The organism is Nocardioides sp. Z50_6, assembly GCF_058215755.1.
The window spans coordinates 392,817-446,500 of the sequence record NZ_JBZAJB010000002.1 but is presented as its reverse complement, the minus strand read 5'-3'; the positions used below and the strand labels follow the sequence as shown (position 1 = coordinate 446,500).

Here is a 53,684-nt window from a genome sequence, read left to right as displayed (position 1 = left end):
GATCGCGGCAGCCTGAGCCGCTAGGCCAGCCCGGCCTTCAGCTCGGTCAGCGCCGCCTCCAGGTCGACCCGCGGCTCCCAGCCCCAACGCCGGGCCCGGTCGGCGAGGATCTGCCCGGTCCATGCCGGACCCTCCTCCCAGACCGGCTCCACGCCCAGCGCCTCGGTCACCGCGCCCAGGTAGTCGCCGAAGGTCGCCGCCCCGGCGGCCACGTTGACCGGGGTGCAGGCGCCGGCCAGCGGCCCGGCCTCCGGGTCGTCGGCGTCGGCGACCAGGCCGGTCGCCACGTCGGCGGCCAGCGCCGCCAGGTCGTCGACGTGCACCCAGGCCAACGAGCGCTCCGCGACGGCGTGCCGCTCCGCCTCGTCGGCCGCGATGGCGCCCGGACGCAAGGTGTTCCAGACCGAGGAGTCGCCCGGCCCGAGGATCGCCGGCGGGCGGAGCAGGATCCGGGTGGGCCCGTCCAGCCCGGCGATCGCCAGGTCGAGGTCGCGCTTGATCACCGGGTAGTCACCGGCATCGTCGTGCGCCAGCGGCGAGTGCTCGTCGACGTCGCCCACCCCGGGGCGGCGGTCGTAGACCGCCGCGGTGGACAGGTGCACCAGCCGGCCCACTCCGGCGTCGGCCGCGGCGTTCGCCATCACCAGCGTGCCGTCGTACCCGACGGTGCGCTGCGCGTCGGCGTCCCCGTCGAGCGGGTGCACGGTGGTGACCACGGAGTCCGCGCCCGCCACCACCCCGGCGGCGAAGGGCGGGTCGGTGAAGTCGCCGACCCGCTCCTCGACCCCGGGCAGTCGCGGCGCCGTGCCCGCGCGGCGTACGACGGCACGCACGGTCGCGCCGCGCTCGCTGAGCGCGGCACAGACGTGGCTCCCCACCAGGCCGTTGGCCCCGGTGACGACGACGACAGGCGGGGGCGGGCTCTGAGCAGTCATGGAACCACCCTGGCAGGTGGGGCAAGGCTCGCGCGCCCACCTGCCGGGGCGGGAGTCAGCTGGAGTGGCGCATCGACCGCACGCCCACCAGGAGACCCACCGCGGCGACCACCGCGGCGCCGGCGAAGCCGGCGGCGATGGTGTCGACCGGCCACTGACCGGCGAAGAGGACGCGCACCGCCTCCACGACGTAGGTCATCGGGTTGAGGTCCGAGGCGACCTGGAGCCAGCGGGGAGCGCCGTCGATCGGCAGCAGCACCCCGGCCAGCAGCAGCACCGGGAAGAGGATCGTCTGCTGCACGGTCCAGAACATCCAGTCCTGGCCCTTGGAGGCCAGCGCCAGCGCGAAGGAGAGGGCGCCGACCCCGACGCTGAACAGGGCGAGGACGACCACGCCCACGACCACCCCGGCCGGGTGCAGCTCGAAGCTGAACGGCGTCACCACCAGCAGGATGATGGCGGTCTGCATCAGCATCGGCACCACCTCCTTGAGCGCCCGGCCGACCAACAGCGCCGGCCGCCCGAGCGGGGAGACGAGCTGCCGCTCGTGGGAGCCGGTCTGCATCTCCTCCATCAGGTTGGCGCCGGTGAAGGAGCCGCCCATCAGGCAGGTCATGGTGATGATGCCCGGCACGAACCACTGCAGCGCCGACCCGCCGCCGGCCAGCTCGGGCAGCAGCGGGGCGAAGAGGCCGAGGAAGACCAGGGGCTGGATCATCGCGAAGACGACCGCCATCGGCTCGCGCCACACCGGCTTGAGCTCGCGGTTCATCACGTTGAGGGCGTCGGCCCAGAAGCCGGTGCTCCGGGTCATGCCGGTGCTCTGGAGGGTGCTCATGCTGCGACCTCGCTGTCCTGGCTGTCCTGGGCTGCGTCCGGTCCGGCGGAGTGGTGCGGCTCGCGCAGGCTGCGCCCGGTGAGGTCGAGGAAGACGTCGTCCAGCGTCGGACGCCGCACCTCGATGCGGACGGCGGGCGCCCCGGCGGCGGCCAGGTCGCCGATCAGCCCGGGCGCCAGGTCGGCGCCCGAGGCGACCCGCACGCTGACCTCGGCGCCGGCGTGCTCGACCCGTGCGCCCGCGATCCGGTCGGCCCGGGCGGCGGCCACCGCGGACTCCTCGGGGCCGGCGAAGCCGAGCCGGATCAGGTCGCCGAGGCCGGCCTTGAGCCGGCTGGCGGTGTCGTCGGCGATCAGCCGGCCGTGGTCGACCACCAGCACCCGCTCGGCGATGGCGTCGGCCTCCTCGAGGTAGTGGGTGGTCAGCACCAGGGTGCTGCCCGTCTCGGCGTGCAGGCGCTGCACCAGCCGTTGCAGGTTGGCCCGGTTCTGCGGGTCCAGGCCGGTGGACGGCTCGTCGAGGAAGAGCACCCGGGGCAGGTGCACCAGCCCCATCGCGATGTCGAGGCGGCGCCGCTGGCCGCCCGACAGGGTGGAGACCTTGCGGTCGGCCACCGCCTCGAGGTCGAGGTCAGCCACCAGCTCGTCGGCGCGGGCGCGGGCCTCGGAGCGGGTGAGCCCGTAGGCGCGTCCCTGGCTGACCAGCTCGTCGCGGCCGCGCTGCTGGTGGCCGGCGCCGTTGCCCTGGCCGACGAACCCGATGACCCGGCGTACCTCCCGCTGGCCGGTCACCACGTCGTGGCCGGCGACGCTGGCGGTGCCCGAGGTGGGCGGGACCAGGGTGGTGAGCATCCTCAGGGTGGTCGACTTCCCGGCGCCGTTGGGGCCCAGGAAGGCGACCAGCTCGCCCTGTCCGATCTCGAGGTCGAGGCCGCGGACCGCCTCGACCGTGTGCTTCTTGCGGGCGCCGGTCGTGAAGTGCCGGGTGAGCCCCCGGGTCACGATGACCGGTCCGGTCTGGGTGTGCCGCGCCGTGGGGTGCGGCGTCGTCGTCGTCTGGGGTGAGGTGGTCTGTGGAGTCATGCCTGCCACGCTAGGAACGATTGCGGCCAGTTAATGACCGGAAAGATGTCTAATCTGGAAGGCATGAGCACGAGCGAGCGGATGCTGAGGCTGCTGTCGCTGCTGCAGACCCACCGCTACTGGCCCGGCCGCGACCTGGCGACGCGCCTGGAGGTCAGCGAACGGACGCTGCGGCGCGACGTCGAGCGGCTGCGGGAGCTCGGCTACCAGGTCGACGCCGTCCGCGGCGTCTCCGGCGGCTACCAGCTCCGCGCCGGGGGCTCGCTGCCGCCGCTGCTGCTGGAGGACGAGGAGGCGGTCGCGATCGCCGTCGGCCTGCAGACCGCCGCCGCCGGCGCGGTGGGCGGCATGCAGGAGTGGTCGGTGCAGGCGCTGAGCAAGGTGATCGCGCTGATGCCGTCGCGGCTGCGCCGCCAGATCGACGCGGTCGCCTCGCAGACCGAGACGCCGAGCCCGTGGTCGGGCGGCCCGGTGGTCGACGCCGGGGTGCTCACCACCCTGGCCCAGGCCTGCCGGGACGGCGAGCCGCTGCGCTTCGACTACACGGCGAAGGAGGCCGAGACCACGCACCGCCTCGTGGAGCCGCACCGGCTGGTCACCCTGGGACGCCGCTGGTACCTCGTGGCCTACGACCGGGACCGGGCCGACTGGCGCAGCTTCCGGCTGGACCGGATCACCGCGCCGGTGCCCACCGGCCAGCGGTTCCGCGCCCGGGAGCTGCCCGCCGCCGACGCGCTCACCTTCGTCCGGGAGGGGATCACCCGGATGCCCCAGCGGTACGCCGTCCGGGTGCGGATCTGCGCGCCGGCCGGGACCGTCGCCAGGGCGGTCGGCCACTGGGGCGCGGTGGCCGCGGACGGGGCGGACGGGGAGGGGTGCGTCCTCACCATGAACGTCGACAGCCTGGGCTGGCCGGTGATGGTGCTGGCCGAGGTCGGTGCGGACTTCGTCGTCGAGTCGCCGCCGGAGCTGACGGCGCTGGTGGCCGCCACCGGCGCGCGGTTCACCGCCGCGGCGGCGCGCTCCTCGGACGGGTGACCCGCTGGGCTACCAGGGCGTGGTGCGGGCCATCGCCAGGGCCCGGTCAAGGACGAACGGGTCGTTCTGCATGTGCAGCCACGGGCGACCGAACCACAGGTAGGCGTCCACGTGCTCGGCGGCCGCGGCGCTCAGCTCGGGGCCCAGCCCCCAGCGCGGGTTCGCCACGTCGACCGTCGGCGGGATGCCGAGGGTCACGCAGACCCGCTCCTGCGGCGTCCGGCACACGTTGGCGTTGTCGGGGTGCGAGCCCCGCCCGAGGTTGAACTCGAAGCCGCGGCCGTTGGAGGAGGTGTTGACGACGAAGTGCCTGCCGGGAATGCCGCGCCGGGCGAGCTCGGCGACCACCCGGGTGCCGAAGGCGATGTCGTCGGGCAGGGCGACGTAGTGGGTGGAGTTGAGCGCGAACCCGCGGACCCGGTCGACCCCCGCGCGGACCAGGATCTCGGCGGCCTCCGCCGGGTCGTCCTTCGGCCAGTCGGCGGCGCCGGCGTCGATGTAGACGCTGGTGTTCGGCAGCGCGGCGAACCTGGTCGCGGCGTACTTGATCAGCTCCGAGGGCAGCCGGGAGCCGCCCGGGGCGCAGAGCGCGAACGGCCCGTCGGGCTGCAGCACGATCGCCGCGTGGGCCGACCCCACGCCCGCGGCGAACTCGTCGATCCAGAACTTGTAGCTGGCCTGCTCGGCCGGGGTGGGCAGCCGCCCGCACGCCGCGTGCTCCCAGGGGACCATCCGGAAGACGGCCATCTGCACCAGCACGTCCGGGTCGCCGCCGGTGCTGTTGGCGATGTAGGCCGCCACGTTGCCGCGGATCTCCCGGTCCGGGATCCAGGCGCCGAACCACTTGGCCTTGGGGCGCAGCGCGATCTTGGCGAGCAGCTCGCGGGTGACCCCGGTGGAGCGCTCGTACGGCGCCCACGCCTGGTCGCCCGGGCCCTGGTAGACACCCATCCGGTGACCGGCCAGCGGGTTGTCGGCCGCGGCCTTCGCCTGCTTCTCGGCCCGGCGCTCGGCCTGCTTGCGCGCCTTCTTCGCCGCCTGTCGCTCGGCCTTCCTCGCCGCGACCCGCTGGGCCTGCCGCGCGGCCTGCTTCTCGGCCCGGCGCTCCTGCCCCTCCGCCCGGCGTTCGGCCTTGCGCTGGGCCTCGTCGGTGGCGGCGCCGGCTCGATCCGGGTCGGTCGCGGCGGTCTCGGAGGTCGGGAGCCAGCCCGCCGGGAGGTTGGTCAGCGCGGCGACCAGGACGATCCCCACCAGCAGCGTCGCGACCAGGACGACGGCGCGACGGATCAGCGTCTCGCGGCGGTCGGTGGTGTGCGGCACGGGACTCCCAGCGGTGGTGGCGGGCGCTCAAGGGTGCGTGCCGGGCTGCTCCCGGCCCGGCGGCGCCCGCCTAGGTTCGCACGCCCCGGTGCTCCGCGCACCCCGTCGTCGGTCCGCACCCGGACTCGCACGCCGGCGGGTGCGTCCCGGCGCCTCGGGGGACGTGCGAGATCCGCGCGGGCGTGGTGACGCAGGCCCGGGGGCCCCTACTGTCGGAAGAACCGGGTCTTCACCGATCCCGCAGTCGGCGGAGGCGGTCCCGGTGAACGACGCAACCGCGGAGCGAGCCCGACTCGCCCCGAGACCTGGTGCCCGCATCCTGACAGCTTCTCCGTCGCCCTGCTCCTCGAGCCGGCGACCGTGTCCGACCCCGGCGTGCCGCCGAACGCCCCGCGGGCGGCCTAGCGCGACCGACGCCGGGCGCTGACCAGCACGCCGGCCACGAGCCCGTCGCCGATCAGCCCGGAGATCGTCTCCTGCTGCGCCTGGGCGCGCTGCCAGCGCTCGTCGTCGCGGTGGTCGCGGGCGACGACCTCCTCGACCCGGTCGGCCGCGGCCTCCCAGTCGTCGGGGGAGCCGGGCAGGTCGGCGAGCGGCGTCTCGTCGACCACCTCCAGCCCGGTGGCGTGCAGGTCGGCCAGCAGCTCCTCGCGGCTCGGGAAGGAGTTGCCCTCCGGCTGGTCGGGCAGCTCCTCGACGGTCCGGGTGTAGACCAGCAGTCCGACGGGCCCGCCGGGAGCCACCATCCGGTGCAGCTGCGCCAGGTAGCCGCGCTTGTCCTCGATCGTGCACAGCACGCCCAGCGACCAGACCGCGTCGAAGGCCTCGTCGGGGAAGGGCAGCGCCAGGCCGTCGCAGACCACGACCGGGCGCCCGAAGAGGCGGCGGGCCGCCCGGCAGGCCCCCTCCATCGGCTCCGCCAGGGTCGGGCGGACGCCGTGGGCGCGGGCGGCGTGCTCCGCCGGACCGCCGACCCCGGCGCCGGAGTCGAGCAGCCTGGTGCCCTCGGTCAGTCCCATCGAGGCGGCCAACCGGTCGAGCGCCGCCGGGCTGCCGCTGCCCCGGCACGCGGCCGGCAGCGCGTGGTCGTCGCCGAGCTCGGCCACCGCGGCCGCCGTCCACCAGGCGACGGTGTCGAACTCGTCGGCCATCGACTCCGGCGTCTCCTCGCTCATCGGCCCTCCCGGATCCGTCTGCCCACCTCGGCCTTGACCTGTGCGCCGGCGATCGCCCCCTCGCCGGAGCCGAGCCCGGAGAGGTTCACCCCCGCCACGCCCTCGACGGCCAGCATCGCCCGCGCTTCGCGGACGGCCTGCTCGATGCCTGCCGAGCGTACGTCGCCCGCCCCCAGCACCCCCGCCACCTCGTCGTCGTCCAGGTGGAGCCCGGGGAAGCGCTGGAGCACCCGGGCGGAGCGCTCGTCGGAGTAGACCGCGACCCCGGCGATCACCGGGATGCTCAGGCCGAGGGAGCGGGCCTGAGTCACGAACGCCGCCACCTCGGCCGCGCTGCCGACATGGTTGAGCACGGCCAGGTGCGCCCCGGCCCGCTCCTTCTCCAGCAGCCGAGCGGGCCGCAGGTGGCGTGGTGCCGCCGCCGGCGCCTCCGGCACCGCCACCGCGTGCCCGGTCGCGGAGGCCATCGCCGCCAGCCGGGTGCCGTCGAGGTCGAAGGCCTGGGTGACCCCGGGCCGCACCCCCTGGGCGCGGATGTCGCCGGTCACGCACAGCACCCCGTCGACGGGCGCGACGGCGAGCCCGGCCAGCTCCTGCTCGAGCACCACGCGGTTGCGGTCGCGGCAGGCCAGCGTGACCCAGGCGACGCCGCCGGCCTCGGTGACCAGCGCGGCCATCAGCGTGGGCGGGAAGTCGGGCCGGTTCTGGTGCTCCCCGACGAGCACGGCGTCACAGGAGCCGGCCAGCGTCCGGACGACCGAGGCCAGGCCGTCGGAGTCGTAGGCCGGGATGGTCAGGTCGGTGAGCACCACCGGGCCGCGCTCCGCCGCCGCCAGGAGGCGGCTGTCCGGGCTCGTCGCCGGCGCCCGCTCCGGCCACCGGACGACGGCGGCGTCCGGGCCGGCGAACGGGCAGGGACGGCCGTCCAGCTCGCAGCCCGCGTCGTCGCGCACCCCGCCGCACGGGCCGTAGGTCATCAGCTTGGGGCAGGGGGGCCCGCCGGGCGCCTGCGGCGGCGCGGTCATGCCGACTCTCCAGGACGGGCGGCGGTGCTCGGCATGTCAGGGGGTCCCGGTCGTGCTCAGCCGTCCAGCAGGGCGAAGGTCGCCAGGGCGTGCACCAGCGTCCTGCCGTCCTGCTCGATCTCCGCGTCGCAGACGGTCAGGTTCTCGCCGCGCTTGCCGACCTCGGCCGAGACCACGAGCCGGCCGGGCTTGGCCGGGCGCAGGTAGGTGACGGTGAGCTGGCTGGTCGCCGTCGACCCCTCGTCCAGGGTGCTCATGATCGCCGCGCCCATCGTGGTGTCGACGAGGGTGGCGAGCATCCCGCCGTGGACGGCCCCGGCGTGGTTGAGGTGCTCGTCGCCCACGTCGACCACGAGGGTCGCCCGCCCGTCGGCGGCGTCGGGCGCGTGGGCGCCGATGAGCGAGAGGAAGCCCTGGGAGATGTCCGTCATGGCAGTCAGGTACCCGAGGTGGGGCAGGCGAATCCTCAGCCGCAGCGCGTGGTGATCTCCGCGTCGCAGTGGTCCGGGGCGCGCGTGACCTCGTTGGCGCGGCCGTCCGCCCGGTCGCGGCCGGGTCCGCCGACGAGCCGGTCGCCCCGGCGGGACAGGGTGGTGCCGCGCAGGTCGTCGTCCCCCGGACCGCCCAGCGCGACGGGCCGGGACGCCGGGGTTCTCGGCTTGCTCCACGGCCACCGTCCCGAGGGTGCGTGGAGGCTGGCGACGTCGTCGCCCGCCCCGAGACGCACCAGCAGGTGGATCCCGTAGACGCGGACCCCGTCGTCCCCGCTGCCGCCGTCGACGCGCACCGTGCGGCCCGAGCCCATGATCGAGTCGTCCCCCGGACCGCCGCTGACCCGGACCTGGGCGCCCCACGCCCCCTCCACGAGGTCGTCACCACCGCGCGCGTGGAGCACCACCCGGTCGGCGCTGACCGAGAACCGCTCGTCGGCCTCGGTGCCGACGACCCGCACGCGGCCGCCCTTCGCGCGGCTCGCGACCTCGACCCGCTCGATCCCCAGGAGGGGGGAGCGGGCACCGTCGCAGCTCATCACCCCACCGAGGCGGACGGTCATGGCCCCACACCGGGTGACGGACTCGTGGCGGTCGACGCCCGGTCCGCCGTCCACCGAGCGGAACGGCAGACCTTCGCCGGGCCCGGGGCGGCCCGAGCCGCTGATGGTGTCGTCGCCCGCCCCGGACCGGACGTCGCCGTAGCGCCCGCCGTGGAACGTGAGCGTCTCGCCGGCGTCGGACCCCTCGAAGGAGACCCGGTGCGGCGCCTTGCGGCCCTCGGTGCCGAGCACGAAGCGCGCCACCCGCCCCTGCCAGGCGAGCACCTGCGTGCCGCGCACGGTGCCGCGCCGCGCCACGTTGTCGAGCAGGAGCTCCCCACCGGCCAGCGGCTCGGCGGCGCCGGGACGCGGCAGGTGGAGCGACGCCGCGGTCGCCGCCCCGAAGTCGATGCCGCCGTCGGGCGCCATCGCCCCGTCGTAGTGCAGCTGCGGCGTGCCGGACGCGAAGGTGATCAGGTCGGGGTTGGCCGCGCCGGCCGGAGCGGCCGACCACAGCTTCTCCCCGCCCTCGTTGCCGTACTGGTCGGTGCCGCGCCCGGCGCCCATGTCGACCACGTCCCGGTGGCCCTCGGCCGGGTCGACCGCCGGCGGCTCGTCCTCCTCCGGGACGTCGGTGTCGGCGTACACCGTCTCGTTCATCTCCGTGATGCTGCTGCCGGTGAAGACGTCGTCGCCGCTGCCCAGACCGACGACCATGAAGCCCGACGAGCCCGCCTGGTTGATCACCACGTCGTCGCCGGGCCCGGCGTCGACGACACCCGAGGAGGGGATGATGTCGCGGCCGGCCTCCACCCACCCCTGGTCGAGACAGATGGTGTCGTCGCCCCCCAGGGCGTCGAAGGTGTCCCAGTCGTACGGCTTCATCGCCACCACGTCGTCACCCTCGGTGCCCCGCCGGACCCGCTTGGTCGCCACGACGGTCACCGGCTTGCCGGCGCAGATGGTCGCGGCGGGGCCGGGCGCGGAGGCCGAGGCCGGCGCCAGGGCGATGCCCGGGACCGCCGGCCCCGCCAGGCAGGCGAGCGCGGCCAGGGAGGCCAGGGCGGACCGTGGCGCGCGGACAGGACGGACTCGGTTCACGAAAGACCCCCGTGGTCGTGCGAGTGCCCGAGCGGTGACGCGGACGACCCATCGCAGCACGCCGGGGGCCTGCGGCCAAGGGCCTGCCCGCGCCATGGACCTCGCGGCGCCGTCCGGACGAGCCGGTGGAGCAGGAGTCAGTGCACGACCTTGAGTCCCACGATGCAGCCGACCAGCCCGAGCAGCAGCAGCAGCTTGACGGCGCTCACCTGCTCGGCACCGGTCGCCATCGAGTGGGCGAAGGTCAACGCCGCACCGACGCCGACCCAGACGGCGTACGCCGTGCCGACGGGCAGGGTGCGCAGCGCATAGGCCAGGCCCGCCATGCTCAGCGTCATCGCGGCCGCGAAGACCACAGTCGGTCCCAGCCTGGTGAACCCCTCGGCCCTGCTGAGGGCCACCGCCCACACCGCCTCGAGCGCACCGGAGAGGACGAGCACCAACCAGGCCATGACGACTCCACCCGGCCGTCTTGTCGCGTTCCGGGTACGGCTCCCTCGTCCGGTGGAGCGGGGTGGCTCCGGGGTCGAGTCTAGACGGGCCGGGTAGGAAGCGCGGTCAGCCCTTGACCTGGGCGAGCTGGAGCAGGTTGCCGCAGGTGTCGTCGAGGACGGCGACCAGCACCGGCCCGACGTCGGTCGGCGGCTGGGTGAAGGTGACACCGAGACCGGTCAGCCGCTCGTGCTCGCCCTCGAGGTCGTCGACGGCGAGCGTGCACCACGGGATGCCGTCGGCGAGCAGCGCCTCGGTGAAGGGCGGCGTGGCCGGGTGGGCCTTCGGCTCCAGGGAGACCTCGGTCGCGGCGTCGCCGCCGAGCCGGACGGTGAGCCAGCGGTGCTCGCCGAGCGGCACGTCGGCGGTCACCTCGAAGCCCAGCGTGCCGGTGTAGAAGTCGAGGGCCCGCTGCTGGTCGTCGACGAAGATGCTGACGGTCTGGAGCTTCATGGTGTTCCCTTCCGTGGCGGCCACCGCGTCGAGATCTGCTCGAGCGGCGCGGTGTCGATCGTGTGGAGCTTGTAGCGCCCCCGGCGCTCGGTGCGCACCAGCGCGGCCTTCTCCAGCACCTCGAGGTGCTGGGAGACCGCCTGTCGGGTCGGGGTCAGGTCGTGCTTCATCGCCAACCGGGAGCAGAGCTCGAAGAGCGTCTGCTCGTCCCGGTCCATGAGCTCGTCCAGCAGGGCGCGGCGGGTGGGATCCGCGAGCGCCTTGTAGATGTCCCCCACCCGGAGGACGTTAGGCAAGCGTTCACTTGCCTGTCAAGGGATTCCCGGGGTTCGCGTCGGTGCGGGCGGCATGACAGCGTCCTCCCCGTCTTCCGCCCGACCCCAGGAGCCCGTGACATGCCGACCCCCCGCCACCAGCGGCGACTCCGCCTGCCCTCCTGCGCCGCGACGGCGGCGCTCGTCGTCGGGCTGGGCGGGTGCGGGTCCGGGGCGTCCCCGGCCGGGGAGGTGGCCCCGCCGCCCGCCGCGCCCTCGGCCACGACACCCGCCCCGGCGACGGCCGCCCCGGCCGACGTCGACCTCGCCGCCCTGGAGGAGCGCTTCGACGCCCGGCTCGGCGTCTTCGCGGTCGACACCGGGAGCGGTGCCACGCTCGCGCACCGGGCCGACGAGCGGTTCGCCTACGCGTCGACGTTCAAGGCGCTGGCAGCCGCCGCCCTGCTCGAGCGGCTGGAGCCGGCCCAGTGGGACGAGGTGGTGCGCTACGACGCGGGCGACCTGGTCACCCACTCGCCGGTGACCGAGCGGCACGTCGAGACCGGGCTGCCGTGGCGGCGGGTGGCGGAGGCGGCGGTGCGGGAGAGCGACAACACCGCCGCCAACCTGATGCTCGCCGAGCTGGGCGGTCCCGCGGGCCTCCAGCGGGCGCTGGCAGCGCTGGGCGACGCCGTCACCGTCGCGGCGCGCACCGAGCCGGCCCTCAACGAGGCCGCGCCGGGCGACGACCGGGACACCACGACACCGCGGGCGTTCGCCGAGGTGCTGCGGGCCTACGCCGTCGGCGACGCACTGGAGCCGGCGGCCCGCCGGACCCTGCTGGAGTGGATGAGCGGCAACGCCACCGGCGACAGCCTGGTCAGGGCCGGGGCCCCGGCCGGCTGGGAGGTGGCGGACAAGTCCGGCGCCGGCGGCTTCGGGACCCGCAACGACCTCGCGGTCGTGATGCCGCCGGGGCGGGAGCCGGTCGTGCTCGCCGTCTTCTCCGACCGGGGCGAGCGGGGCGCGGCGTACGACGACGCGCTGGTCGCCGAGGCTGCCCGGCTGGTGCTCGAGAGCCTCCGCTGAGCGGCCCGGGCTACCCGGCGACCGGGTGAATCCGGGGCCGGTGACCGGTGAGCGGAGTGCCGGGCACGCATGCCGGACCCCCCGGCCGGGCACGGCACTGGGATGAAGGTCCCCAGGAACGCGGCGGTCGCCGCGACCGGCTCGTGGGTCGACCCGGACGGCTACCGGACGCCCGCCGGAGAGGTGCACGCCTGGACTCCTGGCACCAACCAGACGCTCTGCGGCCTCTCCATCCACCGCTCGGGGCTGCGCCGGTTCTCCCACGTGGAGTGGGCTGACGTGCAGCCCGCCACCGGCGGCGAGGCCGACCGGGTCGACGATGTCTGCCGTCGCTGCGCCGCGGGCATGGGCCAGCGGCGCGACGAGCGCCCCTGGCAGCGGATCGACCCGCGCCCCTGAGTCGGAGCATCACTGAGTCCGAGCATCACTGAGTCCGAGCATCACTGAGTCGGAGCATCACTGAGTCCGAGCATCACTGAGGCGGAGCATCCCCGATGCGTCGTCGGCCCCGCGTGATCTCGCAGACCCCGCATGACCTCCCAGGTGGCGGGTACCGAACTCCGCATGAAGTCGACCCAGAACCCTGAGCGCGGAACCGGCCGCCTGGTGCGCGGCCTCGGTGTCGCCAGCCTCGGCCTCGGCGTCCCCATGGTGTGGCGCCCCGACGGAGTCGCCCGGCTGACGGGGGTCGACGACTCCGCCACCGCGCCCGCCGTGATCCGTGCGGTCGGCGTCCGCGAGCTCGGCCACGCCGCCCTGCTCCTCCTCGGCCCCCGTCGCTCGGTGTGGACCCGCGTCGCCGGGGACGCCCTGGACCTCGCCGTCCTCGGTCGCGCGATGGCGTCGCGCAAGGGTGAGCGGCTGACCCGCGTCAACCTCGCCACCGCCGGGGTCGCCGGGATCGCCGCGCTCGACCTCTACGCCGCGGTCCGGACCGCCCGCTCCCAGCACGGCAAGGGCCGGCCCGGCCCCCTCCAGCTGGAGGCCTCCACGACCGTCAACCGCCCGCCCGACGAGGTCTACGCGTTCTGGCGCGACCTGGGCAACCTGCCCTCCTTCATGCGCCACCTGGAGTCGGTGACCGTCCAGGCCGACGGCACCAGCCACTGGGTGGCCAAGGGGCCGGTCGGCAAGAAGGTCTCCTGGGACGCCGAGATCACCAGCGAGGAGACCGGCCGCCGGCTCGCCTGGCGCTCGCGCAAGGGCGCGACGGTCTCCAACTCCGGCACCGTGCACTTCACGCCCGCGCCCGGCGACCGCGGCACCGAGGTGCGGGTGGTGCTGCACTACGACGTGCCCGGGGGGCGGGTCGGCCGCGCGGTCGCCCGGCTCTTCGGCGAGGAGCCCGAGCAGCAGGTCCGCGACGACCTGCGCCGGTTCAAGCAGGTGATGGAGACCGGGTCGGTGGTGCGCACCGAGATCCTGCCGCACGGCACGGAGGCGAAGCGTCAGTTCCTCCAGGGATCGGCCCAGCCCGACGAGAAGCAGCCCAGTGGGAGCACCGGCACCGAGGGGAGCATCCGATGAAGGCGGTCGTCTGGCAGGGGCCCAGCAAGGTGAAGGTGAAGGAGGTCCCGGACCCGCAGCTGCTCAACCCCCGGGACGCGATCATCAAGGTCTCCTCGACCGCGATCTGCGGCTCCGACCTGCACCTGTACGACGGCTACATCCCGACGTTCATGCCCGGCGACATCTTCGGCCACGAGTTCATGGGCGAGGTCGTCGAGCTGGGCCCCGAGGCGCGTGAGCGCCGGCCCGACCTGAAGGTGGGGGACCGGGTCGTCGTCCCGTTCCCGATCGCCTGCGGCGCCTGCACGCCGTGCCAGCGCGGCCTGACCTCGCTGTGCGAGAACTCCAACCCCAACGCCGGCGAGGCGGAGAAGGTGATGGGCCACTCGCCGTCCGGCATCTTCGGCTACTCCCACATGCTCGGCGGCTACCCCGGCGGGCAGGCGGAGTACGCCCGGGTCCCCTTCGCCGACGTCGGCCCGTTCAAGGTCGACGACGACCTCACCGACGACCAGGTGCTCTTCCTCACCGACGTGCTGCCGACCGGGTGGATGGCCGCCGACATGTGCGACATCCAGCCCGGCGACGTGGTCGCCGTCTGGGGTGCCGGCCCGGTGGGCCAGTTCGCCTGCCTGGCCGCCGAGATCATGGGTGCGGCCAAGGTGATCGTGATCGACCGGGTGCCGGAGCGGCTCGCGATGGCCGCCGAGCACACCGGCGCGCACCCGCTCAACTACGAGGAGACCTCCGTCCTGAAGGAGCTGCGCGAGCTCACCGCCGGCCGCGGCCCCGACCGGGTGATCGACGCCGTCGGCATGGAGGCGCACACCGACGTCACCGCGATCCACGCCTACGACAAGGCCAAGCAGGTCGCCAAGCTCTCCACCGAGCGGCCGCACGCGCTGCGCGAGGCGATCCTCTCGGTCGCCAACGGCGGCACGGTCTCGATCGTCGGCGTCTACGGCGGGCTGGTCGACAAGTTCCCGCTCGGCTCGCTCATGAACCGGTCGGTGACGGTGCGGACCGGCCAGGCGCACGTGCACCGCTACCTGCCCGACCTCTACCGGCGGATCCGCGCCGAGGAGTTCGACCCGCGGTTCATCATCAGCCACCACCTGCCGCTCGAGGACGCCGCGCACGGCTTCGACATCTTCAAGCACAAGGAGCAGGAGTGCACCAAGGTGGTGCTCAAGCCCTGACCGGGGCCATGCTGACCCGGTGACTGAGGGTGTGACTGAGGGTGTGACTGAGGGTGTGACTGAGGGTGTGACGGGCGGCGGGGCGGGTGCGAAGGTCGACCTGAAGAAGACCCTGGACTCCTACCGCGCCCGGCGCGGGGAGTTCCGGCAGCTCGAGGTTCCGCCGCTGCGCTACCTGGCCGTCGACGGCCACGGCGACCCCAACACCTCGGCGGAGTACGCCGCCGCGCTGGCGGCGCTCTACCCGGTCGCCTACGCGGTGAAGTTCGCCAGCCGGCGCGAGCTCGGCCGCGACTACGTCGTCCCCCCGCTGGAGGGGCTCTGGTGGGCCGACGACATGACCGTCTTCACCGCCGCCCGGGACAAGGCGGAGTGGGACTGGACGATGCTGATGCTGGTCCCCGACTGGGTGCCGGACGACGTCGTCGGCGAGTGCGTCGAGCGGGTCCGGGCCAAGAGTGCGCCCGCCCGGCTCGACGACGTCCGGATCGAGAGGCTGACGGAGGGGCGCTGCGTGCAGACCCTCCACGTGGGCTCCTACGACGACGAGGCCGGCGTGCTCGCGGAGCTGCACGACCGGGTGATCCCCGAGGCGGGCCTGAGGATGACCGGCCGGCACCACGAGATCTACCTCAGCGACCCCCGGCGCACCGACCCCGCGCGGCTGCGGACGATCCTCCGGCAGCCCGTCGAGCCGGTCGCGGAGTGAGCGGCGCGGTCGGCGCTCACGGCTGGAGCAGGCGGCGTACGGCGTCGCGCAACGTCTCGGCCTCGCGACCGGCGTCGAAGCCCGGCTCGGAGACCACCACCCCGAGGTAGCCGTCGAGCAGCGCCTGGAGCCAGAGCACCAGCCGCTCGGGGGACAGATCGGCGCGCACGTCGCCGGCCTCCATGGCGGCGCGCACCCAGGGCAGCAGCCCGTCGCGGATCGCCGCGGTGTCGTGGTCCAGGGCGGCGGCGACCGCCGGCTCCGACATCACCGCCCCGACGGCGCGGACCAGCCCCGCGACCCGGACGTCGGCCATCTCCTCGGCGGTGTGGGCCACGTAGTCGTCGATCACGGCCCGGGCGTCGTCGCGCCCCTCCTGGGCGGCGAACCACGCCTGCTCCTCACCGGTACCGAGCTCGAGCATCGCCACCAGCACCGCGAGCTTGGTCGGGAAGTAGTGGAAGAAGGTGCCCGAGCCGATGCCCGCCTCCCGGCAGATCGCGGCGGTGGTCGCCCGGTCGTAGCCGTCCCGGGCGAAGCAGGTCAGCGCGGCGTCGATGATCTGCAGCCGTCGCGCCTCATGGCGAGCCGGGTCGACGGTGCGTGCCATCGCCGGACCTCCCTTCGTGTGGAGCCTGCTGGCCAATAATGGAGTGCAGACTCTAGTATTGTCGTCATGACCCAGGAAGTCGAGCGCTGGCTGCTGACCCACGACGGCACCAGCCACGTCGTGGAGCTCGCCGACGCCGGCATCTCCCGACGGATCACCTGGCGCGTGGACGGTGACGAGGTGGCGAGCGAGAAGACCTCTGACGACACGGTCACCCTCCTCGGCGGCGACCACGGGGTGGTCAAGGTCAAGCTGCCCACCTTCGTCGGCCCCGCCCGCCGGATCACCTGGTGGGGCGACGAGCCGGGGCTGCCCGCCGCCGGGGCCGCCCTGCTCAACCGCGGCGGGACCGACTTCGACCCCGAGCCCGGCTCCAAGGCCGCCGAGCGGGAGGCGTGGATCCGCGCCCACCCCCGCCAGTACGCCGTACGCCGCACCGCCGCGGCCGTCGCCGCGGTGGGCCTCCCGCTGCTGCTGATCTGGCTGCTCGGGCGGTTCGCGCTGCCCAACATCCCCTGGCCCAGCATCCCGTGGCCCGACATCCCCTGGCCGGACTGGTCGATCCCGTGGCCCAGCATCCCGTGGCCCGACTGGTCGATCCCGTGGCCGGACATCACCCTGCCGCGCCTCGACGTCTCCGTGCCCGGCTGGGTCCGGACCGTCCTCGACGCCGCGGGCTACGTCGTCCCGGTGCTGGTCGCCGCGGTCTTCGCGCAGCGCGAGGTCAAGCGCCGCCGCGACCAGGACGCCCGCAAGCGGGCGGCAGCGCAGGGCCCCGCACCGGCTGGCACGGCCGAGGACCGGCGGCACGCCTCGGCGGAGAGCGACGAAGACGACCCGCCGGACGCCGGCCGCGCCTAGGGTCCCCCTCATGACGCGATCGTGGTGGGGCTGGGGCAAAGTGGAGGACGCCGTGACCGGCGCGGAGGCCGACGAGCTGGTCGACCGGGTCGCCGCCCTCCTGCCCGAGCACGACTTCACCCCTCACGACCCGCCCGCGGTCGCGGACCTGGACCTGCCGGCACCGCGGGTCGAGGTGCCCGCCGCGCTGGCCGCGATCGCCTCGGCGGACCCGCTGGACCGCGCCGCGCACACCCACGGCAAGGCCTACCGCGACGTCGTCCGCAACCTCCAGGGCGACCTCGCCCACCCGCCCGACCTGGTGCTGCGCCCGCGCTCGGAGCAGGACGTGGTCGACGTCCTCGACTGGGCGACGTCGGCCTCGGTGGCCGTGGTGCCGTTCGGCGGCGGCACCTCGGTGGTCGGCGGGGTCGAGGCGAGGTTCGACGGCCCGGCGGTCAGCCTCGACCTGGGCGCGCTCGACCAGGTGCTGGAGATCGACCCGGTGAGCAGGGCCGCCCGGATCCAGGGCGGCGTCCTCGGCCCGGCGCTGGAGGCGCAGCTGCGTCCGCACGGGCTGACGCTGCGGCACTTCCCGCAGTCCTTCGAGTTCTCCACCCTCGGCGGCTGGCTCGCCACCCGGGCGGGCGGCCACTACGCCACCGTGCTCACCCACGTCGACGACCTCACCGAGAGCCTGCGGGTGGTCAGCCCGGCCGGGGTCGGGGAGTCGCGGCGGCTGCCGGGCTCGGGCGCCGGGCCGTCGCCGGACCGGCTGTTCCTCGGCTCCGAGGGCACCCTGGGCGTCATCACCGAGGCGTGGATGCGGCTCCAGGACCGGCCCCGCTGGCGGGCCGGGGTGACCGTCGACTTCGACGACTTCGACGCCGCGGTGGCCGCCACCCGGGCGGTCGCGCAGAGCGGGCTCAACCCCTCGAACTGCCGGCTTCTCGACCCGATGGAGGCGCTCCTCAACGCCGGCTCCGGCACCCGCGGCGGGCTGCTGGTGCTGGCCTTCGAGTCGGCCGACCACCCGGTCGATGGGCTTTTGGACCGGGCGATCGAGCTTGCTCGCGACCACGGCGGCAAGCCGGGGGAGCGGTCGGTCAAGGACACGACCGCAGCCGCGGCGGAGAGCGCCGGCCCGGGCGACCCGGCAGAGGCCTGGCGCTCCTCGTTCCTGCGGATGCCCTACCAGCGCGACGCCGTCACCCGCCGCAGCCTGATCGCGGAGACCTTCGAGACCGCCTGCACCTGGGACCGCTTCCCCGCGATGCATGCCGCGATCACCACCGCGGCGTACGACGTGATGGGCGCGCTCGGCATCACCGGGGTGGTCACCTGCCGGTTCACCCACGTCTACCCGGACGGACCGGCGCCGTACTACGGCGTCTACGCCTCGGGGCGCTGGGGCTCGCTGCTGCCGATGTGGGACGAGATCAAGGCCGGCGTCTCCGAGGCGATGACCACCCACGGCGGCACCATCACCCACCACCACGCCGTCGGCCGCGACCACGCGCCCTGGTACTCGCGCCAGCGCCCGGACCCGTTCGCAGCCGCGCTGCTCGGGGCGAAGGCTGCGCTGGACCCGGCGGGGATCCTGAACCCGGGTGTCCTGGGACTCTGACGCGCTGCGGCTATGACGCTCGCCGCTCGGAGCGCCCGGACACCGGCATCAGTGGACTTTTCGTGCGGCCGATTCGCGTCGGAATGACACCCGCGTCAAGAAGGCCCCGCCGGTGACAGTGGACCGTGAGGACCGTGTCGAGCAACGAACTGCACGCGATGATCACCAAGATCGGACGGTTGGAGTTCGGAGGGATTGGCTTGACCCCGACGTAGCGTCGTAGTTTCCCCTGGACGCACGAACTCCATCCCCGTGACGTACCTCGCGTCGTACGGCGTGTCCCTGTTGGGCAACTCGATTGCGGGAATCGCTCTACCGCTTATCGTCCTGCAAACAACCGGGAGCGTCCTGGGGGCAGGGGCGGTCGCCGCAGCGACCGCGATCCCAGCGGTCCTCTCAGGTTTGTTCATGGGAGTTGTCATCGACCGCGTCAATCGCCGCATGTCATCTGTGGTCACAGACCTCCTTTCCGCAGCGTCCATCGCAGCACTGCCCATCGTCGACATGATCTCCGGGCTCAGCCTGGGCTGGTTCATCTTGTTCGGTGTGATCGGGTCGCTCGGTGACGTTCCAGGGATGACGGCGCGGGAGGCATTGCTCCCCGCGATCGTTCGTCACGGCGGTATCAGTGCTGAACGGTTGATGGGCGCAAGAGAAAGCCTGGGCGCTGTGGCCATCCTGGCGGGACCGGCGGCCGCCGGAACGCTCATGGTGCTGTTCGATGGGTCCACCGTGCTCTGGGTCACCGCGGCGACCTCGCTCCTCGCGGCTTTGATCACGATCACCATTCCCCGCCACGTGGGCGCCGTGACCCGGAACGACGGCGGCCTCGGCGAGGGCTCGACCGCTACAGGGTGGTCCCAACTGCGAGCCGGTTGGAAGGTCCTCTTCAGGAACCGATTCCTCATCACCGTCACGATGGTCAGCCTGATATCAGTGCTGGTGCTGGCCGCCCTTCAAGGGCTGGTCCTGCCGGTGTACTTCACTCAGGCACAGCAGCCGGGCCTGCTCGGATTCGTCCTCAGTGCCCTCGCGCTCGGCATGCTTGCGGGCGGGGGCGTGTACACCGCGCTCGGGTCGCGCGGCCCGCGACGAGCATGGCTCGTCGTAGGCCTCAGTGGCACGACACTCGGAATCGGGCTCATCGCTCTCCTCACCTCTCCCTGGGTCGTGCTTACGGGAGCTTTCGTCGTCGGGTTGGCGAGCGGCCTGTTCGGCAGTCTCATGGGTGTGCTCATGATCGAACGCATCCCAGAATCGATGCGAGGTCGCATCATGGGAACGCAGAACGCGATGATGACTGCGGCGCCGCCCGTCGGGATCGTTATCGCAGCGATCGTCACCGAGTACCGCAGCGTGAATACGGCCGCGGCGCTGCTCCTCGTCGTGTGGGGATGCGCCTTCGTGTTCTCCTTGTTCGCGAGGTCGCTTCGTCAGCTGGACCTTGAGCCTCAGGGAGATTGCAGGTGAATGGTGAAGAGTAGCGAACTCAGCTCCCTTGCCGGCGTCTCCATCCGCACCCTCCGCCACTATCACCACGTCGGAATCCTCGACGAGCCGCCACGGACGGCCAACGGCTACCGCCAGTACGGCGTGCACGATCTCATCCGCGTGCTCCGTATCCGCCGTCTCGCCACCCTCGGCATCCCCCTCGACCAGATGCCCCGCCTACTGGATGACGAAGACGACGGCGCTGGAGAGATCTTGGACCGCCTGGACGGTGAGATCGCTGCCCAAATCGAACGCCTCACCGCACAACGCGAGCTCATCGCGCAGCTACGTGTCCTCCCTGCTGCTCCCGACGTGCCCCCGGAACTCGCACGCTTCATCCCTCCCGATCTCGCCGGAATCGACCGCGATCAAACGATCCTCCTCGCGCATCTGGTCGGCCCCGCCGGAATGCCCCACCTCATCCGCTTCTACGAACACATGGGCGACCCCGCACTCCGCCCGGCCCTGATCGAAACCGCTGCCACCTTCGACAGCCTCGGCCCGGGAACCACCAAGGAAGAACTCCAGCAGTACGTCGAACGGTTCATCGACGCCTTCGCCCCCGTCGCACAAGCACTCACCACCGACGCCCCCGACCTCTCCTCCGCGGCCACCCTTTTCCAGGAGTACACAGCCTCGGTCCTGAACGCCGTCCAGCAACAAGCGCTCGCCATGATCGGCACACGTCTCGACGCGTTGGGCGATTGACCCCTGTTCCGCTTCGGCTCGGCGAAGAACTGGGTCGGCCGCCACGTCGCGCTCACGAAAACGCGGCCAGAAATGCGTTCTCCAAATGCGAGAGACACCCTCCGCTACGGCGTGCAGCCCTCCGGCCCACACACGTCGCCCCCGGCGTCCACCATGCTCAGGCTCGGCCGCGACTCCTCCCAGGCACGGGTGAGCACCTCGGCAAGGGCGGCAGCCGGCTGGGCGCCGGAGACGCCGTACTTCTGGTCGACCACGAAGAAGGGCACACCGGTGGCGCCGTAACGCCGCGCCTGCTCGATGTCCGCCGAGACCTCGGTGGCGAACTCGTCGGAGGCGAGCACCGCGTCGACCCGGTCGGTGTCGAGCCCGGCGTCCACTGCCACCTCGCGCAGCACGGCGGGGTCGGCGACGTTGCGGGCCCGGGTGAAGTACGCGGCCAGCAGCGCCTCCTTCACCCGTCCCTGCAGCTCGGGTCCGCCCTCGGCGAGCGCCAGGTGGAGGACCCGGTGGGCGTCGACGGTGTTGACGTGCCGGGTGTCGTCGAGGTGGTACTCCAGCCCTTCGGCGGCCGCCGTCTCGGTGATCTGCGCCTGCGCCTGCTTCACCTGCTCGGGGCTCATGCCGTACTTGACGGCGAGCATCTCGGCCGAGCGCTCACCGCCGGTGCGCGGCGCGGTGGGGTCCAGCTGGAAGGAGCGCCACACGACCTCGACCTCGTCGGCGTGGCCGAAGTCGGCCAGCGCGCTCTCCAGCCGCCGCTTGCCGATGTAGCACCAGGGACAGACGACGTCGCTCCAGATCTCGATCCGCATGCGGGGACAACCTCACGAGCCGTTCGGGTGTTCCCGGAGGCAGTCCAAGGGCGCCAGGCGTCCTGCCGCCGCATTCGCAGGTAGCGCCGGACCCCGAGGAGCAGGACCAGCGCGCCCGCGAGCCAGAGGCCCGCGCCCAGCGCAAGAGGACCCCAGTTAATCAGGGCGAAGTAGAGGTCTCCGACGCCCATCATGTCGACGGTGGTCCGCTCCCCGGACGGCACTGCCCGCAGCTCCACCGCGCTGCCCGCGGCGTGGACGATCTCGCAGTCCGGGTCGATCAGCCCCTGCTCGCCACGGCGCGTAGTCGCTCCCGGGCTCGGAGACGGCCACCTCGTGGCTGCCCCCGTCCCGCGGCACCTCGGCGCCGGACCTGTTCCACCACCACCCGGCGAACACGAAGTCCGAGAAGAAGATCACGAGCCCGGCAACCACCGGCGCCGCGGAGAGGAGGAACACTCGCCATCCTCGGCGCTGCCGGCTCGGGCGCTCGGCCGGCGCTTGCGTGGTCGTGGCCGGAGACCAGGGCGTGCGCCCTCGGGGGCGTGCGTACACCGCGCGGGGCGCCGGGCCCTCAGCCGCGCGCCAGCTCCAGTCCGAGCCAGCCTGCGAGATCCCGCAGCTCCCGGTCGACGGCGCCCGTCAGTGCCTTGCTGAACGGCTCGTCCTCGTGCACCGCGTGCACCCGCAGCACGCCCGCCTCCCGGTCGGCGGCGGCGTCGACCTTGCCGACCAAACGGTCGCCGTGCAGCACCGGCATCGCCCAGTAGCCCCAGCGCCGCTTCGTGGCCGGCTTGTACATCTCGAGCTGGTAGTCGAACCCGAAGAGCTCGGCCATCCGGCCGCGGTCGAAGACCAGCCGGTCCAGCGGCGAGAGCAGTGCGGTGCGGCCGCGGAACCCCGTCCCGTCCTCCAGGTACGCCGGGTCCACCTGCCAGGTCCCTCGGGTGCCCGCGACCGTCACGGTCTCGCCGGCCGCCCCCACGTGGTCCGGCTCGCCGGGCACCGCGCGGCTCTTCGCGCGGGCGATGCCGAGCGCGCGGAGCCGGCGCCGCTCGCGCTCGGCGAGCGCGTCGGCGAGCGGCACCACCGGCACGTCGGGGTAGACGCGCTCCGCGAGGTCCCAGAGCGGCTCGCGGCCCTCACGGCCGGCGACGGCGACCTCGCCACGGCGCACCAGCTGGTTGAGCAGCATCCGGACGTTGCGGTCGTTGTTCCAGCCGCTGGACTCCCACGGCACCACCGTGGTGTCGGGCAGCGCGCTCGCCGGCAGCGGGCCCTCGTCGTGCAGCTTCTCCAGGATGTCGCGGCGGCAGGCGTCGTTGGCCTCAAGCCAGCCGGCTTTCTCCACCTGCCAGTCCTTGAGCGGGCCGGGCCCCGGCCAGGCGGCCATCTCGGCGCGGAAGAGCGCCACGTCCTCGGCCGGGCGCAGCATCCCGTCGAGCTCGATGAGCTGTCCGGAGGCGAGCGCCTGCTCGAGCTCCGCGGGGTCGTGGTCGTCGCCGAGCCGGCTCCAGAGCACCAGGTCGGCGTTGCGCTCCACCGCCCGGGTGAGGTCCGCCTGGAGGAAGGTCAGGTGGCGGACGACCTCGAGCATGCCCGTGGGCCGGGGCGCCGCGAGCAGCTGCGCCCGGACCGCGATCCGGCGGGCGTCGCGCCGCGAGAGCTCGAGGGTGTCCACCACCGCAGCGTAGGACTACGTTGACCAGATGACCGACCAGCTGCCCCCGTGGGAGCCGCCGTTCGCCGGGACCGAGACCGAGCACCTGCTGGGTGCCCTGGAACGGCTGCGGGCCACGTTCCGCTGGAAGGCGGACGGGCTCGACGCGAGGGGCCTTTCGACGGCGATCGCCTCCTCGTCGCTGACCCTCGGCGGTCTGCTCAAGCACCTGGCCCTGGTCGAGGACCACACCTTCGCCTCGAAGCTGCGGGGGGTCTCGCCGGGCGAGCCGTGGGCAGGGGTGGACTGGGGTGCCGACCCGGACTGGGAGATGACCTCTGCCGGGCTCGATACCCCGGCGGAGCTCTACGCGCTCTACGACGGCGCCGTGGCGCGCTCGCGGGACCAGACCGCGGCCGCCCTGGCCGACGGCGGCCTCGACCACCCGACCGCGCTGAGCGGTCCCCACGAGGAGCCGGTGAGCCTCCGTCGGCTGCTCTTCGACCTCGTCGAGGAGTACGGCCGGCACACCGGACACGCCGACCTGCTCCGGGAGGCCGTTGACGGCCGGGTCGGCGAGGATCCGCCCGCCGACTGGCGTCCTCGGTCCTGAGGTCCCCGCCTGGTCTCCGTCGCCCCGAGGCGGCGTCGCACTCCTGAGCGGTCAGGCCTCGACCACGACCCGTGGCTCGAGGCCCAGGAAGGCGCCGTACCGCCCCGCGGCCCCGTCGATCGCCTCCCGCTGCCGGTCGGTGAGCGGGCGGTAGGGAACCAGGTCGAACCGCACCGACCCGCGAGCGACCGTCCGCTTCATCCGCGCCACCAGCTGAGCGTCGACGAGGGCGATGCCGATCGCGGTCTCCCGGCCCCGGGGGACCACGCCGTCGGCGTCGAGCACCCAGCGGGAGTCCTGGTAGCCGCGGTAGGTCTCGTCCAGCAGCTGGAGCAGGTGACCGGCCGGCTCCACCGGCTGCTCGACGGCGGGCGGCTCGTCGCCGTCCAGGTGCCAGTACGTGCGGCCGTCGTGGTCGAAGGACCGGAGCCGGTCGCCGAGCGCCTCGACCCCGCGCCGGGCCTCGGTGGGGGTCAGCGTCGCCCAGTAGGCGAGGTCTTTGGTGGTGGCCGGACCGTGGCCGGTGAGGTAGCGCAGCGCGATCCGGGCGAGCACCTCCTCGCGGCCGGCCTCATCGAGCTCCGTCCGTGCGGGCACCCTGCTCTTCCAGGTGGCGTAGGTGTGCTCCCCGTCGCGGGGCCGGCCGCTGCAGACGAGACGCCCCATCTCGAGGTGGGCCATCAACAGCATCACGGCCCGGCCCTCGATCCGGTCGCGGAGCTCCGGGGCCCGCTCGCGCAGGGCGTCGGCGACCTCGAAGCGGAGCCGGTCCGGCTGCTCGGTCAGCAGGTCGACGACGAGCCCTCCCAGGCGCTCGACCTCCGGTCGCTCGAGACCGACGTCCTCGCGGAGCTGGCGGTCGGTGAGCTGCTGGAGTCGCGGTCCGGTCAGCGCCAGCAGCCAGTCGAGGTCGTCGCGGGAGGCGTAGTGCCAGGTGGAGCGGAGCACGTGGGTCCGCAGCACCTCGCCGGAGGTCAGCAACCCGGCAAGATCGCCCGGGTCCGGGTGCTGGGTCCTGGTCGCCACCGCCCACGCGGACTGGGCCGGGTTCTCGGCCTGCACGCAGGTCAGCAGGCGGACGACGTCCGCGGCCGAGGTGGCCTGGGGAGCGGTGAGCCGCTGGTTGCGCAGGCGCCATGCAGCAATCAGGCGATCCATCACCCGAGCGTAGTAGCGCGCGGCTTGGTGTGCCCGTCTGCGTGTGCCGGCTGGCTCTGACGTCTGCCGGTCTACGTGCGCCTGGTGAACCTGACGTCGCCGTTCGGGAGCTTGTGGGTGGTGAAGTGGGTGTCGTGGGCCCGGTGGTGGTGCCAGGGGCACAGGAAGGTCAGATCAGCGAGGTCGGAGTTGCCGCCGTGACCCCAGGGATCCCGGCCGTGGTGGGCCTCGCACCAGGTGGAGGGGACCGTGCACCCCTCGGTGGCGCAAACCCGGTGGGTCAGGGTCTTGGCGAGCCGCTGCTGTGGGGTGAAGAACCGGGTCGACCTCCCCAGGTCCAGGGGGACCCCGTCGGTGCCGAGGACGGCGGGGATGATCCCCGCCTGACAGGCCAGCCTGCGGGCCTCCGAGGCGGTGATCGGGGTGGCGTCCTCACCGTTGCTGATGATGGTCCCGATCCCCAAGTCTTGGCGGAGCTGGGCGAGGTCGATGGTGACGACCACCCGGGTCGCCCCACCGCCGTGGATCGGCATCCGGTTCGGGTCGGCGGCCTCCAAGAACGCCAGGAACGCCTGCCCGTGCAACCGCTCTTGGGGGAGCCGGATCCCGGTGGCGGGGTCGCGTTGGACGAACCCACCGAACGGTGTCGCCGCCCCGGCGCCCTGTCCGGCGTCCTGCTTGGGGGAGGTCCAGGCGTCCAACACGGTGCGCAATCGGGCCGCGATCGCGTCGGGGACCCGGGCTGCGATGTCGGTGGCGCCGTCACCGCGCTTGCGGAAGGTCAACCGGGTGGCGGTGTTGGCGCGGTGCTGGGCCCGGTCGAGGGCCCTCTTCTCGTGCTCGTCGGCGGTGCCGGGGGCCACGACCTCGAGGATCTTCGCGCCGAGCCGTTCCAGGTGGACCGGGTCGAACATGGCTGCGGCCTCGACCAGGTGGGCCTCCGCCCGGGCCAGCACCTCGGTGGGGATCTCCTCACCGGGGATCGGGTCGGTCACCAACGCATCCAACGCCTTGGCGATCACCCTCGCCTGGGGCAGGGTCACCCGCCCGTCCTCCAGGGCCGCGGACACGAGCTGCCACCGGGTGGTCAGGGCGTCGGCGAGCTTCTCCGCGGCGCGGGCGGGTCCGAACCCCGACCGGGTCCGTGCGGCCAACCACGCCGCGGGTGACCGGGCCCCGTCGGCTTCGGCGATGCCGCCGGGTGCACCCGCGGCGTGGATGACCCGCATCCGCAACGACTCCAACCGGTCACCCAACCGGGTCAGCTCCAACAGTGCTTCCCGGTGCGCGACCGTAGACAGGTACATCGGATCCACCTCGACGGTGGCGTCCAACGCGGCCGAGATCACGGTGCAGGCACGACTGATCGGATGCGTCCCCACCCCCGCACCCACTGTGTCGTCGACGTACATCCCCAGACCCCCGTCACCAGAGGCCGGAGCCCCCCGAACGGGCCCCGACCGATGCGACAACTCAACCAGGAACCACCGACAACTTACGCTCAGAACAGCCCGTTTGTGCCACTATATGGACATATGTTCGAAGCGGTGGCTCACGCCGCCTGCGAGCGCTCCTCCAACGCCGCCCGCAGCGCCTCCAGGTCGATCCCCGCCTCCTCCAGCGCGGAGCGCCCCGGGCACTCACCCCTCATGATCCCCAGCAGGAGGTGCTCGGCGCGGATCGACCGCTGCTTGAGCCGGCTGGTCTCGCGGAGTGCGAGCTCGAGCGCCTTCTTGGCGTCGCGGGCGAAGGGGATGTGCCCGCCGGGGGTGCGGCCGGCCCGTTCTAGCGCACCGGCGCCGAAGACCGCGTCGGTCTGCCGGCGGACCGCCTCCAGGTCGATGCCGATGCCGGCCAGTGCGTCCGCGTCGAGGCCGTCGGAGCGCAGGTCGGCCCGGGTTCCCGCAGCCACCGCGCGCACGTCGGCGCCCACGTCGGCGACCGCGCGGGACGCCGGCCCGGCCCGTTCCAGCAGGACGACGAGCAGGTGCCGGGTGTCGATGGCCCGTGAGCCCGTCTGTCGGGCGACCTCCTGGGCGGCGACGACCGTGGCGCGGGCGTCCTTGGTGAATCGTTCGAACATCAGCCTCTCCTTCCGTGCTTCTTGTGCACTGCCTGCCGCGTCACGCCCAGCGCGTCGGCGACCTCCTGCCACGACCACCCCAGTTCGCGGGCTCGGGCCACCTGGAGGGTCTCCAACCGGTCGGCCAGCTCGCGCAGCGAGCGGATCGCCCGCAGTCCGGTGCCCGGGTCGTCCCCGGCGGCCTGGCTGGTCAGCGTCTGGTTGCTCATCTGTCAACCGTAGTTGACGTCCTGGCGTGTGTCAACCAACGTTGACGCGGTCGGGGATGTCAGACTCGCCTCCCATGGATGCCGCGAGCCTGCTGGCCGCCCTCTGCCGGGCGATCGACGACCGCCGCTGGGACGACCTCCCGGGGCTGCTGCACCCTGACTTCACATGCCGCTACGTGCACACGGGGGAGACGTTCGACCGCGACGCGTGGGTGCGGCTCAACGCGGAGTACCCCGGCTTCGACCGCCTGGTCCTGGAGGAGCTGGTCGGCGACGGCGACCGTGCGGTGGCGCGCTGCCACGTCACGGGCCACGTCACGGGCCACGTCGCGGGCCAGCACATCGGCCAGGACACAGGCGAGCCCGGCGGAGCGCTCCAGCACTTCGAGGTGGCCACCTTCGTGACCGTGCAGGACGGCCTCGTCCGCGAGATGACCGAGGTCTGGGCCGACGTCGGTCAGCCCGCGCCGGCCGCCGCCCGCCCCGTCGAGCTACCGCACTGACGCGCTGCTGACGGGAGCCGCCGCGCTGAGTTCGCGGCCGGTGGCCGACCCTCAGCTGACGCAGAGGCAGAACGGGTGCCCGGCGGGGTCGAGGAAGACCCGGAACGTCTCGCCCGGCTGGTGCTCGTGCTTCCGGGCGCCCAGGGCCACGACGGCCGTCTCGGCCTCGTCGAGGTCGTCGACCATGACGTCCAGGTGCATCTGCTGGGGAGCCGCCTGATCGGGCCACTCGGGGGCGCGGTAGTCGGCGACCCGCTGGAAGGAGAGGCACTGGCCGTAGTCGGCCTTGACGTCCCTCCAGTCGTCGTCGTCGCCCTCGATCTCCCACCCGAGCAGCTCGGCGTAGAAGCCCGCGAGCAGGGCGGGGTCGGGGCAGTCCAGGACGGTGGTGGGGTAGCGCGCGATCGCCATCACTGCAGGCTACGACGGAGTGGCGACGTGCACCACTGCGTCGCCCGAGTTGACCAGCGGCGCCTCGGTCCGCCCGATCACGATCCCCCGCCGCCTGGCCCGCACCACCCGCAGCGTCCGGCCGAACGAGTTGGAGAGGTGACCGAGCCGGTCGCCCTCCTCGACCTCCTGGCCGAGCGCCACGTCGAGGTGGAGGAAGCCGGTGTGCCGGGCGCGGACCCAGTAGCTCTCCCGGCACTCCACGCTCGGCGTCTCGGGCGGCGTCACCGCGAGCTCGTCGGGGTCGACCATGCCCAGCGACGCCAGCACCCGGCGTACGCCGTCGACGCCGGCACTGATCGCCCACTCGTCGAAGCGCCACGCCTCACCGGCCTCGTAGAGCAGCACGGTCGCCCCCACCTTGCCCCCGGCGTGCCGCAGCGAGCCGTCGCGGAGCTTGGCGTGCAGCATCACCGGGGCGCCGAAGGCCTCGGCGAGCTCGCGGGTCCTGGGGTCGTCGAGGTCGGCGCGGACCTGCGGCAGGTTGGTCCGCCGGTCGGAGCCGGTGTGCAGGTCGATGCCCACCGAGCACTTGGCGACCACCTCGGTCATCATCAGGTGCGCGATCCGGGCGGCCAGCGAGCCGCGCGCGGAGCCGGGGAACGACCGGTTGAGGTCGCGGCGGTCCGGCAGGTAGCGGTCGGCGGTCATCGCCCCCAGCACGTTGACCACCGGCACGGCGATCAGGGTGCCGCGCAGCGTCTTGGGGGAGAGCGCGGCGAGCACCCGCCGCACCACCTCGACGCCGACCAGCTCGTCGCCGTGGATGGCGGCGTTGATCCAGACCGTGGGGCCGTCCTCGCGGCCGTGGAGCACCCGCACCGGCAGGCTCACCTCGGCGCCGGTGACCAGCCGGGTCACCGGCAGCTCGAGCTCGCGCGCCGAGCCGGGGCGGATCCGGACCGTGCCGATGGCGAAGGAGTCGCGAGTGGTGCGGCTCACCCGGCCACGTCCTCGGTGCGTCCTCTGTTCTTGCGCCGGGTGCCGCGCTTGGGGCGGCCGCCGAGGTAGGAACGGGCCGGGTCGACCAGGAAGCCCTGCCGCAGCGCCTCACGGCCGATCAGCATCCGGAAGCCCATCTCGTCACGCCGGCTCAGCGTCATCTCCGCGGTCACCAGGCGGCCGACCAGGGAGAGGTTCATCTGCACGACCAGGCGCTCCTCGGAGTGCCCCGAGGAGCTGCGGACCAGGCGCCGGTCGTGCAGCGGGCTCTCCACCACGACCGAGTCGTCGGTCGAGCGCTGCCACGGGTGCAGGGAGTAGCGCACCCACGGGAGGCCGTCGCGGGTCAGCTCCTCGATGTCGAAGGCGTGCAGGGCGGAGGTCCGCGCACCGGTGTCGAGCTTGGCCTTCAGCCACGGCACGCCGGCGTCGGGCAGGCTCACCCACTCGCGCCACCCGGCAACGATGTTTGAATGGCCGCTGTCGGCGGTACTCGCGCTCGTCACCCCACTCCTCACAACGCTCTCCAGAGGGAATCTCGTTGAAGCTGGCAATCCTGTCCCGGGCGCCACGCGCCTACAGTACGCAGCGCCTGCGGACCGCTGCTCTCGATCGCGGGCACGCGGTCAAGGTGCTGGACACCCTGCGCTTCGCGATCGACATCTCCCACGACGAGCCCGACCTCCAGTTCCGGGGCAAGCAGCTCTCGCACTACGACGCGATCCTGCCGCGGATCGGGAACTCGATCACCTACTACGGCACCGCCGTGGTGCGCCAGTTCGAGCAGATGGACGTCTACACCCCCAACCCGTCGTACGGGATCTCCAACTCCCGCGACAAGCTGCGCGCCACCCAGATCCTGTCGCGGCACGGCATCGAGATGCCGGCGACCATGTTCGTGCGCAACCGCGCCGACGTGATCCCGGCGATCGAGCAGGTCGGCGGGGCGCCGGTGGTGATCAAGCTGCTCGAGGGCACCCAGGGCATCGGGGTGATCCTGGCCCCCGAGCTCAAGGTCGCCGAGGCGATCATCGAGACGCTGCAGAGCACCCGGCAGAACGTGCTGATCCAGCGCTACGTCAAGGAGTCCCGGGGCCGCGACATCCGCGCCCTCGTCGTCGGCGACCGGGTGGTCGCGGCGATGCGGCGCAGCGCCCAGGGCGACGAGTTCCGCTCCAACGTCCACCGCGGCGGGTCGGTGGAGGGGATCGACCTGCCCCCGGAGTACGAGCGGGTCGCGGTGCGCTCCGCGCAGATCATGGGCCTGCGGGTCGCCGGCGTCGACATGCTCGAGGGCGACGCCGGGCCGCTGGTGATGGAGGTCAACTCCTCGCCGGGGCTGGAGGGCATCGAGATGGCCACCAAGCTCGACGTGGCCGGCGCGATCATCGACTACATCGACAACCAGGTCGCCTTCCCCGAGATCGACGTGCGGCAGCGGCTCACCGTCTCCACCGGGTACGGCGTCGCCGAGATCGTGGTGCTCCCGGGTGCCGACCTGGTGGGCAAGAAGCTCGGCGAGTCCGGGCTCGACGAGCGCGACATCAGCGTGCTCACCCTGCACCGCGGCACCACGGTGATCCCCAACCCCCGCAACAAGACGCTGCTCGAGGACGGCGACCGGCTGCTCTGCTTCGGCAAGCTCGAGGAGATGCGCTCGATGATCCCCGAGCGCAAGCGCCGCCGCGCCCGGGTCCGCAAGCTGCCCAAGCAGCCCATCCACGACAGCTGAGGGCCGAGGCCGAGCCGGCCCGGGAGGCCGTCCGGGAGGCCGTCCGGGAGGCCGTCCGTGAGGAGCACCCGGGACCTTAGGGGCCCGCGGTGACCACCCCGGGTGACCGAACGGTCACGGGGTCGCCGTTCGGGCCTCGGAACCGGCTGCGCGGACCTAGATTCCCGACCATGCACGTCATCCTGGTTCCCGGCCTGTGGCTGGACGGGGCCTCCTGGGACCGGGTCGTCCCGGTCCTCGAGGCGGCGGGCCACCGCCCGCACCCGGTGACCCCGCCGGGGATGGGCGCTCGCCGGCTGGACCGCTCCCGGATCACGCTGCGTCACCACGTCGACGACCTGGTCTCCCGGGTCGACCGCCTGGCCTCGCAGCACGGCGGTCTTCGGGGCGGCGGCATCGCCCTGGTCGCCCACGCCGAGGGCGGGGCGGCGGCGTACGCGGCGGTCGACGCCCGCCCCGGGCTGGTCTCCCGGGTCGTCTACGTCGCCGGCACGCCGCGCAGCGACGGGCGGACCGGTCCGGCCCTGCCCGGCGTCCGCGGGGAGGTCCCGATGCCGGAGTGGTGGGAGCTCCCGGAGGGGATGGCGACCGGTCTCGACGACGAGACCCGGACGGCGATCCGGGCGCGCGCCGTCCCGTCGCCCGAGGGGGTGCTCACCCAGCCCCAGGAGCTGGCCGACCCGCGCCGGCTCGACGTGCCGGTCACCGTCGTGGCGACCACCCGGCCCACCTCGGCGCTGAGGCACGACCTGATGCGCGCCCGGCCGGGCTCCGACGACCTGGCGCTGCTCCGCGACGTCACCTGGGTCGACCTGCCGAGCAGCCACTGGCCCCAGCTGACCCACCCCGAGGAGCTCGGCGTGGTGCTGCTCGCGGCTCTCGCCACCGAGGCGCGGGCCACCACGATCCGCGTCGGCCGGACCGGCTGACCGCTCCTGCCGAACGCTGCCGACCGCTTCCGGGTCGCGCGCTCCGCCGAGCCCGTGGACGACCGGTGCGCGCCAGACAGTGGCCCGCAGCCGTCTGCTGCGCGCCGGGGCCGGCTGCGGCACACTGGCGGGAGCGACCACGGGGAGCCGGATGAGCGCACCAGACCAGCAGCGCCGATGGGCACTGGAGCCGGGCTGAGCCGCGGGGCACGCGCGGCGGCGAGCCCGCGGCGTGCTGCCCTCGCGCTGACCGCCTGCCTGCTGCTGCCGGCGGGCGCCGCGGCCTGCAGCCAAGGTCCAGGCCGGTCACCGGCCGAGCAGCCTCCGTCAGCCGGCGACACGGCCAGCCCGTCGATCCGCACCCTGCCGCCGATGCCGGCGGTCGACGACGACCCTCCCGAGGGCCGGCTCGTCGCCGACCTGCGGCAGTCCTCGCGCGACGTCGCGGCCGGCCAGTTCCAGGTGTGGGTCGGCAACGGGCTCGACCGGCCGGTGCTCCCGACCCGGGTCTCCTACCTCGACCCCCGCTACCCCCTGCCCCTGCCGGGGCAGCGCCTTCGTCGCATCCCCGCCGGGACCGAGCGCGGGTTCCTGCTCGCCCTGCCCGACCGGCCGCGCTGCGCGACGGCGCGTCCGGGCGCCGGGCCGGCTCCGGTCGTGGAGGTCCGGTTCGGCGACAGGCGGCTGCGGGTGGCCGTCGAGGACGAGGCCGACGTGGTGGCCAGGCACGTCGCCGCCCGTTGCTTCGAGCTCGAGCTCGAGCGGGCGGTCACCCTCTCCTTCGCCGACACCGTCCCCAGCACCGCCGACAGCACCCCTGACAGCACTGTCGGCGAGGCGGCCGAGCGGGTCGGCACGCTCACGCTGCGGGTCACCCCGTCGGGGCGGCCGGGCGGGCGGGTGGTGCTGCGTACCGTGGCCGGGACGCCGGTGCTCACCCCGGTCGGGGAGCCGTTCTGGCGGCCCGAGGTCACCGTGGTCAGCGACGGCGAGCCCGTCGAGCTGGCCCTGCCGGTGAGGCCGGCGCGCTGCGACGGCCACGCGTTCGCGGAGTCCGGCGGGGCCACCGCCTTCCGGGTCCGGCTGCGGCTGGACGGCGAGCCGGGCGAGGTCGTCGTACGGATGTCGGACCGCGGCGCGGCGGCCGCCCTCGACTTCGCCCAGGAGGCCTGCGGGCGCGAGTGAGGCTCGCTCAGGCCGAGATGCCGAAGCGGGTGAACTGCAGGTCGAGCGGGATCGAGACCGCGAACGTGGTGCCCCGGCCGGGCGCCGACATCACGGTGACCTTGCCGTCGTGGCCGGCGACGATCGCCTGCACGATGGAGAGGCCGAGACCGGTGCCGGGCACCGCCTTCTTGTAGGACTCGTGGGTGCGGAAGAAGCGCTCGAAGAGCCGCTCCTGGTCCTCGGCTGAGATGCCCACCCCGGTGTCGGAGACCAGCAGGCCGGCGCTGTCGTCGCGGGCATAGGCCTCGACGGTGATCCGGCCGCCCGCGGGGGTGAACTTGACCGCGTTGCTGACCAGGTTGAGCACCACCCGCTCCAGGGCCGAGTGGTCGCCCCGCACGTGGATCGGCCCCTGACCCAGCTCGAGGCGGAGCTCCAGGTCGCGACCGCGGACCATCTCGGTGAGCATGTCCTCGACGTCGTGCACGACCTTGCGCAGGTCGATGTGGGTCAGGTCGAGCTGGAGCAGGCCCGACTCGGCGCGCTCGAGCACCAGCAGGTCCTCGACCAGGCTCTCCAGCCGCTCGGTGTTGCGGATGACGCGCCGCAGGGCGTTGGCCTGCTTGTCGTTGAGCTCGCCGAAGACGCCCTCCTCGAGCAGCTCGGTGTAGCCGGTGATGCTGGTGATGGGGGTCCGCAGCTCGTGGCTGACCGTGGAGACCAGCTCGTGCTTGACCCCCTCGGCCTCCTGCAGCGCCAGCGAGGCGGTGTGCTCGCGCGACATCGCCTGCAGCATGGCGCGCTCGCTGCGCACCCGGCTGGTGACGTCCTCGCCGGCGGCCAGGTAGCCGACGACCCGGCCGCCGGCGACGATCTCGCTGATGCTCAGCGACACGATGTGGGCCTGCCCGTCCTTGTCGACCAGCTCCCACTCGCGGCGGCCGCCGTGGCTGATCTGGGCGTGGGTGAGCACGTGGACGTCGGCGCTGCCGGTGCCCAGGGCCATGGCGTGGCGCAGGCCCTCGTCCCGGTCGACGAGCAGCGCGGTGGTGCGGCCGCGCATCTCGTCGGAGGTGTAGCCGAGCAGCTGCTCCGCGCCGACGTTGAAGTGGGTGATCCGCAGGTCGGTGTCGAGCGCGATCAGGATGGTGTTGACCGCCGCGTCGAGGATCCGCTCGACGGTCGCGGTGGCCCGGCCCAGCAGCAGCTCGTCGCGGGAGAGGCGGCCCAGGGCGTCCAGCTTGAGCGGCTCGTTCTCGAAGGCCAGCACCAGGCGCCGGTAGAGCGCGACGAAGATGAAGATCGGCATGATCAGGCCCCAGGCCAGCAGCAGCCGGGACCCGGTCGCCTGCTGGATCTCGTCCCACAGGGGAACACCGTCCCGCGGGACCACCAGGGGGTGGAGGAGCCCGTCGAGAACCAGGGTGACGGCCATCGCCGCGGGATAGACCAGGACCATCGCCAGGGAGGGCAGCCGCCGCTTGCACAGCTCGAGCAGGCTGACCAGGAGGACGATCTCGCCCGCCAGCAGCAGCCCGGCCAGGAGCATCGCGAACGGCGGGCCCGAGGCCAGCTCGGAGGGGATCGGCCGGGCGTCGAGGATGTCCGGGCGGTTCTGCGCGGCCCCGTCGAGCACGTGGACGATGAGCAGCAGCGCGTGCACCCCGAAGGTCAGCACCACCACGTTGCGCACGACCTGGAGGTCACGCCCCGCCACCACGGTGACCAGCACCGCGAAGAGCAGCCCGGCATAGGCGATCTCCCCGGAGGTGACGCTGAGCGAGCCCGAGAGCGGGATCCGGTAGGAGAGGCTGACGAGGCCGGAGACCGCCGCCACCGTCGCGATGTAGGCGTACAGCAGGACGAACTGGAAGACGGTCTGGCGGATCGCGAGGACGAGCGGCGCGATGGTGTAGGCCGCGACACACGCGACGAAGAGTTCGGGCCCTTCCATGGCAACCTTCTGAGTCTGGATCCGGGTCTATCCGGGAGGAACGTAGAGGGACGGGGCTGGCAGCGTCCCCGGAATGACGACAAGTGAGCCGATCGGCCACCCCCCGGTCCAGACCAGCGGCGGGGGCCGGCCCGCGCCCCCCGCTCTCGGGGGGCTCAGCCGGCGCGGACGGCTCCGGCGGCGGTGTCGAGCGGGAGGCTGACGGTCACCGTCGTACCCTCCCCGGGGGCCGAGGCGAGCGTGACCTCGCCGCCGTGGCCGGCCACCACGGCCTGCACGATGCTCAGGCCCAGCCCGGAGCCGGGGATGGCGAGCTCGTTGGCCTGGTTGCTGCGGAAGAAGCGGGCGAAGACGTGTTGCTGGTCGGCCTCGGGGACCCCCAGGCCGGTGTCGGCCACGGTGAGCCACGCCTGGCCCGAGTGGGAGGTGACCCGCAGGGTGACGGTTCCGCGGCCCGGCGTGAACTTCACGGCGTTGCTGAGGAGGTTGATCACCAGCCGCTCCAGGGCGGCGGGGTCCCCGTCGAGGACGACGGGGTTGGCGGGCAGCGAGACGTTGAACTTCAGGTCCCGGCCGCGGACCATCTCGGCAACGATCGCCTGGGTCCCGCGGACGACGTCGCACAGGTCGACGGGCTCGCAGGTCAGCGGCAGGGGCGCCTGCTCGACCCGCTCCAGGACGAGCAGGTCGTCGACGAGCTGCTCGAGCCGCGAGGTGTTGCGCAGCACCCGGTCCAGGGCGGCGACCTGGTCCTTGCTGAGCGCCCCGTAGGCCCCGTCGTGGAGCATCTCGGTGTAGCCGGTGATGCTCGCGATCGGCGTACGCAGCTCGTGGCTGACGGTGGAGACCAGCTCGTGCTTGACCCGGTCCGCCTCCTGGAGGCGCACCAGGGCGTCGTGCTCGCGGGTCAGCGCGGTCATCATCGCGGTCTCCACCCGGAGCCGGGAGGTGACGTCCTCCCCGGCCAGGATGTGCCCGACCAGCTGCCCGTCGACCTTCACCTCGCTCACGCTCATCGAGATGGTGGGGCAGGCCTCGTCGCGGGCGAGCATCAGCCAGTCGCGCCGCGCGTCGACCGCCATCTGCACCCGGAGCACCTGGGCCAGGTCGGGCCCGGTGCCCAGCGCGGAGGCGTGCCGGACGATCTCCTCCGCCGGCAGCAGCACCTCCAGGCCCTGCCCGCAGACCTCGGTAGGGGTCCAGCCGAGCAGCGCCTGGGCGCCGGCGTTGAAGTGGGTGATCCGCAGCTCCTCGTCGAGCGCGATCAGGATCGTGTTGGTCGCCGAGTCGAGGATCCGCTCGACGGTGGCGTTGATCCGGCCGATCGAGGCGGCGCTCGCCAGCGTCAGGGAGCGCTGCTCGTCGAGCTCGTGGACCTTGCTCTCCAGCTCGTCGAGGAGGGGGTTGCGCGAGGTGGAGGTGAGGTGGCGCAGGTGCAGGGGCCGGGCCTCGAACGCCGAGACCGGGCCGCGGTAGAGCGCCACGAAGACCAGGAGCGAGGGCAGGAAGAACGTCGCCAGGACCAGCTTGTCGAGCAGGTCGCCGACCGCCGACTGGCCGGAGATCAGGGAGGTCAGCACGCCGTGGGTCAGCAGCACCACGACGAAGGCCAGCGGGTAGACCGCCGGCATCAGGTAGCCGGGCAGGCGGCGCTTGGCGAGCTCGAGCAGGTTGAGCAGGAGCAGCAGCTCGAGCACGACGAAGACCAGGAAGACCAGCGCGTCGCCCGTGCTCTGGCCGGGCAGGGTGATGTCGACCTCGGAGGAGCCGGGCGGGGAGGCCTCGAGCGCCCGGCGGGCGATGGTGAAGAAGGCCAGGCCGAGCGCCCCGACCACGGCGGTGAGGGCGACGATGTTGCGCACCACCTGGAGGTCGCGCCCGACCACCACGGTGATCATCACGGTGAAGAGGAAGCCGGCGAAGGAGATCTCGCCGGGCACCAGCACCAGGCCGTCGGCCAGGCGCACCTCGTAGAGGCCGCCGAGGATCGCCCCGAAGGCCAGCAGTGCGGCGAGGTGGGTGTAGAGGAGCAGGAACTGGACGTGCCAGCGGCGCAGGGCGTAGCCGAGCGGCAGGGCGGAGTACGCCAGCACGCTCCAAGCGACGATCTGAGCGCCCGCCATGGGTCCCTCCGAGTACGACCGGCGCTGCGAGCCGTCCTGCGGCCGCATGTCACCGCGCCGAAGCCTGCCACAGCGGGGGCCCGCGCAGGACGAAATTGCGGCAAACCCGCCGTGGGCCTGGGCTCAGCGGGCCCGGTCGGGGGAGGCGGGGTAGACGCCGAGCACCTTGATCTCGGTGGTGAAGAAGGCCAGCTCCTCCAGGGCGCGGGCCACCGCCGGGTCGGCGGGGTGCCCGTCGACCTCGGCGAGGAACTGGGTGGCGGCGAACTCGCCGCCCACCATGTAGCTCTCCAGCTTGGTCATGTTGACCCCGTTGGTGGCGAAGCCGCCGAGAGCCTTGTAGAGCGCCGCCGGCAGGTTGCGCACGTTGAAGATGAAGCTGGTCACCACCGGCCCGTTGCCGGCGGGGGCCTCCACCAGGTCGCGGGAGAGCACCACGAACCGGGTGGTGTTGTGGGCCTCGTCCTCGACGTCGGTGCGCAGCACCTGGAGGCCGTAGATCTCCGCTGCCAGCGGGGGTGCGAGCGCCGCCTGGGTGACGTCGCCCGCCTCGGCCACCTCGCGGGCGGCCCCGGCGGTGTCGCCCGAGATGACCGGGGTCAGGCCGAGCTCCCGGATCACCCGGCGGCACTGCCCCAGGGCGTGCACGTGGCTGTGGACGGTGCGGATGGTCTCCAGGGTCGCGCCCTCGACGGCGACCAGGTTGAAGACGATGCGCAGGAAGTGCTCGCCGATGATGTGCAGGCTCGAGGCGGGCAGGAAGTGGTGGATGTCGGCCACCCGCCCGGCCAGCGAGTTGTCGATCGGGATCATCGCGAGGTCGGCGTCCCCGCCCTCGACGGCGGCGAAGACGTCCTCGAAGGAGGCGCACGGCACCGCCTCCCAGTCGGGGTAGTGCTGCGCGCAGACGATGTGGGAGTTGGCGCCCGGCTCGCCCTGGTAGGCGATGCGGGGGCGTGGGGGACGGCTCACGCAGCGATGGTCCCATAGGGTGCGGGGCGTGTGGTTCGTCGTGGTCCCCGCCCTGGTCCTGGCCGTCGTCTCGGTCGTCTTCTCCGTCGTCGCCCTGCGGCGGACGGCGTCGTTGCGACCGCGGGCCGGTGCCGCACCGCTGCCCGAGGACGTCGGCGGGCTGCGGCGCGAGGTCGCGGCCCTGCAGGAGGCCACCCGCGGCGCGCTGCGCCACCTGGCCGTCGTCCGGTACGACGCCTTCGGCGACGTCGGCGGCCACCTCTCCTGGTCGGTGGCCCTGCTCGACGACGCCGGTGACGGGGTGGTGCTGACCACCATCCACGGCCGCAGCGAGGCCCGCACCTACGCCAAGACGATCTCCACCTGGGCCAGCGAGCAGCAGCTCTCCCCCGAGGAGGAGGAGGCCGTGGCGCACGCCAAGGCCTGAGCTCCCGCCTGCTGGTTTCACCGGGGCCCCGGTGAAACCAGCACTTCCTGACCGTTGCAACGGTCAAGAAGCGGAAGTAATTGTCAGCAAGTCCCAGCCCACGGGTCAGAAATGTCAAGAAATGATTGACACCGCCCAGGTGTCAACTTAATCTTGACGCATGAACGCATCCGAGAAGAGAACCGCCCTCAAGGGTGGACTGTCAGGGGGCTCGCTCGTCCTCGTCATGATCGGCATCGCCCTGGCGACGATCGGCAACAGGTTCGACGGCTTCCTCGGCGGCATGGGCCAGGGAGCCGGGGTCGCCCTGATCCTCAGTGGCGTCTACATGGTGGGTCTCCTGTGGCGCCAGCCCAAGGGCCGGGCCCAGACCTGGCTGCCGAGTCGTGATGGCGACAGCTGAGCAGGGCCCCCGCGACCTCGCCGAGGCTCTCGGGGCAGCCATCCTGGACGGTCTGCCGCCTGCGGACCAGGAGCAGGACCACCTCGCCATCGTGCGCCGGACCGCCCAGGCGGAGACCGAGGTCCGGGCGCTGCTGCGCCAGTCCGTCGCCGCGGCTCGCGCGGCCGGGCACAGCTGGGCGGCGCTGGGCGCCGAGCTCGGGATGAGCCGGCAGGCCGCCCAGCAGCGCTTCGGCGAGCCCGACAGCGGCTCAGACCCGACGGAGCCCGGCGACGCGGTGGGCGAGGAGCGCTGGCTGGCCCCGATCACGGCGTTCGACGAGATGGCCGAGCTGGAGATCGCCGGTCGCCTCGGCTGGCGCACCGTCGGAGCCGGGATGCTCAAGCACCGGGTACGGCGGACCCCCACGCAGTGGGAGCACCGCCGGGTCGTCTGGACCCGCCGTCCCTCGAGCTTCGAGCGTGACGGCTGGGAGGTCGCGGTGCTCGCCTTCCCGTGGATCTACCTCGTCCGCGACACCGGGATCCCGGCCGACCGGGGCGCCGCCGCCCAGGCCGGCGATGAGGTCACCGGCGCCCGGTGACCACCGGGCTGGTCGCCACGTCGGTCAGCGGGGGACCCGGACCAGCAGCCGGCCCGGGATGCACTCCATCGTCAGCTCCTTGCCGAGCCCGATGGAGTCGCCGTCGAGCTGGCGCGGCGTCTCCGCGGTCGCGCGCAGCGTCACGGTGGCGCCGGTGAGCCGGTCGATCGTGTCGTCGACGCGCGAGCTCCGCGCCATCACCCGCCACGCCAGGGGCACCCAGGAGAGGAAGCGCTTGGGGTGCAGGATGACGACGTCCAGGAGGCCGTCGTCGATGGCGGCGTCGGGCAGCAGGGGCATCCCGGCCTGCAGGTAGCCGACGTTCCCGACCACCACGGTGCGCGCCCGGTGCGTGGTGAACTCGGCTCCGTCGACGGAGATCTCGATGCGGTAGGCGGGGAACATCAGCGACTTCAGGCCGGAGAACACGTAGGCGACCCAGCCGATCCGCTTCTTGATGTCCTCGTTGACCCCCTCCATGATGGCGGCGTCGAAGCCCATCCCCGCCATCACCATGAAGTGGGTGTCCTCGATGCCGTCGCCGCTGACGCGGACCATGTCGATGGCCCGGTCCTGCCCGTTGAGCCCCACGTCGATCGCCGACCTCAGGTAGAGCGGGATGTCGAGGTTGCGGGCCAGCAGGTTGCCCGTGCCGGCCGGGATGATCCCGACGGGGACGCCGGTGCCGGCCAGTTCGGCGCAGACCTCGCGGACGGTGCCGTCGCCGCCGCAGACGAGGACCAGGTCGACGCCGGCCGCCGCGGCCTTGGCGGCCATCCCGGTGCCCGGGTCCTCCACGGTGGTGTAGTGCCAGGTCGGCTCCTGCCAGCCGGACTCCTGGGCCATCGAGGCGACCAGGTGGCGGAACTGCCCGATGTCCTCGACCTTGATCGGGTTGAGCACGACCGCCAGCCGTCGCTCCGAGACGTAGACCTCCTGCAGCGGCTCGCTGGTCTCCGCGATGCTGCGGGGCCGGGGGTCGACGAGCGTCATGCCGACCAGCACGACCGTGATCCCGACCAGGCTGCCGGCGATCACGTCGCTGGGGAAGTGACGGCCGAGCAGCACCCGGTCGAGGACCACCACGAGCCACAGCGCGACCAGCCCCAGCGCAGCCGCGCGGCGCATGTTGGCGCGGCGCACGAAGACCGAGGCCAGCACCCACAGCAGCAGGGTGAACGCCGCGATGGAGGAGGCGTGCCCCGAGGGGAAGGAGTGGGTGTCGTGCAGGCCCACCGTCTCCTGCCAGTCGGGCCGGGCCCTGCTCAGCAGGAGCTTGAGGCCGCTGGTGACCAGGGCGGTGACCAGCATCGTCCCGGCGACGAAGGCGGCGGCCCGCGGGTGCCGCTTGAGCAGCAGCAGGCCGGCGACGAGCACCGTGAGGACGGTCATGCCGATGGTGTTGAAGCCGTCCTCGATCCACAGCAGCAGCTGGTGGAGCCAGCCGTACTCGTCGGCCCAGTCCTCGGCCTCGCGGCCCCAGGTGTCGAAGCCCTCGAGGGGCGCGCGGTCCCAGGTCACCAGGACCGCGAGTACGACGAAGACGGCCGCGCACGCGGCGGCCCGGGCGAGGTGGCTCCCGCGAGATCGATCCAGCACGCAGGTGAGTATGCCTCCCCGAGCCCGTCGGGGTCGCCTCGCGGCGCCCGCCACCGAGGTCGTTGTCGGCCCGGCGGATAACCTGACCCCATGATCGATCCGCGCCTGCTCCGTGACGACCCCGACCGTGTGCGCGCCTCCCTGACCAAGCGCGGCGCCCCCACCGACCTGGTCGACCGCGCGGTGGCCGCCGACGCGGCGCGCCGCGAGGCGATCGTCCTCTTCGAGCAGAAGCGCGGCGAGCAGAAGCAGCAGGGCAAGCTGATCGCCCAGGCCCAGGGCGAGGAGAAGCAGCGGCTCCTCGCGCGCACCAAGGAGCTCGCCGCCGAGGTCAAGGCCGCGGAGGCCGCTCAGGGCGCCGCCGAGCAGGCCTGGCAGGAGGCCATCCGGGCCATGCCCAACCTGGTCCACGACCAGACCCCCGAGGGCGGGGAGGACGACTCCGTCGTCATCGAGACGGTCGGGACGCCGCGCGACTTCGCCGCGGAGGGCTTCGAGCCGCGCGACCACATCGAGCTCGGCCGGCTCCTCGGGGCGATCGACCTCGAGCGGGGCGCCAAGGTCAGCGGGTCGCGCTTCTACTTCCTCACCGGCGTGGGCGCCGAGCTGGAGCTGGCGCTGGTCAACATGGCGATGGAGCAGGCCCGCGAGGCGGGCTTCACCCAGGTGATCGCGCCGTCCCTGGTCAAGCCGGCCGCGATGGAGGGCACCGGCTTCCTCGGCCAGGCGGCCGACGACGTCTACCGGATCGAGGGCGAGGACCTCTACCTCGTCGGCACCTCGGAGGTCGCGATGGCGGCGTACCACTCCGAGGAGATCCTCGACGCCGAGTCGCTGCCCCGGCGCTACGCGGCGTTCAGCCCGTGCTTCCGCAAGGAGGCCGGCTCGCACGGCAAGGACACCAAGGGCATCATCCGGGTGCACTGGTTCGACAAGGTCGAGATGTTCGTCTACACCACGCTGGAGGACGCCGAGGCCGAGCACGCCCGGCTGCTGGGCTGGGAGAAGGCGTTCCTCGACAAGCTCGAGCTCGCCTACCAGGTGGTTGACATCGCCGCGGGCGACCTCGGCGCGAGCGCGCTGCGCAAGTTCGACTGCGAGGCGTGGATCCCCACCCAGGGCAAGTACCGCGAGCTCACCTCCACCTCCAACTGCACCGACTTCCAGTCCCGCCGCCTCGAGATCCGCACCCGCGGCGAGTCGGGCACCGTCCCGGTGGCCACCCTCAACGGCACCCTCACCGCGGTGACCCGGGCCATCGTCGCCGTCCTGGAGACCCACCAGCAGGCCGACGGCTCGGTCCGGGTGCCGAAGGCGCTGCAGAAGTGGATGGGCCGCGAGGTGCTGGAGCCGGTCGTGACCGGGGGGCACGGTGCCTGAGAAGGACGCCGACTGGCAGCCGAAGATGGTCGCCCTCGACATCGACGGCACGCTGCTGGCCTGGGTCGAGGGGTCGGGCCAGGTCTACGAGACCATCCGGCCCGAGATCTACGACGCCGTCCACCGGGCGCGCGCCGCGGGCGCCCACATCGTGCTGGCCAGCGGCCGGTCGCCGCACGCCATGGTCCCGATCGCCGACCTGCTGGACCTGCCGGTCGAGGGCCCCGGCGGCGACCCCGACGACCGGCTGTGGATCGTCGCCTCCAACGGCGCGGTGATCCTGCGCTACCCGCCGATGGAGGTCGTCCACGAGGAGACCTTCGACGCCGCGCCCGCGGTGGCCGCCGTGCTCGAGCACCACCCCGACGCCCTGGTGGCGGTCGAGGAGCGCGGCATCGGCGGCTACCGGGTCAGCATGGTCTTCCCCGAGGGCGAGCTCACCGGCGAGCAGCTGATCACCTCCGTCGAGGAGATCGTCGGCGAGCCGGTCAGCCGCGTGGTGGTCCGCGACCCCGAGGCCACCGCCGAGGACTTCGTCGAGCTGGCCGCCCGCCTCGGGCTGCACGGCACCGACTACGTGGTCGGCTGGACGGCCTGGATGGACCTCTCGCCGGTGGGCATCTCCAAGGCCTCCGGGCTCCAGCACGTCTGCGACCGGTTGGGCATCGACCCCGCCGACGTGCTCGCGATCGGCGACGGCCGCAACGACATCGAGATGCTCGCCTGGGCGGGCCGCGGGGTGGCGATGGGCCAGGCCGTCGAGGAGGTCCGGGCCGCCGCCGACGCCGTGACCGAGACCGTCCACGACAACGGTGCCGCGGTCGAGATCAACCGCTGGTTCCCCCCGGTCGCCGCCCGGCAGGGGACGTGGTCGTCCTGACCGGCGACGGGGCCGCGGGGGACGCCACGCCGCCCCGGCCCCGTCTGGTCGCCACCGACCTCGACGGGACCCTGCTGGACTCCGCCGGCGCGGTCACCGCCCGCACCCGCGAGGTGATCACGGCGCTCGACGAGATGGGCGTGCCGGTGGTCTTCGTGACCGGGCGGCCGATGCGCTGGATGGAGACGCTCTGGGAGGCGGTCGGTGGCCACGGCCTGGCCATCTGCAGCAACGGCGGCATCGTGTACGACGTACCGAGCCACTCGGTGCGCAAGGCACGGTCGATCCCCCGTGAGGTGCTCCTGGACGTCGGCCGCACGCTGCGCACCGAGGTCCCGGGTACGACGTTCGCGGTGGAGAGCACCACGGGCTTCGCGCTCGAGGAGGGGTTCCTCAACCACCGTGACGACCGCCGGGGGCCGCGGGTGCCCCGCGGGCCCCTGGAGGAGATCTCCGACGGCGCCGTGGTCAAGCTGCTGGCCCGGCACGAGGAGCTGGCCCCCCAGGAGTTCTGGGACGTCGTGGAGGAGGCCGTCGGGACGGAGGTGACCACCACCTGGTCGTCGGTCGGCGCCCTGGTGGAGATGAGCGCGGCCGGCGTCACCAAGGCCTCCACGCTCGCCGAGCTCTGCGCCGAGCTGGGGGTGGCCCCGGCCGAGGTGGTCGCCTTCGGCGACATGCCCAACGACCTGCCGCTGCTGGAGTGGGCGGGCACCTCCTACGCGATGGGCAACGCCCATCCCACGGTGCTGGAGCTGGCCCACCACGTCGCGCCGCGCCACGACGACGAGGGCGTCGCACGCACCCTGGCGGAGATCTTCGGGCTGGCGGGCTTGAACCCGTGAGCCGCACGAAGGCTAGTCTTCGGGCCATGTTCGCCCGTGCCCTGCGCCCGCTCCTCGCGCTCCTGCTGGCCGGCCCCCTCGTCCTGGTCGGCCTGCTGGCGACCGCCACCCCGGCCTCCGCGTGCAGCTGCGCCCCCCTGTCGTTCAAGCAGCAGATCAAGCGGGCCGACACCGTCTTCCTGGGCCGGGTCGCCGCGGAGGGCACCCCGTCGGGCAACGACGTGATCTATGACGTGGTCGCCTCACGTGTCTTCAAGGGCCGGCTGGACACCGCCGAGGTGCAGGTCGCCTCGGCCCTCGGCGAGGCCGCCTGCGGGATCGGCCCGGTGCAGCCCGAGGAGAACTGGCTCTTCCTGACCGCCGACGGCACCACCAGCAGCTGCTCCGGGTCGGCCCCGGCCAGCACCGCGGTGATGGAGCGCGTCCAGCGGCTCCTCGGTATCGGCACCCGACTGGCCGCGCCGACACCGACCGAGGCCACCCGGACCCGGATCGAGACCTCGGAGCCGCCCGAGCTCGCCCGGCTGGTCGCTCCGGGGGCCGCGCTGGTGCTGCTCGGGCTGCTCGGGCTCGCCGTCGTCGCTCGCGTCGGCCGCCCTCACTGAGCCGGCTCCCCGGACGTCATCGGGGGTGGCTCCACGGGCGACCGCTCGTGATGACGTCCCGCGGGCGCGGACGGCGACGGCGTACGGCGACGGCGTACGGCGACGGCGGAGGTCGGGTCAGGTCAGAGGTCCGGAGCGGTCAGAGGTACATGCCGCCGGAGCTGGCGCCGCCCTCTTCGCGGGCGGCGGTGGGCTGGACGGCGGGCTGACCCGTCGCGCCGAGGCCGGGTCCGCCGGGCTGGCCCGCGATGCCGGGCGGCAGCGCCCGGCGCATCTGCTCGAGCTGGGCGCGGCTGACCATCTGCTGGGCGTAGATCGCGGTCTGGATGCCGTGGAAGAGCCCCTCGAGCCAGCCCACGAGCTGGGCCTGGGCGATCCGCAGCTCGCTCTCCGACGGTGTCTCCTCCTCGGTGAACGGCAGCGCGATCCGCTCGAGCTCCTCGATCAGCTCGGGCGCCAGGCCGGTCTCCAGCTCCTTGATGGAGGCGCGGTGGATGTCCTTGAGCCGGGCCCGGCTCGCCTCGTCGAGCGGGGCGGCCTTCACCTCGTCCAGGAGCTGGCGGATCATGCTGCCGATCCGCAGCACCTTGGCGGGCTGCTCGACCAGCTCGGTGAGGCCACGCTCCTCGCGCTCGGCGTCGGACTCCTGGGACTCCACCGCCTGGGCGACCATCTCGGCGGGGACGCTGCCGACGGGCTCGCCGTCGGGCCCGAGGACCAGCACGTGGCCCTCGGGGACCTCCGGCCCCGGAGTGGTCTTCGGGGCTGCGGGGTCGGCCTCGGGGGCCGGGGTGCGCTCAGTCATTCTTCTAGCCTAGGTCGTGCACCTAGCCCGGGTCGCCCACCGTGAGCAGGATCTTGCCGACGTGCCCGCTCCCGTCCATCAGGGCGTGCGCGGCGCCGAGCTCCTCCAGCGGGAGGGTGGTGTGCACCACCGGCTTGACCTGCCCGTCGGCGACCAGCGGCCACACCTGCTCGACCACCTCGCGGCAGATCGCCGCCTTCTGGTCCAGCGGGCGGCCGCGCAGCGCGGTGGCGGTCACCGAGGCCCGCTTGCGCAGCAGCCTGCCGAGGTCGAGCTCGGCCTTGGTCCCGCCCTGCATGCCGATCACCACCAGGCGGCCGTCCGGGGCCAGCACGTCCACGTTGCGGGCCAGGTACTTGGCGCCCATGTTGTCCAGGACCACGTCGGCACCACGGCCGCCGGTGGCCTGGCGCGTCACCTCGACGAAGTCCTCCTCGCGGTAGTTGACGGTCACGTCGGCCCCCAGCTCGGCGCAGACGGCGAGCTTCTCGGCCGATCCCGCGGTCGTGACCACCTTGGCCCCGAACGCGGAGGCCAGCTGGATGGCGAAGGTGCCGATGCCGCCGGCGCCGCCGTGCACCAGGAAGGTCTCGCCGGCCTGGAGGCCGGCGGTCATGAAGACGTTGGACCACACCGTGCAGGCCACCTCCGGCAGGGCGGCCGCAGTGACCAGGTCGACCCCGTCGGGCACCGGCATGAGCTGGCCCACGGGCACCGCCACCTGCTCGGCGTAGCCGCCGCCGACCAGCAGGGCGCACGCCTCGTCGCCCACCGACCACCCGGTCACGCCCTCGCCCAGGGCCGCGATGCGACCGCTGCACTCCAGACCCAGGATCTCCGAGGCGCCCGGCGGCACCGGGTAGTGCCCCTGGCGCTGCAGGGTGTCGGCCTTGTTGACGGCGGTGGCCACCACCTCGAGGAGCACCTCGCCGGGCCCGGCCACGGGGGCGGGGACGTCGGTGACGGAGAGGACCTCGGGCCCTCCGGGGGCGCTGATGTGGGCGGCTCGCATGGCGCCACCCTAGTCAGCGATGCCTCAGTCCAACCGGTCGCCCGTGTGGTCGATCTCGCTGTCGTCGGGCACCGGCGGCGTGACCTCGTCGGGGTCGGCGGCGTCGGCCGGTCTGTCCCAGCTGAGCGCGAGGACCTGGGCCCGGTCGGCCAGCTGCTCCAGCTGCTCCGGGCTCGCCCCCGCGGCCCCGGCGGCGTAGCCGAGCATGAAGGTGCTCACCGGGGCGGCCTTGCGCTCCACGTTGTGCGCGACGTCGCGGGCCAGGTCGAGCACCAGCGCCTCGTCGACCTCGAGCTCGAGATCGAGGACGTCGCACAGCTCGTCGATCCAGTCGTGGAGGTTCACCCGTCCAGCCTCCGTCACTCTGCGAGGTCCCGCAAGTCCCGCCAGGTGTCGACGTCGCGCCCCTCGTCCCCCTCGGCGCCGACCCGCGCCAGGTCCAGGGGACCCAGCAGCCGGCGCATCGACATGCCGTGACCGGAGCCCCGCAGCCCGTGGGTCAGCGAGTGGTCCGGCGCGCCGTCCCGAGGGCCGCCGGGACGCACCTCGTCGAGTCGCGGCACCGCCAGGACGCCGCAGAGCTGGCGCCTGCCGGCGTCGTCGTGGAGGAAGGCGCCGTCGTGCCCCCGGGCCGCGGCGAGGAGGCGGGTGAAGGTCTCCGGTCGCACCCGCGGCATGTCGACGGCCAGCACCGCGAGCCAGGCCGGCGCCCTGGCCGCGAGCGCGTCCCGGCCGGCGAGCAGTCCGGCCGCCGGGCCGCCCCCGGGCGGGTCCTCGCGGGTGAGCAGCACCGGGCGGGGGAGGTGGGTGGGCGTTGCCGCCGGCCCGACGACGGCCACGTGGGCGGCGTCGGTGAGGGCCTCCAGCGCCCACGCCAGCAGGGACCGGCCCTCCAGCTCGAGGCCGGCCTTGTCGACGCCGCCGAGCCGGGCGCCGGTGCCGCCGGCGAGCACCACCGCGGCGAAGGTCCCCGGGTCCTCGCGAGCGTCCATCCGGGCAGTCTGTCAGGGTTGGGAGCATGGCCGAACAGCTGCGCGTCATCCTCGTCCAGGAGCCCTCCGACCTCGACCCGGCGGTCAACCGCGAGCGGCTGGCGACGCTGGTGCCCGAGGGCAGCGACCTGGTGGTGCTGCCCGAGGCGTACGCCCGTGACTTCGGGACGCCGGGCTCGGACGTCGCCCCGTTCGCCGAACCGCTGGACGGCCCCTTCGCGACCGAGCTCGCCCGAGTGGCGGCGGAGCGTGGCACCACCGTGGTGGCCGGGATGTTCCGCACCGGGGACGACGCCGAGCGCCCCTTCAACACGCTCCTGGTCCGCGGGCGCAGCGAGGCCTCCTACGACAAGATCCACCTCTACGACTCCTTCGGCTACCGCGAGTCCGACCGGTTGAGCGCGGGTGAGTGGCGACCGGTGGTGGTCGACGTCGCAGGCTTCGCGGTGGGCCTGATGACCTGCTACGACCTGCGCTTCCCCGAGCTGGCCCGGGAGCTGGTGCTGGCGGGCGCGGAGGTCCTCGTCGTGCCGGCCGCCTGGGTGGCCGGCGAGCGGAAGGCCGACCACTGGCTCACGCTGCTGCGGGCCCGGGCCATCGAGAACACCGTGCACGTCGTCGGGGTGGGCCAGCCCGCGCCGCGCTACACGGGGCACTCCGCCGCGTTCTCGCCGCTCGGCGACGTCCTGGTCCAGACCGGTCCGGAGGCGACCCGGGCCGACGTGGTGCTCTCCCGTGACGACCTGGAGAGCGCTCGCCGCATCAACCCGTCGCTGGCCAACCGGCGCAGGTAATCTCCTCAGGTGCCCACCCCACCCTCTGGCCGCCGCGCCGCACCCAGGACCTCCAGGTGGTCGCGGGTCCGCATGAGCCGCGGCGGCGGCCAGCCGGCGGGTCGTCGGGTGGCCTCCCCCCGGTCGAAGGGCGTCACCCCCGACCCGCTTCCGCCCACGTCCGCCCCGCCGGTGCCGGTGCCGGTGCCGGAGCCCGACCCGCTCCCCGCCGCCGAGCCCATCCTCGAGCCGGAGACGCCGGCGCCGCCGGTGATCGAGCTCGCACCCGTCATCGAGCAGGCCCCGGTGATCGAGCCCGCCCCCGGGATCGTCCCCGGCCCGGTGCTCGCGCCCGCCTCGTTGCTCGCCCCCGCCTCCGCGCTGTCTCCCGCCTCCGTGATCGAGCCGGCTCCCGGGGTGACGGGGCTCGCACCGGCTCCACGCGGCAGGTCGCGCTCGATCTCCGCCGGCGGTGCGGTGCTGCTGCTCGGCTGCGTGGCGCTGGCCCTCGCCGCGCTCCACATCGGCCCGGCGTGGCTCGACGGCGCGGGCGCCGTCGCCGTCCTCTCCACCTACACCTGGGCGCTGATGGCCCGGGTCGGCGGTCGTCAGCTCGTCTTCAGCCTGCTGGCCGTCACCATCGGCGTGATCGCGGTGCTGGAGGGGAGCGAGGTGCTGCGCAGCGGCGCCGCGGTGATGACCTGCGTGGTCAGCGGGGTGCTCGCGGTGGTGATCACGGTGCCGGCCCGGACCTATGTCGGGGTGGTCCGCGAGGTGGTGGTGGCGACCACGGTCGCCTCCGTGGGCGCCTTCGCGACCGTCGGCTTCGAGCCGGTCGCCAGCTCGGTCCGCTTCGAGTACATCACCCTGGCGCTCGGCTTCGCAGTCGTCTCGATCCTGGTCTGGCGCTTCGGCGCCGGCTTCCACGGCCTCGGCACCCGGGGGCTGGTCACGGTCGTGGTCGGCACGGTGCTGCTCGGCGGCAGCCTGCTCTACGCCGAGGCGCTGCGCCGCTACGACGTCGCCGGCGTGGTCGAGCCGACCAACGCCGCGGTGCAGTGGAGCCGCGACACGCTCGGCGCCTTCCCCAGCCCGATCATGGTGCTGCTGGGGGTGCCCGCCCTCGCCTGGGGCGTCCACATGCGCGCCCGGCGCCGCCAGGGCTGGTGGGTCTGCGTCTTCGGCGCCGCCGCCAGCCTGGTGGTGGCCCAGACGCTGGTCAACTGGGACACCTCCTACGTGGAGGCCGGGCTCCAGCAGGTGTACGGCGTGGCGTTGGGGCTGCTGGTCGGCTACGCCGTGATCCGGCTCGACCTGCTCCTGACCGGGCAGCGCGGCCGGCGCGCCCGCGCCGCGGAGGCCGAGCACGCGCTGCGGCCCGAGCCCAGCCGCTTCAGCTCGCTGTGAGCCGACCCCCGGGCCGGGGGCCGGGGGCCGGGCCGGGTCCGGGCGGCGGTTTCACGGGTACCTTCCGGTAACCCCTAGCGTCGTCCTCATGGCACGTGAGCGAACGACCGAGGTGCTCGCCGAGATGGTGGCCGCGGTCATGGAGGTCGCGGTCGGCCCGGGCGACGAGGTCGCCGTCGGGGACGCCGTGGTCCTGCTGGAGTCGATGAAGATGGAGATCCCGGTGCTGGCCGAGGCCGCCGGGACCGTGGTCGCGGTCAAGGTCGCGCCGGGGGACGTGGTCCAGGAGGGCGACGTGCTGGTGGTGCTCGGAGCCTGAGGCCTGCGCGCGGGGGCGCGGTGCAGCAGGATGTGCGCGTGAGCACTCCACCACCCGCCGTCCCGTGCCCCCAGTGCGGTGCCCCGCTGCCACCGGCCGCCACGGAGTGCCCGCGCTGCCGGCTCCGGCTCGTCGGCCCCGAGGCCGCCCGGTTGTGGCAGGTCACCCAGCAGATCTCGGCGCTCCGCGCGGAGGCCGACCACCTGCTCAGGCAGCTGCGCGGTCCGGCCGGCCAGCCCCCGGCCCCGACTCCGGCGGCGCAGGCGCCGCACGCCGGCCCAGCTCCGTACCCGGCGCGGCCCCCGTACCCGGCGCAGCCTCCGTACCCGGCGCAGCCTCCGTACCCGGCGCGGCCCCCGTACCCGGCGCAGCCTCCGTACCCGGCGCAGCCCCCGTATGCCGGCCCAGCGCCGTACCCGGCGCCGCGCCCGGCTCCCCGGCGGCAGCTCTCCGGCCAGCAGGTGCTGCTCGGCCTCGGCGCGCTGCTGCTGCTCTCCGGGGCCTCCTTCTTCCTGGTGGTGGTCTGGGTCGTGGTGGGCCCGGCCGGCCAGGCGGCGATGATGGTGGCGCTCACCGCGGCGGCCGCGCTGGCCACCGTCGAGACGACGCGGCGCCGGCTGCCGGCCGCGGCCGAGACCTTCGCGGTGATCACCACCGGGCTGCTCCTCCTCGACCTCGAGGGCGCCTACCGGCTGGACCTGGGCGGCCTCGGCGGCCTGTCCGAGAGCGGCTACTGGGCCGGTGCCGGGCTGCTGGGTGCCGGGCTGCTGCTCGGCGTCGACCGGCTGCTGCCGCGCCGGCGGGCCGACGGGCCGCTGCGACCGGTGGTCGTGCTCCGTCCCGCGGCGTCCGCCTTCGCCAGCGGGGCCGGCGCCGCCGCGGTCGCCGCCCTCGCCCAGGGCCCGCTCGGACTCTCGGTGCTGAGCCTCCTCCTTGCGGTCCTCTGCGTGGCCGGGGCCGTGGCGGCGCTCAGGCTGGACCGCCCGGCCCTGCCCCTGCCCCGGCGCCTGGGATGGGCCCCGCACGTCCCGCCTCCCGTCCCCCAGGCCGGCGCCCCCGCTGTCCCGCCGGCCGGCGCCCCGAGGAGGGGCGTGCCCTGGTCCCTGGTGCCGCCGGTCCTCGTCGCGGTCGGCGCCTACCTCGTCCACCTGGCGGCCGGGCTCGAGGTCGGGCTCGACCCGGAGACCGGCCCGGCGACGCGCTACGCGGCCGTGGCGGTGCTCCTCGCCGTCCCGCTCGCGAGCCTGGCGGTCCTGGCGGCCCGGCGGGGCCACTGGCTCGGCGCGGCCGGCAGCCGGCTGGCCGAGGTCGCCGTCGTCACCGCCCTGCCGGCGGGCGCGGTGCTCCTCGCCGACGCCGACCGCTGGGTGGTGGTCGCGTTCTCCTTGGTGCTCGCCGCGTCGCTGGTCGCGGAGCTCGCGCTGCGGCGGGGACGCCCCTCGACCGTCGGCGCGGTCGGGGCGGTCGGCTGGATCCTGCTGCCGGTGCTCACCTGGACGACCCTGCGACTCACCGACGGCGCGGCGGTCGACCTGCTGGCGGTGGGCCAGGGGGAGATCGGCCACCCGGCACCCGGGTGGCTGCCGGTGGTCCCGGCGCTCGCGTGGACGCTGGCGGCCGCCGCCGGGATCGCCCTGACCCGGGCGCTGGTGTGGTCGGTCATGGCCCAGCTCGCGGTGCTGGTCACACTGGCCGTGGCCTTCCGCGACTCGCCGCCGACGGCCCTGGTGGTGGTCGCCCTGGTCGCCTGCGCCCTGAGCATCCTGGTGGCCTCGTACGCCCGCTCGCTGCCGCCGTCGCGCGACCACGACCTGCTCGAGGCGCTGGCGCTGGTGCTGGCCGCGGCGTACGCCGGGACCGCGCTGGTCCAGAGCCTCGACCTCCCGCCGGGCGTGCGGGCGGCCTGCCTGGTCGTGGTGGGTGCCTGTACCGGGGCCCACGCCGCCAGCCGGGGCCGGCTGCCGCTGGCCTACCTGGCGGCGCTCCTGGTCTCCACCGGGATCTGGGAGCTGGAGCGCGACGCGGGCGTGCCGGCGGTGGAGGCCTACACCCTCCCGCTGGCCGCGCTGCTGGCCGCCGTGGGCCTCGTCCAGTGGCGTCGGACCCCCGGAGCGCCGACCGCGGTCACGATGGCTCCCGCCCTGGTCGTCGCCCTGCTGCCGAGCGCCGCGGTCGGTATCGACCGGGGCGAGGCACTGCGCCTGACGCTGGTCTGCCTGGTGGCCGTCGCGGTGCTCGTCATCGGGCTGGCCCGGCAGTGGCGGGCGCCGGTGAGCGTCGGCGGGGCCGTGCTGGTCCTGATCGCGCTCACCCAGGGCGGGCCGTTGCTGGCCTACGTCTCCGGCTGGCTGCTGCTCCTCGGCTCCGGTGCCCTGCTCCTCGCGATCGGCGTCTGGTGGGAGAAGGCGGTCCTGGCCGGGCGGCGGGCGGCGGGCTGGTACGTCACCCTGCGCTGAGCAGGCGCCGGGCCTGCGCCAGGCGGGCGCTCGGTCCTGGGTCGAGCAATGAGCGCAGGACGACAGATCCCGCCCGGGGCAGCCCCGGGCGGGATCTCGTGGGCCATGCACCTGTCATGGTCCGCTGGCGGTGGCGGTGGGATTTGAACCCACGGTGGGTTTGACCCCACACAACATTTCGAGTGTTGCACCTTCGGCCGCTCGGACACGCCACCGCGGGAGAGGCTACCGGACCTCGTGGGCGGCGCCGAAATCGCCTCCCGGGTCCGCGTGTGGTCCCGCGTGGTTCACGCGAGGAAGCGCGCGCGGTCCTCGTCGGACAGGGCGGCGTCGATCCGTGCCCGCATGTGAGGGGGCATCTCGGGCAGCGCGTCGACCGGCCACCAGCGGACGTCGACCGACTCGTCGTCGGCCACGTGCGCCTCACCGGCGAGCCAGGTGCAGGCGAAGGTCAGGTCGAGGTACGACGCGCGGTCGCCGTTCGCGTGCACCACGCTCGGAAGCACCGAGGTCGAGGCGAGCCGGTCCACCCGGATCTCTACGCCGGTCTCCTCGAGGGCTTCGCGGCGCGCGCAGACCGCAGGCTCCTCCTTCGGGTCGATGATCCCGGTGACGGGCGCCCACTGCCCGTTGTCGCTGCGACGGACGAGCAGGACCTCCTCGCCCCGGGTGATCACCGCGGTCACCCCGGGCAACCACAGTGGAAGGTCGCCCACCAGGGCGCGGAGGGCGACGACGAAGTCCGGGATGGGCACCCGGGCAGCCTAGAGGCCGGGCTCCGGCAGGTCGGGGACGTCGACCCGGCACGCGTCGCCGCGGCAGTCGGCCAGCGACTCCATCAGGAACGGCTCGAGGACCTCCCGGACCCCGGCGTAGCGCGGGTCGTCGTAGACGTTGGTGAGCTGAGCCGGGTCCGTCTCGCGGTCGTAGAGCTCCCAGAACCGCGGGACCTTCCAGCGCGCCAGGGTGTAGCGGTCGGTGCGGACCGCGCGGTACTTCCAGGCCCTCGCCCTCACCTCGCCCGAGGACCCGGCCTGGAGCAGCAGCGCCCGGTCGTCCTGCGGCTCGTCGGCCACCGCGTAGGGGAGCATGCTGGCACCGTCCATCTCCCGCGCCGGGGTGGCGTCGGCGAGCTCGGCGATGGTGGGGGCGAAGTCGACCATCGCCACCGTCTGGGAGCGGCGCTCCCCGGCGGGGATGCCCGGCCCGCGCATCACCAGCGGCACCCGCAGCGCCCCCTCGTAGGGCACGTTCTTGCCGACCAGCCGGTGCTCCCCGAAGAGGTAGCCGTTGTCGGAGGTGAACATCACGACCGTGTTGTCGAGCTCGCCCGCCTCCTCGAGCGCGCCGACGATCCCGGCGA

58 protein-coding genes, 1 tRNA gene and 1 riboswitch (2 of these 60 cut by a window edge) are annotated in these 53,684 nt (G+C 73.6%); of the genes, 27 read left to right on the top strand and 32 right to left on the bottom strand.

Going from position 1 to position 53,684, the window contains the following annotated elements:
- A protein-coding gene (locus AC4BGE_RS06830; RefSeq protein ID WP_490574773.1) for a DUF309 domain-containing protein crosses the window boundary here: on the top strand, positions 1 to 16 show its 3' portion. It extends 440 nt beyond the left edge of the window; only the last 16 of its 456 coding nucleotides appear in the window; its start codon lies off the left edge, out of view; it ends in the stop codon at positions 14 to 16.
- Between the two features lie 4 nt (positions 17 to 20).
- On the opposite strand, the gene AC4BGE_RS06825 is transcribed toward AC4BGE_RS06830, so the two are convergent.
- Genes AC4BGE_RS06825 through AC4BGE_RS06815 form a run of 3 tightly spaced genes read right to left on the bottom strand, consistent with a single transcriptional unit; the run spans position 21 to position 2,855 of the window.
- Positions 21 to 935 (bottom strand): NAD-dependent epimerase/dehydratase family protein, encoded by a 915-nt coding sequence (locus AC4BGE_RS06825; RefSeq protein WP_490574772.1) that lies wholly within the window; start codon positions 933 to 935, stop codon positions 21 to 23.
- 55 nt (positions 936 to 990) lie between these two features.
- Positions 991 to 1,773: an ABC transporter permease gene (locus AC4BGE_RS06820; RefSeq protein ID WP_490574771.1), complete on the bottom strand. Its 783-nt coding sequence runs from the start codon at positions 1,771 to 1,773 to the stop codon at positions 991 to 993.
- Entirely contained in the window at positions 1,770 to 2,855 is a 1,086-nt protein-coding gene (locus AC4BGE_RS06815) for an ATP-binding cassette domain-containing protein (RefSeq protein WP_490574770.1), read from the bottom strand. Before AC4BGE_RS06815 ends, AC4BGE_RS06820 begins: the two co-directional genes overlap by 4 nt.
- A 63-nt stretch (positions 2,856 to 2,918) precedes the next feature.
- Here AC4BGE_RS06815 and AC4BGE_RS06810 point away from each other — a divergent pair, with 63 nt between their 5' ends.
- Positions 2,919 to 3,893 carry a helix-turn-helix transcriptional regulator gene (locus AC4BGE_RS06810; protein ID WP_490574769.1) on the top strand — a complete coding sequence of 325 codons (975 nt, stop codon included), beginning with the start codon at positions 2,919 to 2,921 and terminating at the stop codon, positions 3,891 to 3,893.
- A 9-nt stretch (positions 3,894 to 3,902) separates the two neighbouring features.
- Here the strand turns inward: AC4BGE_RS06810 and AC4BGE_RS06805 are convergent, their stop codons facing one another.
- The 8 genes from AC4BGE_RS06805 to AC4BGE_RS06770 all read right to left on the bottom strand — a co-directional run bounded on the left by AC4BGE_RS06805 (position 3,903) and on the right by AC4BGE_RS06770 (position 10,770).
- Entirely contained in the window at positions 3,903 to 5,213 is a 1,311-nt protein-coding gene (locus tag AC4BGE_RS06805) for a glycoside hydrolase family 6 protein (RefSeq protein ID WP_490574768.1), read from the bottom strand.
- 401 nt (positions 5,214 to 5,614) lie between these two features.
- Positions 5,615 to 6,388, bottom strand: a complete 774-nt coding sequence (locus AC4BGE_RS06800; RefSeq protein ID WP_490572625.1) for a class I SAM-dependent methyltransferase — start codon at positions 6,386 to 6,388, stop codon at positions 5,615 to 5,617.
- The gene (locus AC4BGE_RS06795) at positions 6,385 to 7,413 is read right to left on the bottom strand and encodes a methylenetetrahydrofolate reductase (RefSeq protein WP_490574767.1); all 1,029 of its coding nucleotides are present in this window, start codon (positions 7,411 to 7,413) and stop codon (positions 6,385 to 6,387) included. Before AC4BGE_RS06795 ends, AC4BGE_RS06800 begins: the two co-directional genes overlap by 4 nt.
- 56 nt (positions 7,414 to 7,469) lie before the next feature.
- Positions 7,470 to 7,844: a PaaI family thioesterase gene (locus AC4BGE_RS06790; protein ID WP_490572623.1), complete on the bottom strand. Its 375-nt coding sequence runs from the start codon at positions 7,842 to 7,844 to the stop codon at positions 7,470 to 7,472.
- Between the two features lie 35 nt (positions 7,845 to 7,879).
- Entirely contained in the window at positions 7,880 to 9,547 is a 1,668-nt protein-coding gene (locus tag AC4BGE_RS06785) for a hypothetical protein (RefSeq protein WP_490574766.1), read from the bottom strand.
- Between the two features lie 137 nt (positions 9,548 to 9,684).
- Positions 9,685 to 9,999, bottom strand: a complete 315-nt coding sequence (locus AC4BGE_RS06780) for a DMT family transporter (protein WP_490574765.1) — start codon at positions 9,997 to 9,999, stop codon at positions 9,685 to 9,687.
- A 9-nt stretch (positions 10,000 to 10,008) separates the two neighbouring features.
- A riboswitch (guanidine-III (ykkC-III) riboswitch) is annotated at positions 10,009 to 10,074 on the bottom strand.
- A 31-nt stretch (positions 10,075 to 10,105) separates the two neighbouring features.
- Positions 10,106 to 10,492, bottom strand: coding sequence for a VOC family protein (locus tag AC4BGE_RS06775; RefSeq protein ID WP_490574764.1), 387 nt, complete (start codon positions 10,490 to 10,492; stop codon positions 10,106 to 10,108).
- Positions 10,489 to 10,770: an ArsR/SmtB family transcription factor gene (locus AC4BGE_RS06770; protein ID WP_490574763.1), complete on the bottom strand. Its 282-nt coding sequence runs from the start codon at positions 10,768 to 10,770 to the stop codon at positions 10,489 to 10,491. The genes AC4BGE_RS06775 and AC4BGE_RS06770 overlap by 4 nt, the downstream gene beginning before the upstream one ends.
- 117 nt (positions 10,771 to 10,887) lie before the next feature.
- On the opposite strand from AC4BGE_RS06770, the gene bla reads away from it, so the two are divergent.
- From bla to AC4BGE_RS06745, 5 genes are all read left to right on the top strand, one after another.
- The gene (gene bla, locus AC4BGE_RS06765) at positions 10,888 to 11,835 is read left to right on the top strand and encodes a class A beta-lactamase (protein ID WP_490574762.1); all 948 of its coding nucleotides are present in this window, start codon (positions 10,888 to 10,890) and stop codon (positions 11,833 to 11,835) included.
- Positions 11,836 to 11,937: 102 nt separating this feature from the next.
- The gene (locus AC4BGE_RS06760) at positions 11,938 to 12,234 is read left to right on the top strand and encodes a hypothetical protein (RefSeq protein WP_490574761.1); all 297 of its coding nucleotides are present in this window, start codon (positions 11,938 to 11,940) and stop codon (positions 12,232 to 12,234) included.
- A gap of 165 nt (positions 12,235 to 12,399) precedes the next feature.
- Positions 12,400 to 13,362, top strand: coding sequence for an SRPBCC family protein (locus AC4BGE_RS06755; protein ID WP_490574760.1), 963 nt, complete (start codon positions 12,400 to 12,402; stop codon positions 13,360 to 13,362).
- Positions 13,359 to 14,543, top strand: a complete 1,185-nt coding sequence (locus AC4BGE_RS06750; protein ID WP_490574759.1) for a zinc-dependent alcohol dehydrogenase — start codon at positions 13,359 to 13,361, stop codon at positions 14,541 to 14,543. The genes AC4BGE_RS06755 and AC4BGE_RS06750 overlap by 4 nt, the downstream gene beginning before the upstream one ends.
- Positions 14,544 to 14,598: 55 nt before the next feature.
- On the top strand, positions 14,599 to 15,252 hold the full coding sequence (locus AC4BGE_RS06745) for a GyrI-like domain-containing protein (protein ID WP_490574758.1): 654 nt from the start codon (positions 14,599 to 14,601) through the stop codon (positions 15,250 to 15,252).
- A 16-nt stretch (positions 15,253 to 15,268) separates the two neighbouring features.
- Here AC4BGE_RS06745 and AC4BGE_RS06740 read toward each other — a convergent pair whose 3' ends face one another.
- Positions 15,269 to 15,862, bottom strand: a complete 594-nt coding sequence (locus AC4BGE_RS06740) for a TetR/AcrR family transcriptional regulator (RefSeq protein WP_490574757.1) — start codon at positions 15,860 to 15,862, stop codon at positions 15,269 to 15,271.
- Between the two features lie 66 nt (positions 15,863 to 15,928).
- Here AC4BGE_RS06740 and AC4BGE_RS06735 point away from each other — a divergent pair, with 66 nt between their 5' ends.
- From AC4BGE_RS06735 to AC4BGE_RS06720, 4 genes are all read left to right on the top strand, one after another.
- Positions 15,929 to 16,723, top strand: a complete 795-nt coding sequence (locus AC4BGE_RS06735; protein WP_490572612.1) for a hypothetical protein — start codon at positions 15,929 to 15,931, stop codon at positions 16,721 to 16,723.
- A gap of 10 nt (positions 16,724 to 16,733) precedes the next feature.
- Positions 16,734 to 18,329: an FAD-binding oxidoreductase gene (locus AC4BGE_RS06730; protein WP_490574756.1), complete on the top strand. Its 1,596-nt coding sequence runs from the start codon at positions 16,734 to 16,736 to the stop codon at positions 18,327 to 18,329.
- Between the two features lie 252 nt (positions 18,330 to 18,581).
- Positions 18,582 to 19,799, top strand: a complete 1,218-nt coding sequence (locus tag AC4BGE_RS06725) for an MFS transporter (RefSeq protein ID WP_490574755.1) — start codon at positions 18,582 to 18,584, stop codon at positions 19,797 to 19,799.
- Positions 19,800 to 20,528: a MerR family transcriptional regulator gene (locus tag AC4BGE_RS06720; RefSeq protein WP_490574754.1), complete on the top strand. Its 729-nt coding sequence runs from the start codon at positions 19,800 to 19,802 to the stop codon at positions 20,526 to 20,528.
- A gap of 104 nt (positions 20,529 to 20,632) precedes the next feature.
- Here AC4BGE_RS06720 and AC4BGE_RS06715 read toward each other — a convergent pair whose 3' ends face one another.
- On the bottom strand, positions 20,633 to 21,340 hold the full coding sequence (locus AC4BGE_RS06715; protein ID WP_490574753.1) for a DsbA family oxidoreductase: 708 nt from the start codon (positions 21,338 to 21,340) through the stop codon (positions 20,633 to 20,635).
- Between the two features lie 574 nt (positions 21,341 to 21,914).
- Positions 21,915 to 23,021 (bottom strand): DNA glycosylase AlkZ-like family protein, encoded by a 1,107-nt coding sequence (locus AC4BGE_RS06710; protein WP_490574752.1) that lies wholly within the window; start codon positions 23,019 to 23,021, stop codon positions 21,915 to 21,917.
- 28 nt (positions 23,022 to 23,049) lie between these two features.
- Here AC4BGE_RS06710 and AC4BGE_RS06705 point away from each other — a divergent pair, with 28 nt between their 5' ends.
- The gene (locus tag AC4BGE_RS06705) at positions 23,050 to 23,613 is read left to right on the top strand and encodes a DinB family protein (protein WP_490574751.1); all 564 of its coding nucleotides are present in this window, start codon (positions 23,050 to 23,052) and stop codon (positions 23,611 to 23,613) included.
- A gap of 51 nt (positions 23,614 to 23,664) precedes the next feature.
- Here AC4BGE_RS06705 and AC4BGE_RS06700 read toward each other — a convergent pair whose 3' ends face one another.
- From AC4BGE_RS06700 to AC4BGE_RS06685, 4 genes are all read right to left on the bottom strand, one after another.
- Entirely contained in the window at positions 23,665 to 24,771 is a 1,107-nt protein-coding gene (locus tag AC4BGE_RS06700) for a winged helix DNA-binding domain-containing protein (RefSeq protein WP_490574750.1), read from the bottom strand.
- 71 nt (positions 24,772 to 24,842) lie between these two features.
- Entirely contained in the window at positions 24,843 to 26,183 is a 1,341-nt protein-coding gene (locus tag AC4BGE_RS06695) for an HNH endonuclease signature motif containing protein (RefSeq protein WP_490574749.1), read from the bottom strand.
- Between the two features lie 140 nt (positions 26,184 to 26,323).
- Entirely contained in the window at positions 26,324 to 26,854 is a 531-nt protein-coding gene (locus AC4BGE_RS06690; protein ID WP_490574748.1) for a Clp protease N-terminal domain-containing protein, read from the bottom strand.
- A complete protein-coding gene (locus tag AC4BGE_RS06685) occupies positions 26,854 to 27,063 on the bottom strand; it encodes a helix-turn-helix domain-containing protein (RefSeq protein WP_489965611.1) in 210 nt (69 codons plus the stop codon). The genes AC4BGE_RS06690 and AC4BGE_RS06685 overlap by 1 nt, the downstream gene beginning before the upstream one ends.
- A gap of 74 nt (positions 27,064 to 27,137) precedes the next feature.
- On the opposite strand from AC4BGE_RS06685, the gene AC4BGE_RS06680 reads away from it, so the two are divergent.
- A complete protein-coding gene (locus tag AC4BGE_RS06680) occupies positions 27,138 to 27,566 on the top strand; it encodes a nuclear transport factor 2 family protein (RefSeq protein WP_490574747.1) in 429 nt (142 codons plus the stop codon).
- Between the two features lie 51 nt (positions 27,567 to 27,617).
- Here the strand turns inward: AC4BGE_RS06680 and AC4BGE_RS06675 are convergent, their stop codons facing one another.
- From AC4BGE_RS06675 to AC4BGE_RS06665, 3 genes are read right to left on the bottom strand one after another with little or no spacing between them, the layout of a single operon-like run.
- Positions 27,618 to 27,977 (bottom strand): VOC family protein, encoded by a 360-nt coding sequence (locus AC4BGE_RS06675; protein ID WP_490572472.1) that lies wholly within the window; start codon positions 27,975 to 27,977, stop codon positions 27,618 to 27,620.
- 9 nt (positions 27,978 to 27,986) lie between these two features.
- On the bottom strand, positions 27,987 to 28,958 hold the full coding sequence (locus tag AC4BGE_RS06670) for a succinylglutamate desuccinylase/aspartoacylase family protein (RefSeq protein WP_490572473.1): 972 nt from the start codon (positions 28,956 to 28,958) through the stop codon (positions 27,987 to 27,989).
- Entirely contained in the window at positions 28,955 to 29,464 is a 510-nt protein-coding gene (locus AC4BGE_RS06665; protein ID WP_490574746.1) for an ATP-dependent zinc protease family protein, read from the bottom strand. The genes AC4BGE_RS06670 and AC4BGE_RS06665 overlap by 4 nt, the downstream gene beginning before the upstream one ends.
- A 35-nt stretch (positions 29,465 to 29,499) precedes the next feature.
- Here AC4BGE_RS06665 and rimK point away from each other — a divergent pair, with 35 nt between their 5' ends.
- The 3 genes from rimK (at position 29,500) to AC4BGE_RS06650 (ending at position 32,804) form a co-directional block, all read left to right on the top strand.
- Positions 29,500 to 30,690 carry a 30S ribosomal protein S6--L-glutamate ligase gene (rimK, locus tag AC4BGE_RS06660; RefSeq protein ID WP_490572475.1) on the top strand — a complete coding sequence of 397 codons (1,191 nt, stop codon included), beginning with the start codon at positions 29,500 to 29,502 and terminating at the stop codon, positions 30,688 to 30,690.
- A 170-nt stretch (positions 30,691 to 30,860) separates the two neighbouring features.
- Positions 30,861 to 31,619 carry an alpha/beta fold hydrolase gene (locus tag AC4BGE_RS06655; RefSeq protein ID WP_490572476.1) on the top strand — a complete coding sequence of 253 codons (759 nt, stop codon included), beginning with the start codon at positions 30,861 to 30,863 and terminating at the stop codon, positions 31,617 to 31,619.
- 177 nt (positions 31,620 to 31,796) lie between these two features.
- Entirely contained in the window at positions 31,797 to 32,804 is a 1,008-nt protein-coding gene (locus tag AC4BGE_RS06650; protein WP_490574745.1) for a hypothetical protein, read from the top strand.
- 7 nt (positions 32,805 to 32,811) lie between these two features.
- Here AC4BGE_RS06650 and AC4BGE_RS06645 read toward each other — a convergent pair whose 3' ends face one another.
- The 3 genes from AC4BGE_RS06645 to AC4BGE_RS06635 form a co-directional block, all read right to left on the bottom strand.
- Positions 32,812 to 34,740, bottom strand: a complete 1,929-nt coding sequence (locus AC4BGE_RS06645; protein WP_490572478.1) for a sensor histidine kinase — start codon at positions 34,738 to 34,740, stop codon at positions 32,812 to 32,814.
- Positions 34,741 to 34,895: 155 nt separating this feature from the next.
- Entirely contained in the window at positions 34,896 to 36,863 is a 1,968-nt protein-coding gene (locus tag AC4BGE_RS06640) for an ATP-binding protein (RefSeq protein WP_490572479.1), read from the bottom strand.
- A 123-nt stretch (positions 36,864 to 36,986) separates the two neighbouring features.
- A complete protein-coding gene (locus AC4BGE_RS06635) occupies positions 36,987 to 37,835 on the bottom strand; it encodes a prephenate dehydratase (protein WP_490572480.1) in 849 nt (282 codons plus the stop codon).
- Between the two features lie 28 nt (positions 37,836 to 37,863).
- On the opposite strand from AC4BGE_RS06635, the gene AC4BGE_RS06630 reads away from it, so the two are divergent.
- From AC4BGE_RS06630 to AC4BGE_RS06620, 3 genes are all read left to right on the top strand, one after another.
- A complete protein-coding gene (locus AC4BGE_RS06630) occupies positions 37,864 to 38,262 on the top strand; it encodes a DUF4446 family protein (RefSeq protein WP_490574744.1) in 399 nt (132 codons plus the stop codon).
- A 160-nt stretch (positions 38,263 to 38,422) separates the two neighbouring features.
- A complete protein-coding gene (locus tag AC4BGE_RS06625) occupies positions 38,423 to 38,665 on the top strand; it encodes a hypothetical protein (protein ID WP_490574743.1) in 243 nt (80 codons plus the stop codon).
- Positions 38,652 to 39,248: a hypothetical protein gene (locus AC4BGE_RS06620; RefSeq protein ID WP_490574742.1), complete on the top strand. Its 597-nt coding sequence runs from the start codon at positions 38,652 to 38,654 to the stop codon at positions 39,246 to 39,248. The genes AC4BGE_RS06625 and AC4BGE_RS06620 overlap by 14 nt, the downstream gene beginning before the upstream one ends.
- 24 nt (positions 39,249 to 39,272) lie before the next feature.
- Here AC4BGE_RS06620 and AC4BGE_RS06615 read toward each other — a convergent pair whose 3' ends face one another.
- Complete coding sequence (locus AC4BGE_RS06615; RefSeq protein ID WP_490572484.1) at positions 39,273 to 40,847, bottom strand: bifunctional phosphatase PAP2/diacylglycerol kinase family protein; 1,575 nt, start codon at positions 40,845 to 40,847, stop codon at positions 39,273 to 39,275.
- A 90-nt stretch (positions 40,848 to 40,937) separates the two neighbouring features.
- On the opposite strand from AC4BGE_RS06615, the gene serS reads away from it, so the two are divergent.
- The 4 genes from serS to AC4BGE_RS06595 are packed head-to-tail and all read left to right on the top strand — an operon-like array spanning position 40,938 to position 44,557.
- Positions 40,938 to 42,227 (top strand): serine--tRNA ligase, encoded by a 1,290-nt coding sequence (gene serS, locus AC4BGE_RS06610; RefSeq protein ID WP_490572485.1) that lies wholly within the window; start codon positions 40,938 to 40,940, stop codon positions 42,225 to 42,227.
- The gene (locus AC4BGE_RS06605) at positions 42,220 to 43,107 is read left to right on the top strand and encodes an HAD family hydrolase (protein WP_490574741.1); all 888 of its coding nucleotides are present in this window, start codon (positions 42,220 to 42,222) and stop codon (positions 43,105 to 43,107) included. Before serS ends, AC4BGE_RS06605 begins: the two co-directional genes overlap by 8 nt.
- Complete coding sequence (locus AC4BGE_RS06600) at positions 43,095 to 43,952, top strand: HAD family hydrolase (RefSeq protein ID WP_490574740.1); 858 nt, start codon at positions 43,095 to 43,097, stop codon at positions 43,950 to 43,952. Before AC4BGE_RS06605 ends, AC4BGE_RS06600 begins: the two co-directional genes overlap by 13 nt.
- A gap of 26 nt (positions 43,953 to 43,978) precedes the next feature.
- A complete protein-coding gene (locus AC4BGE_RS06595; RefSeq protein WP_490574739.1) occupies positions 43,979 to 44,557 on the top strand; it encodes a hypothetical protein in 579 nt (192 codons plus the stop codon).
- Between the two features lie 139 nt (positions 44,558 to 44,696).
- Here AC4BGE_RS06595 and AC4BGE_RS06590 read toward each other — a convergent pair whose 3' ends face one another.
- The 4 genes from AC4BGE_RS06590 to mobA are packed head-to-tail and all read right to left on the bottom strand — an operon-like array spanning position 44,697 to position 47,366.
- A complete protein-coding gene (locus AC4BGE_RS06590) occupies positions 44,697 to 45,362 on the bottom strand; it encodes a bacterial proteasome activator family protein (protein WP_490572489.1) in 666 nt (221 codons plus the stop codon).
- 22 nt (positions 45,363 to 45,384) lie between these two features.
- A complete protein-coding gene (locus AC4BGE_RS06585) occupies positions 45,385 to 46,374 on the bottom strand; it encodes an NAD(P)H-quinone oxidoreductase (protein ID WP_490574738.1) in 990 nt (329 codons plus the stop codon).
- A 24-nt stretch (positions 46,375 to 46,398) separates the two neighbouring features.
- Positions 46,399 to 46,719, bottom strand: a complete 321-nt coding sequence (locus AC4BGE_RS06580) for a DUF6457 domain-containing protein (RefSeq protein ID WP_490572491.1) — start codon at positions 46,717 to 46,719, stop codon at positions 46,399 to 46,401.
- A 14-nt stretch (positions 46,720 to 46,733) separates the two neighbouring features.
- Positions 46,734 to 47,366, bottom strand: a complete 633-nt coding sequence (gene mobA / locus AC4BGE_RS06575) for a molybdenum cofactor guanylyltransferase (protein ID WP_490574737.1) — start codon at positions 47,364 to 47,366, stop codon at positions 46,734 to 46,736.
- Positions 47,367 to 47,392: 26 nt separating this feature from the next.
- Between mobA and AC4BGE_RS06570 the strand changes: the two genes are divergently transcribed.
- From AC4BGE_RS06570 to AC4BGE_RS06555, 4 genes are all read left to right on the top strand, one after another.
- Positions 47,393 to 48,160: a carbon-nitrogen hydrolase family protein gene (locus AC4BGE_RS06570; RefSeq protein WP_490572493.1), complete on the top strand. Its 768-nt coding sequence runs from the start codon at positions 47,393 to 47,395 to the stop codon at positions 48,158 to 48,160.
- A gap of 72 nt (positions 48,161 to 48,232) precedes the next feature.
- A complete protein-coding gene (locus AC4BGE_RS06565) occupies positions 48,233 to 49,546 on the top strand; it encodes a hypothetical protein (RefSeq protein WP_490574736.1) in 1,314 nt (437 codons plus the stop codon).
- An 88-nt stretch (positions 49,547 to 49,634) separates the two neighbouring features.
- Positions 49,635 to 49,865 (top strand): biotin/lipoyl-binding carrier protein, encoded by a 231-nt coding sequence (locus AC4BGE_RS06560; RefSeq protein WP_490572495.1) that lies wholly within the window; start codon positions 49,635 to 49,637, stop codon positions 49,863 to 49,865.
- Positions 49,866 to 49,903: 38 nt separating this feature from the next.
- Positions 49,904 to 52,321, top strand: coding sequence for an SCO7613 C-terminal domain-containing membrane protein (locus tag AC4BGE_RS06555; protein ID WP_490574735.1), 2,418 nt, complete (start codon positions 49,904 to 49,906; stop codon positions 52,319 to 52,321).
- Positions 52,322 to 52,446: 125 nt separating this feature from the next.
- On the opposite strand, the gene AC4BGE_RS06550 is transcribed toward AC4BGE_RS06555, so the two are convergent.
- The 3 genes from AC4BGE_RS06550 to AC4BGE_RS06540 all read right to left on the bottom strand — a co-directional run.
- A tRNA-Ser gene (locus AC4BGE_RS06550) sits at positions 52,447 to 52,536 on the bottom strand.
- 72 nt (positions 52,537 to 52,608) lie between these two features.
- Positions 52,609 to 53,076 (bottom strand): NUDIX hydrolase, encoded by a 468-nt coding sequence (locus AC4BGE_RS06545; RefSeq protein WP_490574734.1) that lies wholly within the window; start codon positions 53,074 to 53,076, stop codon positions 52,609 to 52,611.
- Positions 53,077 to 53,085: 9 nt separating this feature from the next.
- Positions 53,086 to 53,684: the final stretch of a sulfatase family protein gene (locus AC4BGE_RS06540; protein ID WP_490574733.1), read on the bottom strand. Its footprint extends 913 nt past the window's final position; 599 of the gene's 1,512 nt are visible here — the last part of the coding sequence; its start codon lies off the right edge, out of view — the gene reads right to left on this strand; the stop codon is at positions 53,086 to 53,088.

Bases quoted from the DNA above. Each gene is read 5' to 3' on its own strand.
- AC4BGE_RS06825 (WP_490574772.1), bottom strand. From the start codon at position 935: ATGACTGCTCAGAGCCCGCCCCCGCCTGTCGTCGTCGTCACCGGGGCC.
- AC4BGE_RS06820 (WP_490574771.1), bottom strand. From the start codon at position 1,773: ATGAGCACCCTCCAGAGCACCGGCATGACCCGGAGCACCGGCTTCTGG.
- AC4BGE_RS06815 (WP_490574770.1), bottom strand. From the start codon at position 2,855: ATGACTCCACAGACCACCTCACCCCAGACGACGACGACGCCGCACCCC.
- AC4BGE_RS06810 (WP_490574769.1), top strand. From the start codon at position 2,919: ATGAGCACGAGCGAGCGGATGCTGAGGCTGCTGTCGCTGCTGCAGACC.
- AC4BGE_RS06800 (WP_490572625.1), bottom strand. From the start codon at position 6,388: ATGAGCGAGGAGACGCCGGAGTCGATGGCCGACGAGTTCGACACCGTC.
- AC4BGE_RS06795 (WP_490574767.1), bottom strand. From the start codon at position 7,413: ATGACCGCGCCGCCGCAGGCGCCCGGCGGGCCCCCCTGCCCCAAGCTG.
- AC4BGE_RS06790 (WP_490572623.1), bottom strand. From the start codon at position 7,844: ATGACGGACATCTCCCAGGGCTTCCTCTCGCTCATCGGCGCCCACGCG.
- AC4BGE_RS06780 (WP_490574765.1), bottom strand. From the start codon at position 9,999: ATGGCCTGGTTGGTGCTCGTCCTCTCCGGTGCGCTCGAGGCGGTGTGG.
- AC4BGE_RS06775 (WP_490574764.1), bottom strand. From the start codon at position 10,492: ATGAAGCTCCAGACCGTCAGCATCTTCGTCGACGACCAGCAGCGGGCC.
- bla (WP_490574762.1), top strand. From the start codon at position 10,888: ATGCCGACCCCCCGCCACCAGCGGCGACTCCGCCTGCCCTCCTGCGCC.
- AC4BGE_RS06760 (WP_490574761.1), top strand. From the start codon at position 11,938: ATGAAGGTCCCCAGGAACGCGGCGGTCGCCGCGACCGGCTCGTGGGTC.
- AC4BGE_RS06755 (WP_490574760.1), top strand. From the start codon at position 12,400: ATGAAGTCGACCCAGAACCCTGAGCGCGGAACCGGCCGCCTGGTGCGC.
- AC4BGE_RS06750 (WP_490574759.1), top strand. From the start codon at position 13,359: ATGAAGGCGGTCGTCTGGCAGGGGCCCAGCAAGGTGAAGGTGAAGGAG.
- AC4BGE_RS06740 (WP_490574757.1), bottom strand. From the start codon at position 15,862: ATGGCACGCACCGTCGACCCGGCTCGCCATGAGGCGCGACGGCTGCAG.
- AC4BGE_RS06735 (WP_490572612.1), top strand. From the start codon at position 15,929: ATGACCCAGGAAGTCGAGCGCTGGCTGCTGACCCACGACGGCACCAGC.
- AC4BGE_RS06730 (WP_490574756.1), top strand. From the start codon at position 16,734: ATGACGCGATCGTGGTGGGGCTGGGGCAAAGTGGAGGACGCCGTGACC.
- AC4BGE_RS06720 (WP_490574754.1), top strand. From the start codon at position 19,800: ATGGTGAAGAGTAGCGAACTCAGCTCCCTTGCCGGCGTCTCCATCCGC.
- AC4BGE_RS06715 (WP_490574753.1), bottom strand. From the start codon at position 21,340: ATGCGGATCGAGATCTGGAGCGACGTCGTCTGTCCCTGGTGCTACATC.
- AC4BGE_RS06705 (WP_490574751.1), top strand. From the start codon at position 23,050: ATGACCGACCAGCTGCCCCCGTGGGAGCCGCCGTTCGCCGGGACCGAG.
- AC4BGE_RS06700 (WP_490574750.1), bottom strand. From the start codon at position 24,771: ATGGATCGCCTGATTGCTGCATGGCGCCTGCGCAACCAGCGGCTCACC.
- AC4BGE_RS06695 (WP_490574749.1), bottom strand. From the start codon at position 26,183: ATGTACGTCGACGACACAGTGGGTGCGGGGGTGGGGACGCATCCGATC.
- AC4BGE_RS06690 (WP_490574748.1), bottom strand. From the start codon at position 26,854: ATGTTCGAACGATTCACCAAGGACGCCCGCGCCACGGTCGTCGCCGCC.
- AC4BGE_RS06685 (WP_489965611.1), bottom strand. From the start codon at position 27,063: ATGAGCAACCAGACGCTGACCAGCCAGGCCGCCGGGGACGACCCGGGC.
- AC4BGE_RS06680 (WP_490574747.1), top strand. From the start codon at position 27,138: ATGGATGCCGCGAGCCTGCTGGCCGCCCTCTGCCGGGCGATCGACGAC.
- AC4BGE_RS06675 (WP_490572472.1), bottom strand. From the start codon at position 27,977: ATGGCGATCGCGCGCTACCCCACCACCGTCCTGGACTGCCCCGACCCC.
- AC4BGE_RS06655 (WP_490572476.1), top strand. From the start codon at position 30,861: ATGCACGTCATCCTGGTTCCCGGCCTGTGGCTGGACGGGGCCTCCTGG.
- AC4BGE_RS06650 (WP_490574745.1), top strand. From the start codon at position 31,797: ATGGGCACTGGAGCCGGGCTGAGCCGCGGGGCACGCGCGGCGGCGAGC.
- AC4BGE_RS06645 (WP_490572478.1), bottom strand. From the start codon at position 34,740: ATGGAAGGGCCCGAACTCTTCGTCGCGTGTGTCGCGGCCTACACCATC.
- AC4BGE_RS06640 (WP_490572479.1), bottom strand. From the start codon at position 36,863: ATGGCGGGCGCTCAGATCGTCGCTTGGAGCGTGCTGGCGTACTCCGCC.
- AC4BGE_RS06625 (WP_490574743.1), top strand. From the start codon at position 38,423: ATGAACGCATCCGAGAAGAGAACCGCCCTCAAGGGTGGACTGTCAGGG.
- AC4BGE_RS06620 (WP_490574742.1), top strand. From the start codon at position 38,652: ATGGCGACAGCTGAGCAGGGCCCCCGCGACCTCGCCGAGGCTCTCGGG.
- serS (WP_490572485.1), top strand. From the start codon at position 40,938: ATGATCGATCCGCGCCTGCTCCGTGACGACCCCGACCGTGTGCGCGCC.
- AC4BGE_RS06595 (WP_490574739.1), top strand. From the start codon at position 43,979: ATGTTCGCCCGTGCCCTGCGCCCGCTCCTCGCGCTCCTGCTGGCCGGC.
- AC4BGE_RS06590 (WP_490572489.1), bottom strand. From the start codon at position 45,362: ATGACTGAGCGCACCCCGGCCCCCGAGGCCGACCCCGCAGCCCCGAAG.
- AC4BGE_RS06585 (WP_490574738.1), bottom strand. From the start codon at position 46,374: ATGCGAGCCGCCCACATCAGCGCCCCCGGAGGGCCCGAGGTCCTCTCC.
- mobA (WP_490574737.1), bottom strand. From the start codon at position 47,366: ATGGACGCTCGCGAGGACCCGGGGACCTTCGCCGCGGTGGTGCTCGCC.
- AC4BGE_RS06570 (WP_490572493.1), top strand. From the start codon at position 47,393: ATGGCCGAACAGCTGCGCGTCATCCTCGTCCAGGAGCCCTCCGACCTC.
- AC4BGE_RS06565 (WP_490574736.1), top strand. From the start codon at position 48,233: ATGAGCCGCGGCGGCGGCCAGCCGGCGGGTCGTCGGGTGGCCTCCCCC.
- AC4BGE_RS06560 (WP_490572495.1), top strand. From the start codon at position 49,635: ATGGCACGTGAGCGAACGACCGAGGTGCTCGCCGAGATGGTGGCCGCG.